Annotated in this window: 56 protein-coding genes and 2 tRNA genes (2 of these 58 cut by a window edge); 22 read left to right on the forward strand and 36 right to left on the reverse strand. The window is 39.5% G+C overall.

Annotated features, from left to right (window positions below):
- The 6 genes from VB715_RS09490 to VB715_RS09515 form a co-directional block, all read right to left on the reverse strand.
- On the reverse strand, positions 1-289 hold the 5' portion of the coding sequence (locus tag VB715_RS09490) for an isoprenylcysteine carboxyl methyltransferase family protein (RefSeq protein WP_323300961.1). The gene continues 230 nt to the left of window position 1, outside the view; 289 of the gene's 519 nt are visible here — the first part of the coding sequence; it begins with the start codon at positions 287-289; the stop codon falls past the left edge of the window.
- 56 nt (positions 290-345) lie between these two features.
- A complete protein-coding gene (locus VB715_RS09495; protein ID WP_323300962.1) occupies positions 346-1,467 on the reverse strand; it encodes a type III polyketide synthase in 1,122 nt (373 codons plus the stop codon).
- Positions 1,468-1,564: 97 nt separating this feature from the next.
- The gene (locus VB715_RS09500) at positions 1,565-5,536 is read right to left on the reverse strand and encodes a beta-ketoacyl synthase N-terminal-like domain-containing protein (RefSeq protein ID WP_323300963.1); all 3,972 of its coding nucleotides are present in this window, start codon (positions 5,534-5,536) and stop codon (positions 1,565-1,567) included.
- Between the two features lie 101 nt (positions 5,537-5,637).
- Positions 5,638-6,087 carry a DUF29 domain-containing protein gene (locus VB715_RS09505; protein WP_323300964.1) on the reverse strand — a complete coding sequence of 150 codons (450 nt, stop codon included), beginning with the start codon at positions 6,085-6,087 and terminating at the stop codon, positions 5,638-5,640.
- A 33-nt stretch (positions 6,088-6,120) separates the two neighbouring features.
- The gene (locus tag VB715_RS09510) at positions 6,121-6,387 is read right to left on the reverse strand and encodes an acyl carrier protein (RefSeq protein WP_323300965.1); all 267 of its coding nucleotides are present in this window, start codon (positions 6,385-6,387) and stop codon (positions 6,121-6,123) included.
- 144 nt (positions 6,388-6,531) lie between these two features.
- Positions 6,532-8,316 (reverse strand): fatty acyl-AMP ligase, encoded by a 1,785-nt coding sequence (locus tag VB715_RS09515; RefSeq protein WP_323300966.1) that lies wholly within the window; start codon positions 8,314-8,316, stop codon positions 6,532-6,534.
- A 262-nt stretch (positions 8,317-8,578) separates the two neighbouring features.
- Between VB715_RS09515 and VB715_RS09520 the strand changes: the two genes are divergently transcribed.
- On the forward strand, positions 8,579-10,468 hold the full coding sequence (locus VB715_RS09520) for a fatty acyl-AMP ligase (protein WP_416336925.1): 1,890 nt from the start codon (positions 8,579-8,581) through the stop codon (positions 10,466-10,468).
- A 257-nt stretch (positions 10,469-10,725) separates the two neighbouring features.
- On the opposite strand, the gene VB715_RS09525 is transcribed toward VB715_RS09520, so the two are convergent.
- The 9 genes from VB715_RS09525 to rpsO form a co-directional block, all read right to left on the reverse strand.
- Positions 10,726-11,940, reverse strand: a complete 1,215-nt coding sequence (locus VB715_RS09525; RefSeq protein ID WP_323300968.1) for a M20 family metallopeptidase — start codon at positions 11,938-11,940, stop codon at positions 10,726-10,728.
- 18 nt (positions 11,941-11,958) lie between these two features.
- On the reverse strand, positions 11,959-12,834 hold the full coding sequence (locus VB715_RS09530) for a transglutaminase family protein (RefSeq protein WP_323300969.1): 876 nt from the start codon (positions 12,832-12,834) through the stop codon (positions 11,959-11,961).
- A 12-nt stretch (positions 12,835-12,846) separates the two neighbouring features.
- The gene (locus VB715_RS09535; RefSeq protein ID WP_323300970.1) at positions 12,847-13,815 is read right to left on the reverse strand and encodes an alpha-E domain-containing protein; all 969 of its coding nucleotides are present in this window, start codon (positions 13,813-13,815) and stop codon (positions 12,847-12,849) included.
- 60 nt (positions 13,816-13,875) lie between these two features.
- Positions 13,876-15,318, reverse strand: coding sequence for a circularly permuted type 2 ATP-grasp protein (locus VB715_RS09540; protein ID WP_323300971.1), 1,443 nt, complete (start codon positions 15,316-15,318; stop codon positions 13,876-13,878).
- A gap of 101 nt (positions 15,319-15,419) precedes the next feature.
- The gene (aroH, locus tag VB715_RS09545; RefSeq protein ID WP_323301148.1) at positions 15,420-15,824 is read right to left on the reverse strand and encodes a chorismate mutase; all 405 of its coding nucleotides are present in this window, start codon (positions 15,822-15,824) and stop codon (positions 15,420-15,422) included.
- A 200-nt stretch (positions 15,825-16,024) separates the two neighbouring features.
- Entirely contained in the window at positions 16,025-16,843 is an 819-nt protein-coding gene (gene sppA / locus VB715_RS09550) for a signal peptide peptidase SppA (RefSeq protein WP_323300972.1), read from the reverse strand.
- Positions 16,844-17,032: 189 nt separating this feature from the next.
- Positions 17,033-18,091: a 3-deoxy-7-phosphoheptulonate synthase gene (gene aroF / locus VB715_RS09555; protein WP_323300973.1), complete on the reverse strand. Its 1,059-nt coding sequence runs from the start codon at positions 18,089-18,091 to the stop codon at positions 17,033-17,035.
- A 97-nt stretch (positions 18,092-18,188) separates the two neighbouring features.
- Positions 18,189-18,659, reverse strand: coding sequence for a PAM68 family protein (locus VB715_RS09560; protein ID WP_323300974.1), 471 nt, complete (start codon positions 18,657-18,659; stop codon positions 18,189-18,191).
- 95 nt (positions 18,660-18,754) lie between these two features.
- A complete protein-coding gene (gene rpsO / locus VB715_RS09565; RefSeq protein ID WP_323300975.1) occupies positions 18,755-19,024 on the reverse strand; it encodes a 30S ribosomal protein S15 in 270 nt (89 codons plus the stop codon).
- Positions 19,025-19,194: 170 nt separating this feature from the next.
- Here rpsO and glgB point away from each other — a divergent pair, with 170 nt between their 5' ends.
- Positions 19,195-21,495 carry a 1,4-alpha-glucan branching enzyme gene (gene glgB / locus VB715_RS09570; protein WP_323300976.1) on the forward strand — a complete coding sequence of 767 codons (2,301 nt, stop codon included), beginning with the start codon at positions 19,195-19,197 and terminating at the stop codon, positions 21,493-21,495.
- 148 nt (positions 21,496-21,643) lie between these two features.
- Here glgB and VB715_RS09575 read toward each other — a convergent pair whose 3' ends face one another.
- Together VB715_RS09575 and VB715_RS09580 are read right to left on the reverse strand one after the other, a co-directional pair.
- Complete coding sequence (locus VB715_RS09575; protein ID WP_323300977.1) at positions 21,644-22,618, reverse strand: Dam family site-specific DNA-(adenine-N6)-methyltransferase; 975 nt, start codon at positions 22,616-22,618, stop codon at positions 21,644-21,646.
- A 196-nt stretch (positions 22,619-22,814) separates the two neighbouring features.
- Positions 22,815-24,140: a hypothetical protein gene (locus VB715_RS09580; RefSeq protein ID WP_323300978.1), complete on the reverse strand. Its 1,326-nt coding sequence runs from the start codon at positions 24,138-24,140 to the stop codon at positions 22,815-22,817.
- A 164-nt stretch (positions 24,141-24,304) separates the two neighbouring features.
- Between VB715_RS09580 and VB715_RS09585 the strand changes: the two genes are divergently transcribed.
- Positions 24,305-24,850, forward strand: coding sequence for an alpha/beta hydrolase (locus VB715_RS09585; RefSeq protein ID WP_323300979.1), 546 nt, complete (start codon positions 24,305-24,307; stop codon positions 24,848-24,850).
- Here the strand turns inward: VB715_RS09585 and VB715_RS09590 are convergent.
- Complete coding sequence (locus VB715_RS09590; protein WP_323300980.1) at positions 24,847-25,350, reverse strand: MogA/MoaB family molybdenum cofactor biosynthesis protein; 504 nt, start codon at positions 25,348-25,350, stop codon at positions 24,847-24,849. The two genes, VB715_RS09585 and VB715_RS09590, sit on opposite strands and share 4 nt — an antisense overlap.
- 83 nt (positions 25,351-25,433) lie before the next feature.
- Positions 25,434-25,769: a photosystem II reaction center protein Psb28 gene (psb28, locus tag VB715_RS09595; protein ID WP_323300981.1), complete on the reverse strand. Its 336-nt coding sequence runs from the start codon at positions 25,767-25,769 to the stop codon at positions 25,434-25,436.
- Positions 25,770-25,905: 136 nt separating this feature from the next.
- Between psb28 and VB715_RS09600 the strand changes: the two genes are divergently transcribed.
- A complete protein-coding gene (locus VB715_RS09600) occupies positions 25,906-27,408 on the forward strand; it encodes an ATP-dependent DNA helicase (RefSeq protein ID WP_323300982.1) in 1,503 nt (500 codons plus the stop codon).
- Between the two features lie 112 nt (positions 27,409-27,520).
- Here VB715_RS09600 and VB715_RS09605 read toward each other — a convergent pair whose 3' ends face one another.
- On the reverse strand, positions 27,521-28,579 hold the full coding sequence (locus VB715_RS09605) for an alpha/beta hydrolase (RefSeq protein ID WP_323300983.1): 1,059 nt from the start codon (positions 28,577-28,579) through the stop codon (positions 27,521-27,523).
- Between the two features lie 264 nt (positions 28,580-28,843).
- Between VB715_RS09605 and VB715_RS09610 the strand changes: the two genes are divergently transcribed.
- A complete protein-coding gene (locus tag VB715_RS09610; protein WP_323300984.1) occupies positions 28,844-30,202 on the forward strand; it encodes a 2-succinylbenzoate--CoA ligase in 1,359 nt (452 codons plus the stop codon).
- Positions 30,203-30,284: 82 nt separating this feature from the next.
- Here VB715_RS09610 and VB715_RS09615 read toward each other — a convergent pair whose 3' ends face one another.
- The gene (locus VB715_RS09615) at positions 30,285-30,587 is read right to left on the reverse strand and encodes a ferredoxin (protein WP_323300985.1); all 303 of its coding nucleotides are present in this window, start codon (positions 30,585-30,587) and stop codon (positions 30,285-30,287) included.
- A gap of 385 nt (positions 30,588-30,972) precedes the next feature.
- Between VB715_RS09615 and VB715_RS09620 the strand changes: the two genes are divergently transcribed.
- The gene (locus VB715_RS09620; protein ID WP_323300986.1) at positions 30,973-31,974 is read left to right on the forward strand and encodes a Gfo/Idh/MocA family oxidoreductase; all 1,002 of its coding nucleotides are present in this window, start codon (positions 30,973-30,975) and stop codon (positions 31,972-31,974) included.
- Between the two features lie 19 nt (positions 31,975-31,993).
- On the opposite strand, the gene VB715_RS09625 is transcribed toward VB715_RS09620, so the two are convergent.
- Both VB715_RS09625 and VB715_RS09630 read right to left on the reverse strand, forming a co-directional pair.
- A tRNA-Pro gene (locus VB715_RS09625) sits at positions 31,994-32,067 on the reverse strand.
- Between the two features lie 50 nt (positions 32,068-32,117).
- Complete coding sequence (locus tag VB715_RS09630) at positions 32,118-32,642, reverse strand: GNAT family N-acetyltransferase (protein WP_323300987.1); 525 nt, start codon at positions 32,640-32,642, stop codon at positions 32,118-32,120.
- Between the two features lie 351 nt (positions 32,643-32,993).
- Between VB715_RS09630 and VB715_RS09635 the strand changes: the two genes are divergently transcribed.
- The 5 genes from VB715_RS09635 (at position 32,994) to VB715_RS09655 (ending at position 35,868) form a co-directional block, all read left to right on the forward strand.
- Positions 32,994-33,800: a TIR domain-containing protein gene (locus VB715_RS09635; RefSeq protein ID WP_323300988.1), complete on the forward strand. Its 807-nt coding sequence runs from the start codon at positions 32,994-32,996 to the stop codon at positions 33,798-33,800.
- A complete protein-coding gene (locus VB715_RS09640) occupies positions 33,781-34,245 on the forward strand; it encodes a DNA phosphorothioation-associated protein 4 (protein ID WP_323300989.1) in 465 nt (154 codons plus the stop codon). Before VB715_RS09635 ends, VB715_RS09640 begins: the two co-directional genes overlap by 20 nt.
- 11 nt (positions 34,246-34,256) lie before the next feature.
- Positions 34,257-34,823 (forward strand): 5-formyltetrahydrofolate cyclo-ligase, encoded by a 567-nt coding sequence (locus tag VB715_RS09645; protein ID WP_323300990.1) that lies wholly within the window; start codon positions 34,257-34,259, stop codon positions 34,821-34,823.
- A gap of 131 nt (positions 34,824-34,954) precedes the next feature.
- A complete protein-coding gene (locus VB715_RS09650; RefSeq protein WP_323300991.1) occupies positions 34,955-35,275 on the forward strand; it encodes a hypothetical protein in 321 nt (106 codons plus the stop codon).
- Between the two features lie 161 nt (positions 35,276-35,436).
- Positions 35,437-35,868, forward strand: coding sequence for a hypothetical protein (locus VB715_RS09655; RefSeq protein WP_323300992.1), 432 nt, complete (start codon positions 35,437-35,439; stop codon positions 35,866-35,868).
- Here the strand turns inward: VB715_RS09655 and holA are convergent.
- On the reverse strand, positions 35,865-36,845 hold the full coding sequence (gene holA, locus VB715_RS09660) for a DNA polymerase III subunit delta (protein ID WP_323300993.1): 981 nt from the start codon (positions 36,843-36,845) through the stop codon (positions 35,865-35,867). The two genes, VB715_RS09655 and holA, sit on opposite strands and share 4 nt — an antisense overlap.
- A gap of 100 nt (positions 36,846-36,945) precedes the next feature.
- Between holA and VB715_RS09665 the strand changes: the two genes are divergently transcribed.
- Positions 36,946-37,719 (forward strand): DUF1868 domain-containing protein, encoded by a 774-nt coding sequence (locus tag VB715_RS09665; protein ID WP_323300994.1) that lies wholly within the window; start codon positions 36,946-36,948, stop codon positions 37,717-37,719.
- A 6-nt stretch (positions 37,720-37,725) separates the two neighbouring features.
- Here the strand turns inward: VB715_RS09665 and VB715_RS09670 are convergent, their stop codons facing one another.
- Positions 37,726-38,742 carry a diguanylate cyclase domain-containing protein gene (locus VB715_RS09670; protein ID WP_323300995.1) on the reverse strand — a complete coding sequence of 339 codons (1,017 nt, stop codon included), beginning with the start codon at positions 38,740-38,742 and terminating at the stop codon, positions 37,726-37,728.
- A 245-nt stretch (positions 38,743-38,987) separates the two neighbouring features.
- Between VB715_RS09670 and VB715_RS09675 the strand changes: the two genes are divergently transcribed.
- A complete protein-coding gene (locus tag VB715_RS09675) occupies positions 38,988-40,811 on the forward strand; it encodes a serine/threonine-protein kinase (RefSeq protein ID WP_323300996.1) in 1,824 nt (607 codons plus the stop codon).
- A 31-nt stretch (positions 40,812-40,842) separates the two neighbouring features.
- Here the strand turns inward: VB715_RS09675 and VB715_RS09680 are convergent, their stop codons facing one another.
- Positions 40,843-41,883 (reverse strand): hypothetical protein, encoded by a 1,041-nt coding sequence (locus tag VB715_RS09680; protein WP_323300997.1) that lies wholly within the window; start codon positions 41,881-41,883, stop codon positions 40,843-40,845.
- Between the two features lie 143 nt (positions 41,884-42,026).
- Between VB715_RS09680 and VB715_RS09685 the strand changes: the two genes are divergently transcribed.
- Together VB715_RS09685 and miaA are read left to right on the forward strand one after the other, a co-directional pair.
- A complete protein-coding gene (locus VB715_RS09685; protein WP_323300998.1) occupies positions 42,027-42,968 on the forward strand; it encodes a serine hydrolase in 942 nt (313 codons plus the stop codon).
- Positions 42,965-43,864, forward strand: a complete 900-nt coding sequence (gene miaA / locus VB715_RS09690; RefSeq protein ID WP_323300999.1) for a tRNA (adenosine(37)-N6)-dimethylallyltransferase MiaA — start codon at positions 42,965-42,967, stop codon at positions 43,862-43,864. Before VB715_RS09685 ends, miaA begins: the two co-directional genes overlap by 4 nt.
- A gap of 103 nt (positions 43,865-43,967) precedes the next feature.
- On the opposite strand, the gene VB715_RS09695 is transcribed toward miaA, so the two are convergent.
- The 4 genes from VB715_RS09695 to VB715_RS09710 all read right to left on the reverse strand — a co-directional run bounded on the left by VB715_RS09695 (position 43,968) and on the right by VB715_RS09710 (position 47,230).
- Positions 43,968-44,735, reverse strand: coding sequence for a Uma2 family endonuclease (locus tag VB715_RS09695; RefSeq protein ID WP_323301000.1), 768 nt, complete (start codon positions 44,733-44,735; stop codon positions 43,968-43,970).
- Complete coding sequence (locus tag VB715_RS09700) at positions 44,732-45,931, reverse strand: glycosyltransferase (RefSeq protein WP_323301001.1); 1,200 nt, start codon at positions 45,929-45,931, stop codon at positions 44,732-44,734. The genes VB715_RS09695 and VB715_RS09700 overlap by 4 nt, the downstream gene beginning before the upstream one ends.
- 115 nt (positions 45,932-46,046) lie before the next feature.
- Positions 46,047-46,781 carry a hypothetical protein gene (locus VB715_RS09705; RefSeq protein ID WP_323301002.1) on the reverse strand — a complete coding sequence of 245 codons (735 nt, stop codon included), beginning with the start codon at positions 46,779-46,781 and terminating at the stop codon, positions 46,047-46,049.
- A 44-nt stretch (positions 46,782-46,825) separates the two neighbouring features.
- A complete protein-coding gene (locus tag VB715_RS09710; RefSeq protein ID WP_323301003.1) occupies positions 46,826-47,230 on the reverse strand; it encodes an NIL domain-containing protein in 405 nt (134 codons plus the stop codon).
- Positions 47,231-47,320: 90 nt separating this feature from the next.
- Between VB715_RS09710 and VB715_RS09715 the strand changes: the two genes are divergently transcribed.
- Together VB715_RS09715 and VB715_RS09720 are read left to right on the forward strand one after the other, a co-directional pair.
- Positions 47,321-47,872, forward strand: a complete 552-nt coding sequence (locus VB715_RS09715) for a thioredoxin family protein (protein ID WP_323301004.1) — start codon at positions 47,321-47,323, stop codon at positions 47,870-47,872.
- Positions 47,873-47,913: 41 nt separating this feature from the next.
- Positions 47,914-48,228, forward strand: coding sequence for a hypothetical protein (locus tag VB715_RS09720; protein ID WP_323301005.1), 315 nt, complete (start codon positions 47,914-47,916; stop codon positions 48,226-48,228).
- 19 nt (positions 48,229-48,247) lie between these two features.
- Here VB715_RS09720 and VB715_RS09725 read toward each other — a convergent pair whose 3' ends face one another.
- From VB715_RS09725 to VB715_RS09740, 4 genes are all read right to left on the reverse strand, one after another.
- On the reverse strand, positions 48,248-49,135 hold the full coding sequence (locus VB715_RS09725) for an alpha/beta fold hydrolase (RefSeq protein ID WP_323301006.1): 888 nt from the start codon (positions 49,133-49,135) through the stop codon (positions 48,248-48,250).
- Positions 49,136-49,311: 176 nt separating this feature from the next.
- Positions 49,312-49,548 carry a 50S ribosomal protein L28 gene (rpmB, locus tag VB715_RS09730; protein WP_323290153.1) on the reverse strand — a complete coding sequence of 79 codons (237 nt, stop codon included), beginning with the start codon at positions 49,546-49,548 and terminating at the stop codon, positions 49,312-49,314.
- Positions 49,549-49,685: 137 nt separating this feature from the next.
- Positions 49,686-50,321 (reverse strand): peroxiredoxin, encoded by a 636-nt coding sequence (locus VB715_RS09735; protein WP_323301007.1) that lies wholly within the window; start codon positions 50,319-50,321, stop codon positions 49,686-49,688.
- Positions 50,322-50,478: 157 nt separating this feature from the next.
- Positions 50,479-52,083: a DGQHR domain-containing protein gene (locus VB715_RS09740; RefSeq protein WP_323301008.1), complete on the reverse strand. Its 1,605-nt coding sequence runs from the start codon at positions 52,081-52,083 to the stop codon at positions 50,479-50,481.
- Between the two features lie 369 nt (positions 52,084-52,452).
- Between VB715_RS09740 and VB715_RS09745 the strand changes: the two genes are divergently transcribed.
- Positions 52,453-53,460, forward strand: a complete 1,008-nt coding sequence (locus VB715_RS09745) for a hypothetical protein (protein WP_323301009.1) — start codon at positions 52,453-52,455, stop codon at positions 53,458-53,460.
- Between the two features lie 8 nt (positions 53,461-53,468).
- Here the strand turns inward: VB715_RS09745 and VB715_RS09750 are convergent, their stop codons facing one another.
- The gene (locus tag VB715_RS09750) at positions 53,469-54,185 is read right to left on the reverse strand and encodes a pirin family protein (RefSeq protein ID WP_323301149.1); all 717 of its coding nucleotides are present in this window, start codon (positions 54,183-54,185) and stop codon (positions 53,469-53,471) included.
- Positions 54,186-54,292: 107 nt separating this feature from the next.
- On the opposite strand from VB715_RS09750, the gene VB715_RS09755 reads away from it, so the two are divergent.
- Complete coding sequence (locus VB715_RS09755; protein ID WP_323301010.1) at positions 54,293-55,210, forward strand: LysR family transcriptional regulator; 918 nt, start codon at positions 54,293-54,295, stop codon at positions 55,208-55,210.
- Here the strand turns inward: VB715_RS09755 and VB715_RS09760 are convergent.
- Positions 55,190-55,534 (reverse strand): hypothetical protein, encoded by a 345-nt coding sequence (locus tag VB715_RS09760; RefSeq protein ID WP_323301011.1) that lies wholly within the window; start codon positions 55,532-55,534, stop codon positions 55,190-55,192. The genes VB715_RS09755 and VB715_RS09760 overlap by 21 nt on opposite strands.
- 32 nt (positions 55,535-55,566) lie before the next feature.
- On the opposite strand from VB715_RS09760, the gene VB715_RS09765 reads away from it, so the two are divergent.
- The 3 genes from VB715_RS09765 to VB715_RS09775 form a co-directional block, all read left to right on the forward strand.
- Positions 55,567-55,639, forward strand: a tRNA-Ala gene (locus tag VB715_RS09765).
- 161 nt (positions 55,640-55,800) lie between these two features.
- Positions 55,801-57,102 (forward strand): glutamate-1-semialdehyde 2,1-aminomutase, encoded by a 1,302-nt coding sequence (hemL, locus tag VB715_RS09770; RefSeq protein WP_323301012.1) that lies wholly within the window; start codon positions 55,801-55,803, stop codon positions 57,100-57,102.
- 184 nt (positions 57,103-57,286) lie between these two features.
- Positions 57,287-57,671, forward strand: the 5' portion of a protein-coding gene (locus tag VB715_RS09775) for a DM13 domain-containing protein (RefSeq protein ID WP_323301013.1). 107 nt of this gene lie beyond the right edge of the window; only the first 385 of its 492 coding nucleotides appear in the window; its start codon is at positions 57,287-57,289; the stop codon falls past the right edge of the window.

A 57,671-nucleotide genomic window follows, 5' to 3' on the forward strand; every position in this document is an offset into this window, starting at 1 on the left:
CTAATGCTTGCATCGACAAATAACGCAAAACTTGTCCGGCAATGGTTGCTATTAACCCAATAACGGCCAGAGAGAGAATAAAAGCACGATCAAAGTACCATACCTCTGCAATCATGGCTACCCACCAACTTACCTGTAGAATTTTAACGACACCCAGTAAATTATCGCTATATTCTTGACCTCCTTGGGCTAAGATTTCAGTGGCATTACGTTGACTAATTCTGAGTTCAAACAGTCGTTGTAATATGACACAGATAATGATGCCGACAAAAATCCATCGAGTAACCATGATTGTTTTTCATCCGATTTCAAGAATTGAGAATGTCAAAACTTAAAGACAAAAGCTTACCATTGCAAGAGAATGACTTCTTGAGAGAAACCTGGCCCCATAGCGATCATCAAACCATAAGAACCTGATGGGGGTTGCTCTGCTGATAAAGTTTTATCTAAGATATAGAGAATAGTCGGAGATGAAAGGTTGCCCACTTCAGCTAATACCTCACGGCTCAGATTTAAAGCCTGTTCATCAAGACCATACTCATCTTCGATCGCATTAATAATTTTTGGTCCCCCTGGATGAACCAACCAACGGGATATATCATCAATGGAGAGATGATGAGCTTCTAAGAGAGGATCAATGGTTTGTCTGAGTCCCACCCTGACATAATCAGAAACTTCTGGCCGCAGGATATTACGAGTTCCGGTATCAACCACATCCATTCCCATTAAGTGAACCGTATCTGGTAACACCATTGAGCGACTATCAACGACTTTGGGACAACCAGCTTGTGCTAAAGGGTGATCATCACCAACCATTAAGACAGCAGCCGAACCATCACCAAACAAGGCCGCCGTCACAATGGTCATGATAATGTCACTATATTGGGAAGGATCATTAGGTAAACGGCGAACCATCGAACATAAATCCCGTTGTAGTGATCCTTGCCAGAGGGAAGAAGAAGGCTCTGAGGCAACCAGAATTGAAGATTCTGTGGGATAGGCCTTTAAATAATCAGCGACACGAGCAACCCCAAAAGCCCCCCCCATACAACCGACACTAGCGAGGGGCATTCTTTTAATGTTTCGAGAAAAAGGAATGTGGTTCATTAGTCGCACATCAATACCAGGAACTGCTGGAATGAGAGAAGTTGCGGTTAACTGAGAGATATCTGTGGGTTCGAGGGCGGTTTTTTTGAGCAATTTCCAGACCGTTTCTTCAACCAGGTCAACAGTTGCTTTAATTGTGGCGTTCATACTTTCCTCAATTCCAGGGGGTTCAAAAAAGGAATCCAGGGGCAACATAAAATAACGTCCTTTAATCAAGACGTTAGTGAAGAAACGATCAATCGTATCTAAATCAAAATCTAGCTCTTTTACCAGGAAGTATTTACGGAGTGCATTGGCTAACACTTCCTGGGGATAATAGTGAGCCGGAAAACCAACAGCAGTATTAACGATAAAAGTCATGATATTAGAAACTCTATACTAGGGTTAGTGGGTGCAGCAATGATAGGGGTAAATCGTAAAAAGACTCTACTTAATCTAAAGTATTCCCTAATTTGGTCTAAGAATCTATATACTCAGAAATTTTTTGCCAAACAATTTGTAACATTTCTGGTTGTTCTTTCTGAAAAAAGAAATGTTCACCGGAAAACATCTTTACCCTAAAATCTTGACTGGTTTGTTGACTCCAGCTTTCAAGATCTTTTTGACTAACTTTCCTATCATCTACCCCTCCAAAGGCATAAATGGGACAATTCAGAAGATCACCAGACCCATACAAATACGTCTCCATGAGGGCAAAATCTGCGCGTAAAATGGGGAGAAATTGTTGATCAAATTCAGCTTTTTTGAGGGTTTCTTCGGGAATTCCCTGGAATTTCTGGAGAGCTTCTTTAAATTTAGAATCTCCTAACTGATGCAACGGTACATCAAAATCGGGAATTTGGGGAGCGCGACTACTCGAAACAAATAGACAAACAGGACTTTGCTTGTTCTGTCGGCGAAGTTCACGGGTTAATTCAAAGCTTAATAAGGCCCCCATACTATGACCAAAAAAGGCAAAGGGACGATCAAGATAAGGACAAATTAAAGGAACTAAGGTTTGAATTAGAGGTTTTAGTCCCGTAAAAGGAGGTTCTTGATCTCGATTTTCTCGACCAGGTAACTGAACGGGACAAATTTCGATGTCAGACGGAAAGAATTTTGACCAAGATTGAAAAATTGAAGCCCCTGCACCTGCATAGGGAAAACAGAAGAGACGTAAACGAGGTTGAGAATTTTTATCCAAAAAAGGAAACCATAAATCTTGTTGGGTTTGCTTTTCTCTGTTTAATTCTGGTTCAGAGTCTCTATGAGTAGCTTGACTGGTAATCAGATGCAGCACCTGATCAAAAAACTGCTCAATGGTCAGTGCGGCGAAATATTCCACAGGAACGGCTATTTCTAGAGTCATTTCTAGCTCTTTTCTGATTTCGGTTGCCATCAAAGAGTCAATTCCTAAACTAGATAGAGGTTGTTGCCAGTCAATTTGATTGGCAGGAATTTTCGTAACTTTTCCTAACAGTTTACCAAGGTAAGATTGAAGCAATTCTTGACATTCTTGAGGATCAGCTTGCAGTAATTGAGTTTTGGTCAAGCTTTGACTTGGTTTTGTGTCAGTTTTAGATGTTTCTGGGAATGACTCAGTGGATGTAGATAAATTTTGGTTTTTCTCAATGACTGAAGATGACGGTGATGAAGGTTGCGCTTGGGTGAGTAAGACATCAACTAACCTGGGTAACAGTTTCACCTCTTTATCTGAAAAATTGCCGACAGTTTGTAACTGCTGTAATAATATTTGATGGACTAAGTTACTGGTTGAGACAGTTGGGGTTAACTTTTTAGAAGAATCAGTGTCTAACCAATATCGTTTTCGTTGGAAGGGATAGGTAGGCAAGGAGATGGGACGACGTACATAATCTTGATCAAATTTAGACCAATTAATATTAATTCCCCTAACATAAAGCATGGCCAAACTGTTCAATATGTGTAGCCAATTTTCTTGTTCTGGACGCAAACTCGGAAGCCATAATTGTGCTTGTTCTGGTAAACAGTGACGACCCATTCCTAACAGAATCGGTTTGGGTCCAATTTCTAGAAACACTTCATAGCCCTGTTGCGCCAGGGTTTCCATGCTCTCAGCAAATCTTACAGGTTGGAGGATATGAAGACACCAATATTCAGGCGTTCCTATGTCTTGGCTGGCCAGTTGTCCTGTCACATTAGAAATAATGTTAATTTGGGGTTGATGATAGGTAATTTCTTGGGCAATTTGGCGAAATTCCTCTAACATCGGTTCCATCGCGGGTGAGTGAAAGGCATGAGAAACTTGTAAGGGTTTTGTTTTAATGCCTTCAGATTCAAAGATTGCTTGTACTTCCGTAACGACTTCAGATAAACCAGAAATCACGATGCTTTGTGGCCCATTGTAAGCAGCAATGACTACTTCTTGACCGTAGGGTTGCAAGACAGCTTTAACCTTGGTTTCATCAGCGAGAACAGCCATCATAGACCCATCTTGAGGTAATGCTTGCATTAAGCGTCCCCTCTGGGCAATCAGTTTCAGTCCATCTTCCAGACTAAACAAACCAGCAACACAAGCGGCGACGTATTCTCCCACACTATGACCCATAACCACATCAGGTTTAATGCCCCAAGATTGCCATAATTGAGCTAAAGCATATTCGAGGGCAAAGAGGGCGGGTTGTGTGTAGGCCGTTTCATGAATGGGAGATGATTGCCCCTCCCTAGGGTAAAGAATCTCTAGTAGGGGTTTATCTAAGTAGGGACGCAAAATTTGGTCACAGCGATCTAAAATTTCTCGAAACCTGGGCTGAGTTTCATACAACTGTCGCCCCATATCCTCATATTGTGATCCTTGGCCAGTAAACAAAAAGGCAATTTTCTGAGCTTTCCGAGACGTTACTATCCCTGAGATTCCATTGCTTTCTTCTTGATGTGCAAAGGCGGCTAATTCTCGCTGTAAGTCTTCTGAAGTGTCGGTGACAATGGCTAATCGATGTTCAAACTGCGATCGCCCTGTATTCGCACTAAAATAAATATCGGCCACAGAAATATCAGGATGGGATGCCAAAAATGTTTGATAACGATTCGCCATCTCTAATAAAGCTGGTTCAGTTTTGGCTGAGAGGGTTAACAGATGGTAAGGACGTTCTTGGGATGATGATTGAGCGTCAAGGGTTTCTGATGTCTGAGGGGCTTCTTCAACAATCAGATGACAATTGGTTCCCCCAAACCCAAAAGCACTAATTCCCGCGAGGCGTTTTTCTGAGGGTGTTTCCCAAGGTTCACACTGGAGAGGAATTCTTAGAGGCGTTCCTTCGACTGAAATATAGGGATTAAGTTGTTGAAGATTGAGATGCTGGGGAATTTCTTGGTGTTGCAGGGACAAAACGACTTTGATTAAACCTGCAATACCGGCCGCTGATTCTAAATGGCCAATATTGGTTTTAACAGATCCAATCCAACAGGGTTGATCCGGTTGACGATTTTCCATCAAAACCTTTTTCAAGGAGTTAAATTCTTGGGGATCACCCAGAGGGGTTCCTGTCCCATGAGCTTCAATATAGCTGATTTGATTCGCCTTAACCCCCGCATTTTTCAAAGCTTGACGAATGACTGCCTGTTGAGATGGGCCATTAGGTGCTGTTAAACCATTCGTTAAGCCATCTTGATTAACTGCCGAGCCTTTAATCACAGCATAAATCTTATTTTCACCCCGTAGCGCGTCTGAAAGCCTTTTTAGAACAACGATGCCACATCCTTCGCCGCGAACATAGCCATCTGCTCTGGCATCAAAGGTTTTACAATGGCCATCGGATGCCATCATGCGAGCTTGAGAAAAGATAATTGTGCCTTCTGGGGACAAAATTAGGTTAACGCCCCCCGCTAAACATAAATCTGATTCCTGAAGCCGTAGACTTTGACAAGCATAGTGAACTGCTACGAGGGATGAGGAACAAGCAGTATCTATGGCTAAACTAGGCCCCTTTAAATTTAACAGGTAGGATAAACGATTGGCTGTAATGCACAATGCGTTTCCGGTTCCACTATAAGCACTTATTTTAGAGATATCTTGTAGGGATGCTCTACCATAATCATTATTACTAATACCGACAAAAACCCCTGTTTGACTTTCAGCAAGCTCCTTTGGGATTAAACCCCCGTTTTCTAGAGCTTCCCAAGCCACTTCTAACAATAGTCTTTGTTGAGGATCAATATATTCAGCTTCACGAGGAGAAATCCGAAAGAATTCTGCATCAAAAGCATCTATTTCCTTTAAAAAACCACCCCACTTTGTATTCATCTTGCCTGGGGTCGCAGGAGTTTCCTCATACAATGATTCTATATCCCAACGATCTGGAGGTACTTCCGTAATTGCATCAATGCCATTACGCAATAGTTGCCAATAATGTTGGGGATCATTGGCAGAGGGAAAACGACAACTTAGACCGATGATGGCGATAGGTTCCAAAATTACCTTGTTCTCCAAACGCTATATTTTGAGTATTCCCCAGATTTACTGATCAATAACACTTGTCACTTTACTTAATCTTTACAATTAGTTGGGGTAGTTTACTCAGGCAAATAATCGGGATTTAGGGTTTCTTCTGGAGTAAAGGGACAGCTTTCAGGAAAACTTGTTAGGGATAATCCGGTTTCTTCGGCAGCCCACTCCTTCGCGGGAAAGTAACAATCTAAAAAGATTTCTCTAAAATAAGGCTTGAGTCCTGGATGCTTCCCTAATGCTTTATTGATACGTCGGCGATGCTCCTTGATGCTCCCTCTCCAACTTCCACAACGATAATCGGGTTGGTATTTCCATTTAATCAGGTGGGCTAGGACAACAATCAAATTGTTTTCCAATGCGTCTTTGCGGGACCCACCCATTTCTTCTAATTCCTCAATCAAGTGTTTTATATCTAGGGCTGAAAAATTCCCAGAACGGAGCGATTCCGAAGTTTTCGACAACCAGAGAGGATAATTTTGAACGTAAAGTTCTTTAGGGATTACTTCAGTAGTCATCAAGACTCTCCTAATTGATAAGATGATAATTAGTCATTCTATCATTGTAACAATATGGTTTGCCAAAGCCTCAATCGTTGGATAATCAAATAAGAGAGTGGGATCGAGATTTTGTCCTAACCATTCTTGAAGATCTCCTGTTAACACAATGGCCGCTGAAGAATCTAGCCCATATTCATTAAATGATGCCTGAGTATCGATCTTGTTTGGCTCAATTTCTAGGAGTTGAGATAAATAAGAAACTAGCCAATTTTCAATGTCAGTGTAGCCAGGGTGTTTTTCTGAGGTATTTTGGCTCATAAATTCTAACTTTCTAAAGTATTTAGCTAGAAAAAACCCAACTTTTGAAAAAAGTAACTTTTTGAGGTTTCATCATAGCTCTATTAGAAATCCTAACATTTTTGGATCTTCTTATGAGTCAATACTTTTAATGAGATAAGAATTTTAGGCAATTTTGTCCAGATTCATGCTTGCTAAATTAACAGATTGTACACATTCAACCATATTGTTTAAAAATTGCTCTTTACAGCGATAACGTTGAATTTTGCCGCTAGAAGTCTTGGGAATGGTTGCTGTTCTCAATAACACAATTTCATGAACCTGTAACCCATGATGTTTGGCAACTGCTTGGCGAATACATCTCTCGACTTCATCAATATCTATCTTGCGTAAATAGGTTCGCTCGACTTCTTGGGCAATGACGAGTCGTTCGTTTCCAACCGTTCCCACAACAAAAGCAGCACCGCAACTCGCTCTTAATGCTGGATGACTTTGTTCAACTGTTAATTCAATATCTTGAGGATAATGATTACGGCCCCTAATAATGAGGACATCTTTGAGTCTTCCTGTGACAAATAACTCCCCATTTTCTGCCAGAAACCCTAAATCTCCTGTGCGTAAAAACGGCCCTGCTTGAGTATCTGCTAAATAAGCATCAAATGTTTCTTGAGTCTTTTGGGGTTGTTGCCAATAACCTTGGGCTACACTCTTCCCTGATACCCAAATCTCTCCTACCTGATTCTTGTCACATTCAATTAAAGTATTAGGGTCAACAATTTTCACTTTTTGTCCTAACCATTCTCGCCCACAACTAACCAATTTTCGACTATTTGGTTGTTGTGCAGAAACTTCAATCACCTGATTTTCTTCTAGGGCTTTCTCGTCTACAGTTTTGAGTCTGGGGGCTTGAGATTTCTTGCCACCTGTAATCAATAAAGTCGCCTCAGCCATTCCATAGCAGGGATAAAAAGCCTCTTTACGGAAACCACAGGGTCCAAACTTATCAGCAAAGGCTTCCAAGGTTTCAGCCCGAATGGGTTCAGCCCCCGTAAAAGCCACTTCCCAACTACTTAAATCTAAGGTTTCCATTTGTTCGCGGGTCACTTTCTGAACACACAAATCATAAGCAAAGTTAGGGCCACCGCTAGTGGTAGCACGATAATCAGAAATCGCTTTTAACCAACGATAGGGCTTTTGTAGGAAGTCTACGGGGGACATTAACACACAAGGAAAACCCACATATAAAGGCTGTAAGATGTTGCCGATGAGTCCCATGTCATGAAAGAGAGGTAGCCACCCGACACCGCAACTAGAGGAAGTATGGCCAAATCCTTGTTCAATAATTTGTAGATTATGAAGAAGATTTCCATGACTGACCATCACGCCTTTAGGGTTTCCGGTTGAACCCGATGTATATTGTAGGAAAGCAAGATCTTTTTGACGAATTTCAGGTAATTTCCAATCCTGATTAAAGGGTTTGGGAAGATTATCTGTCGTTAACCACTTTAAATCCGATAATTCTGGATATTGTTCTAAGCTTTCTTCTAAGTTACTCTTGATCACACTGGTAGTTAATACTTCTTTGGCTTGACAATCAGCAATAATGGCTTGTAATCTGTCAAGGGATTGATTGCGTCTAGGTGGATAAACGGGAACCGCAACCACCCCGGCATATAAACAGGCAAAAAATGCCACAATAAAATCTAATCCAGGAGAATACATCAGTAAAGCTCGTTCTCCTTGCAGTCCAAGCTCGTAGAGAATAGCTCCAAGCTCTCTAGATTTTCTATCTAATTCTTCATAAGTTAAGGAAAATTCTTCTGCTTCACCCCGCTCTAAAAAGGTGTAAGCAGTTTGCAATGGTTGATATCTGGCTCTTTTTTTAAGAAGACTGACTAAACTTTCTCTAGGGGTTAATGTTAATAAGGGGGGTTGTTGCAGTTGATACATGATTTTTCACGTCTCACATCAGAATTAGGGTTCAACAGGGTTGAGTCTGATGATGGATGGAAAAAGTAAAAAACTCGTGAGGGTAAAAATGACTAAATATTGCGAAAATCACAGAGAACATCTATATTTACTAATATGTATCTCATGATCTTTACCTGATAATACCTATTATCATTTTTTATAGTTACGCAATATTTCGGATCTAAAAAAGTCTGTAAAGAGGTTAAATTTGGATAAAGAAGAAATTGATTATTCTACGATTATGGTTTCTACATTTAAGAGAGTTAATTACCTTACTAATCTTTTTTCTCCACACAATAATATTGAGTCTCCATCAAATCTGTTAGACCTTCTGAGATGGAGAGCAATCAATCAATCGACACAAAAAGCTTATACATTTTTACAAAATGGAGAAACAGAATTAGTCAACTTAACTTATCAAGACTTAGATTTACAAGCTAGAAATATTGCTGCAAAAATGCAATCTTTAGGAGTTGCCGGAGAAAGGGCTTTACTGTTATATTCACCAGGAATTGAGTTTATTTCCGCATTTTTTGGCTGTTTGTATGCTGGTGTTATTCCGGTTCCGCTTTATCCTCCCAAACGTAACCAAAACTTATCACGACTCCAATCAATTGTGGCAAATGCTGAGGCAACACTCGCATTAACAACCCACGATATCTTAGAAAACGTCGAAAAACATTTTGTTAACACACCAGACTTAGCCGCACTAACCTGGTTTACTACGGATAATTACGAAGAAAAACTGGCAGAAGCCTGGTATCCTCCCGAAATAACCCGTAATTCCCTAGCTTTCTTGCAATATACATCCGGTTCAACCGGAAGTCCCAAAGGGGTAATGGTCAGTCATGGAAATCTTCTTCATAATCTACAAATTATTGAACAAGGATTTGGCCATACTTCCTCTAGTTGCGGTGTCGGGTGGCTACCTCTCTTTCATGACATGGGACTCATCGGCAACATCTTACAGCCTTTATATGTCGGTTTTCCTTGTGTGTTAATGTCTCCTGTGGACTTTCTCCAAAAGCCTTATCGTTGGTTACAAGCGATTTCCCAATATGGTGCTACCACTAGCGGTGGCCCCAACTTTGCCTATGATTTATGTGTTCAGAAAGTCACTCCTGAACAACTGGCAACCCTAGATTTAAGCAGTTGGGAAGTGGCGTTTACGGGGGCTGAACCCATTCGGGCTGAAACCTTAGAAGCCTTTGCCCAGAAGTTTGCCGCCTCTGGTTTCCGTAAAGAGGCTTTCTATCCCTGCTATGGTATGGCTGAGTCTACTTTATTTGTTACTGGTGGCATCAAATCTCAACTCCCTGTCTTCAAAACCGTTGATGAAAAAGCTTTAGAAGAAAATCGGGTGATTGATGCTCCTGCTGAACAAGGCAAAACAAGAACCCTAGTGGGTTGTGGTCGAGAATGCTTAGGACAAATCGTGAAAATTGTTGACCCTAATACTTTAACTGAATGTGACAAGAATCAGGTAGGAGAAATTTGGGTATCAGGAGAGAGTGTGGCTCAAGGTTATTGGCAACAACCCCAAAAGACTCAAGAAACGTTTAACACTTATCTCTCAGATACTCAGGCCAGTCCCTTTTTGAGAACAGGAGATTTAGGCTTTATCTCAGATGACGGCGAGTTATTTGTCACGGGAAGACTCAAAGATGTCCTCATTATTCGGGGACGTAACCACTATCCCCAAGATCTTGAATTAACAGCCGAAGAAAGTCATCTGGGAATAATCAGTCATCGCAGCGCAGCCTTTACCACTGAAGTCAATGGTAAAGAACAGTTAATCATTGTGGCTGAGGTTGAACGCCGCTATCATAATCGTCGTCAACAATCTTCTGCTGTTTCCCCTGAACAAGAAAAACGGATGTCAAGCGATCGCTGCGCTCAAGAGTCAGTTGATCCAGGGTTTGAGGCTGAACTCTCAGAACCTCCCGTTTTCGAGACAATTGTCAGGAGTATTAAACAAGCAATTGCTAAACATCATGGGTTACAAGTTAATCGTGTTCTTTTATTAAGGGTTGGCACAATTCCCAAAACCTCCAGTGGAAAAATTCAAAGGTATGCCTGTCGTCAAGGTTTTCTAGAAGAAACTTTAAATATTATTTACGATAGCCATTAACCCAGGGCGATTTCATGCTCTAAAACGCCTTAACCCGCTTTGGGTTGGGCTATGCCCGCCTGCGCGGGCCATCCAAGGAATTATTAATATTTGAGCCTGCCTACGCAGGCTTCGTTCCTATAATACCAAATCCGCTTTAGAAAGTAGAGTTATTAAAACCAACAAAACCCAGTAGAAACGTTGCAGGCAACGTCTCTACGTTAATCTATTTTGATAACGGGATTTGGTATAACTCCAGGCTTCAGCCTGCGAGCATTTTAACCACAGCAAAATCTTTCCACACAACGCACAAACATTTCAACCCCCAAAGATAACACTGTCTCATCAAAATCAAAACGGGGATGATGATGGGGATAAGCTAACCCTTTCTCATGATTAGCTGACCCTAAAAAGAAGTAACATCCTGGGACTTCTTGTAAAAAGAAGGACATATCTTCCCCTCCCATTGTCTGACAAGTCGGGGCAATTCCTGCGGGGGTTTCTACCACTTCTAAGGCCACGGAACGCACCAACTCTGCCATTTTTTCATCATTGATCACTGGGGGATATAAACACCAATAATCGAGTTCATAATTAGCTCCATAACCTTGACAAATTCCGGCAACAATTTCCTTAATTCTCTGGCCAAAATACCCCTCAAATTCAGGATTAAAATAACGCACCGTTCCACTCATTCTGGCTGTATCAGCAATCACATTTAAGGCCGTTCCCGCATGAAGTTCCCCCACTGTTACCACCGCAGAATCAATCGGGTTCACATTACGAGAAACAATAGACTGCAAAGCATTAACAATTTGTGCGCTAACCACTACAGAATCAACTGTTTGGTGAGGCATTGCCCCATGGCCGCCTTTTCCAAAGAGATTGAGGCGAAAACATTCAACGGCCGCCATTAAAGGGCCACTGCGGACTCCAATGGTTCCTAAAGGCAAATTATTCCATAAATGTAGTCCAATAATTCCATCAACATCAGGATTTTTTAACGCCCCTTCTTCGATCATGGGTTTAGCACCCCCTGGACTTTCTTCAGCCGGTTGAAAAATGATTTTTACTGTGCCTTGAAAATCTTGACGATGTTGCCATAAATAATAGGCAGTTCCTAGGGCAATAGTAATATGTCCATCATGACCACAAGCGTGCATCATTCCTTGATGTTGGGAACGATAAGACACTTCATTTTCTTCATGGATTGGTAAGGCATCCATATCAGCACGAAGGGCTAAAACTGGGCCAGGATGAGGGCTTTTAATAATGGCAATAATTCCCGTTTTGGCAATGCCTGTTTGATGGGGAATGCCCATTGCTTCTAATTTTTGAGCAATAAAAGCGGCTGTGATTTCTTCTTGAAAACCCAATTCTGGCCGTTGATGTAAGTGCCGTCGCCATTGCACGAATTGCCCCTGAAGATTGCAAATTTCTAGGCGAATTTGGGATAAATTAAGAGAAGATAATTGAGGAAAATTAGAAATCATGGGAGACTAGGGTTAGGATTAATTATGATGTTCGATACAAAGATGAACGGCGATCGCTGATTCTGGGGGCTGATTTGTCTCTACAATGGGTCTAACGGGGGTAATTTCTCCGGTTACGGGGGCGGCCCCTTGGGGGACGGGACTAGCGGCTAAGGCAATATATCCATTGGCTACAGCTAAGCCATGAGTGGGGTCATAACCGCGCCAACCCCCTCCTGGCAAATAGACTTCTACCCAAGCGTGTAAATCTCTTTGTTCTTGATGGCGATCGCCTTCTTGATAGCCACTGACAAATCTTGCTCCTAACCCTACCACGCGACAGGCTTCCATAAATAATAAGGCAGTATCTCGACAAGATCCTTGTTGGTTTTTCCAAGTAATTCCAGGTTGCCAAGGTTCCCCAGTTTCTCTAATTACATAGTGACAGTTTTCATGAATTTTTTGATTTAAAGTTGACAAAAAATTTAAGGTATTGCCTTGGACTTTATGTAGAATTTCTTGGGCTAATTGAACAATGACAGGATCAGGAATTTTATTGTAAAAATCAAGATAAGGTTGCAATTGATTAAATAAAGAAATTGGATAATCAATCGGTAAATTTACAGCCCAAGATTCTAATAAATAACTAAAGGGATTATTAGTATAAGTTTCTACCTCAGATCTGATATTAATAGTTAATATTTCTGTAGGATAAGTAAACCATAATTGAATCAAATTATTGCCGTTTAAATCAACAATTTCAGCAGTTTCTTTGGGAATTGGAGTAATTGATAATGAAAAGTTTAATAGATTTTGCCAACCATCAGAACGAGGCCGCATTCTCAGACTATGGGGGTTAAGAAATACCGGCTGATTATAGGTATAAATAGTTTGATGATGAATAGAATAACGCACCTAAATTAATACTCACTTTTGAATAGATACTTGTTGAGGAAGATCAGTCACAAAGAAGGTTTCCCCCATTTTTTCACCGATAGTATTAACACGGTTTTGAATCCGATCTAAAAATTCATGTAATCCAATTTCTATGATATCATCAATCACAGTATAAGCTAATTCAGAACACAAACGGCCTAAGGAGCGTTCGGCAGAATTACTCCAAATTCCTAATGGCGTTCCTGTGATTTGATGAAGAGACTGCTGTACTTGACGCAAACAAAAATAGATAGATCGGGGAAACTCTCGGTTTAAAATCAAAAATTCTGCCACATTATTTGGCAAAATACGTCTTTGACGTTTTCGATACATTTCATAAGCACTAGCAGACTTTAAAAGAGCGATCCATTGAATTTGATCTAAGGGAGTTCCTACCCATTCCGCAGAAGGCAATAAATAGAAGTATTTTACATCAAGAATTCGAGCCGTTTTATCAGCCCTTTCTTGAAGTCTTCCCATGTGTCCAAAGTGCCATGCCTCATTATGGGTCATGGTAGCATCCATTACCCCTGCAAAACGATGGCTAGAAAGTTTTACTTGGGTGAAGAAATTGGGGAGAGCAGATTGAGGATGATGTTTTGTTGCCTCGATAATCAGACGATAAAAACGATTCACTTCTTCCCACATTTCTGAGGAAATAATTTCCCGTACAGAACGGGCATTTTCTCGCGCCATTTGTAAACAAGATAGGATAGAATTAGAATAGTCTTGATCAAAAGTAAGGAAATGAATAACATTTTCTGCGGTGGCTTTACCGTACTTTTCAGAAAATAGTTTTAGATCTCCTGTTGTGAATACTAATGGTTGCCATTGTTGGGTTACACCTGGGGGCAAATCTAGCATCAAATTGAGGTTAACATCTACAAAACGAGCCACATTATCTGCTCGTTCAATGTAGCGATTTAGCCAATAAATTGAATCTGCAACACGACTTAACATGGGAATTCTGAATAATAAATTGATAATTGATCTCAGGGCGAACGGCCATTCGCCCCTACTTTAACTGTTTAAAACCCAAGTATCTTTACTTCCTCCTCCTTGAGAAGAATTAACCACTAAAGATCCTTTCGTTAAAGCTACTCTCGTTAGTCCCCCTGGATGAACATAAACTTCATCCCCGCGATGTAAAATATAGGGACGTAAATCAACGTGTCGTCCTTCAATTTGTCCCTCAATAAAAGTTGGGACACGGGATAAACTTAAGGTGGGTTGAGCGATATAATTACGAGGATTAGCTATGATTTTTTGAGCAAATTCTTCCCGTTGTTCTTGGGTAGAATTGACCCCTACCAACATTCCATAACCACCCGCTTCATTGGCCGCTTTGACCACTAATTTATCTAAGTTTTCTAAGACATAATTGCGATCGCTTTCTTGCCAACATAAATGGGTAGGAACATTTGATAAAATCGGCTCTTCTCCTAAATAGTAGCGAATCATTTCTGGTACATAGGCATAAACCACCTTATCATCAGCAACCCCTGTACCTGGTGCATTCGCTAAAGCAACCCTACCCTGACGATAAACCTCCATTAACCCCCGAACCCCTAAAAAAGAGTCAGCGCGAAACTCTAAAGGATCAATAAATTCATCATCCACACGACGATAAACCACATCAACCCGTTGTAGTCCTTTTGTGGTCTTCATTTGCAAATAACCATCAACCACAACTAAGTCTCGTCCTTCTACTAATTCTACCCCCATTTGTTGGGCTAAAAATGAGTGTTCAAAATAGGCAGAATTATAAATTCCCGGTGTTAATACGACAACCGTAGGATCAGGAATTTGAGGACTGGCTAAATTCAGTAAAGTTTCTAATAGATGACTTGCATAGTCATCCACAGGTTTAACGGCCATGGTTTGGAAAATTTGGGGAAAAGTGCTTTTCATGACCCGACGGTTTTCTAATACATAGGAAACCCCAGAAGGAACTCGCAAATTATCTTCTAAAACATACCATTGACCATCATTATGACGGACTAAATCTGTGCCTGTAATATGACACCAAATGCCCGATGGTGGGGTTAAGTTAACACAAGGACGGAGAAATCCTTGGGCTGATTCTATAATTTCGCGGGGAATTTTGCCATCTTTAATGATTTTTTGTTGATCATAAATATCCCCTAAGAATAGGTTTAAAGCGTAAATTCTTTGCTTAAGACCTTTTTCTAATTTTTGCCATTCATTGCCATCAATAATACGGGGAATAATATCAAAAGGAAAGATTCTTTCCACCCCTTGATCATCATTGTAAACGCGAAATGTAACCCCTAAATTAAACAATGCGAGTTGTGCTGTATCTAGATGTTGTTGCAGTTGTTCTAAGGATAATTGCTGCATCCATTGAATTAACGAGGCAGCATGGGATCTCGGTCGTCCTGGTGCTTCGTACAATTCATCATAAAATGTTTCGGGGTCATAGGTGTCAAGATGAACAGCCACCGCAAATTCTCCACTAGCCTTGCTTCTGACAGGATCTGCCTGAAGGTATTTTATTATTATAAATGAATCTTCATTTTCACTAAAGTAGTTTATTTAACTAATTATCGATGTGATGACCGAGATGAACTGGTATGAGTTAAACTCCAATCCGGGCGAAGATTACAAGCATCGCGCAAATAAGGATGATAGATCTCTTTTTGAGGTTTTGGGGTGTTAACATGAATCAGTACCCTTATACAGCGTTTTAAGCTGCCCTCAACCTGCATTTGTTGCACATCCAAAAGGGGGACATCTTCCCATTGAGGACGTTGACGAGCGATCGCTGCTGGAAAAATGGCATTAAGATCCGGTGTTGCGGTAAAGGTGACACTAACAATATCTTCAAGGTTCAGTTGGTTGCGGGTTTCGATCGCATTTAGCAATTCAGTGACAGATTCTGTGATCGCCTCTTTGGTATTTTCTGATACTGTGGTTGCCCCTCGAATACCTCGCACTTTCCACTCCACAGTCATAATCCTCCGACAATTAAGGTGTTGATTTTATAGCAGTCGCCGTCTAGGTGTTTGACAGACGTTTTGTTTCAAACCTCAGTAAACAAAGGGTTTTACTTCTAACTTCTGACTTATGACTTCTAACTTCTGCTATATCACTCCCATTCTCTCATCCTCAGACCCCTTTTTTGGTGTGTTTCCACCTCACACAAAAATCATGGACGATATAACCATAAAGGTTGTCCATTGGTGGTTAATTCAAATTCTAGCCAATTGATCGCCGTCCCAATCTTTGATTGACTTTGATTACGAGATAAAACCCGATTTAATAAAGATTTCGGTTCTTCAATGGTGTAACATAGGGCTTTGTCGGGATTAAGTCCTGCTAACTCAGCGGCCCAACGACGGGCATCTTCTTCCGTTCCTAGACGATCAACTACCCCTAATTCTAAAGCTTGTTGTCCGGTAAAAATGCGTCCATCGGCAAAACTTTTCACCTTTTCAACAGCTAAATTACGGCCTTGGGCCACCGTCGTCACAAATTGATCATAACTGGTATCAATCATTTCTTGAAGAATCTGATGTTCTTCGGGGGTTAATTCTCGATCAAAGGAGAGAATATCTTTATAGGGGCCTGACTTAACCACTTGAAACGATACCCCAATTTTATCTAAAAGCCGTTCTAAATTATTCCCCCGTAAAATAACCCCAATACTGCCAGTAATCGTGCCAGGGTTGGCCATAATATATTGGGCCCCCATGCCAATATAAACCCCACCAGAAGCGGAAATATTGCCAAAACTAGCGACAATTTTTACCTTATCTCCCAGTCTTTTCAGGGCTTCATAAATTTCTTGAGAGTCCCCTACTGTTCCTCCAGGAGAGTCAATGCGTAATAACAGGGCGGGAAATTTCTTCTCTTTCACCGTTTCTAGGGCTTTCAGCACACTTTTGCGAGTTTCTGAAGCGATCGCACCAGTAATTTCAATCCGCGCGATCTGTTTGCTGGTTCTGGGTTTAAAGGGCCAAATCATAGATAATTTTCAAATTATAGGGAAAATGGGAAGGAGAGGGTCAATACTGCTCGGTTAAGTCCAAAAACTCTATGAGATGCGGAGTGTGGGGTGTGTGGGGTGTGTGGGGTGTGTAGGGGGTATGGGGGGAAGGAAGTTTATGGTTTTCCCTCTCTTCCCACCCGAACCTATCCCTGTCAACAGTTACCTTTAAGCTAAGGCTACGGCTGATTGAGGCCAACGGTTGACGGTTTTCCCCATGATAGATAATTCTTGCATCAGACGATCAAATTTATCGGGGGTTAAGGACTGAGGGCCATCGGATAAAGCTTTAGCCGGGTTGGGATGAACTTCAATCATTAAAGAATCGGTTCCTGCGGCGATCGCTGCGGTGGCCATGGAAGGCACATAATCAGATTTTCCGGTGCCATGACTGGGATCAATCATGATCGGTAAATGAGTTAAGAGCCGTAGAACGGGCAAAACAGATAAATCTAAGGTATTACGGGTATATTTACCATCAAAAGTCCGAATTCCCCGTTCACAAAGAATTATATTAGGATTCCCTGCCGCCAAAACATATTCGGCGGCCATTAACCATTCATCGATGGTGGCGGACATTCCCCGTTTCAGCAAGACAGGTTTATCTTGGGCCCCGACTTTTTTGAGGAGAGCGAAATTTTGCATATTTCTAGCCCCTACTTGGATCACATCGGCCACTTCTCCAATTTTATCTAAATCGGCGGTATCCATGACTTCAGTAATAATGCCCAGGCCACTCGCTTCTCTCGCTGCTGCCAATAATTCTAAGGCACTTTCTCCATGGCCCTGAAAAGCGTAAGGAGAAGTCCGGGGTTTATAGGCTCCACCCCGTAAAAAATGCGCCCCGGCTGCTTTAACCCGTTTTGCGGTTTCAACGATCATCGCTTCATTTTCCACGGAACAGGGGCCAGCGACCACTGCAATAGGATGATTTTTACCAATGGGGACGGGGCCATTGGGGGTACTGACCATGACTTCGCTATATTCCCCATGACGGAACTCTAAACTTGCCCGTTTAAAGGGTTTTTCTACCCGTAAAACATTTTCTATCCAAGGACTAATTTCTTGAATTTGTAGGGGATCTAGAGAAGCAGTTTCTCCCACTAACCCGATGACCACTTTATGTTTCCCGACAATTTTTTCGGGAGTTAAGCCCCAATTTTCAAATTCTTGATTAATGCGCTCAATTTCATCCGTGGGTGAACCAACTTTCATTACAACGATCATGAGTTTGCTTCCTCTGCTGTCAGTGATTGGGTGATGGTCTTGTTATGTCCTCATAAGTTTTTTTACCCTACTCTCAGGACACAACCGCGAAAACAGGCTAATTTTTTTTGGTTTCTTGTCTGGCATTGCGCCAAGCTTCAAGGGTTCGTCCTAAGTTGGCGGTAAATTCTTGCCATCCCCACCAACCGCCGACATGATTTTCATCCCATGAAGCGGAGAAGATACCATAACTTAAGCCTAACACTCCTAGGCCAAACAGTCCTAAACTGACAGCACCGACGGCCACAGTGGGAATTTCTAGCAATTTATGGCTAACAATCCAATAAAAAATGAAAAACGAGGACATTCCTAACCCAGTGGGAATTCCTGAAAAGATAGCCATGCGTCTGATCATGCGCTGACTAACATTATCGGGAATAGCACGGAGACTGGCATTTTTGGAGGGATCATTGGCTTTTTTTGGGGTGGAAAAGGTTTGAGTTGGTGTTACTTTCGGAGTCTTAGGCTTTTTTTTATTTTTTTGACGGCGTTCAAAGGGTAAGGAGTCGGGTGAGGAGTTAGAAGGCATAAGTTTTCAATAGGGTCAGAAATCATAGGGGGCGCAGGTTTTGCGCCCATCGGCAGTAATTCTGGGGCCGAATACTTGCCCCTGGTGGTTTTGAACTAACGACGGATACCCAGACGTTTAATTAAGTTCTGATAACGCTCTACATCTTTGCTACTAATGTAAGCCAACAACCGTCTCCGACGGCCAATCATTTTCAAAAGTCCACGACGGGAGGCATGATCTTTGGGATTTTGTTTCAAATGACCGGTCAATTGTGTAATCCGTTCTGTTAATAGGGCCACCTGCAAGTCAGGAGATCCAGTATCTGTCTCATGAACTTGATATTCACTCATGAGGGTTTGTTTTTGGGTAGCTGTCAAACTCATAGAAGTTATTGAATAAATGCTGCAATCTCCCATATTATCATTTATTTTTTGATCTAACTACCTTGAGTCGCCGACCCAATAGCGAGGCTTTAAATTCATTTCTTTGGTAAGATGCACTAGGGCAGATACAAGCCTTCCTCCTTCTTCAGTTTGTTGAGATTGCTAGCCGAATGACCACCACTATATCCCCCGATCAAGTTAATCAGATTGTTTACAACCTACATCATGACCCCTTTGAAATTTTAGGTTGTCATCCCTTGGAAGAAAATGGCAAACCCACCCAATGGGTTGTCCGTGCCTATTTACCCAAAGCACAAGCGGCCTGGGTATTATGTCCCACGGAACGCCAAGAATATTCTATGGAGTCGGTTCATCATCCCAACTTTTTTGAATGTATTATTGAAACCCCAGAACTTAATAATTATCAGTTACGGGTTAAAGAAGGGGAACAAGAAAAAGTTATTTATGATCCCTACGCTTTTCGCTCTCCCTATGTTACTGACTTTGACGTACACTTATTTTCTGAAGGCAACCACCACCGCATTTATGAAAAATTAGGGGCCCATCTGGCAGAAGTAGAAGGGGTAAAAGGGGTTTATTTTGCGCTGTGGGCCCCCAATGCGCGGAATGTCTCCATTATTGGAGATTTTAATCAATGGGATGGCCGAGAACACCAAATGCGGAAGCTTAGTAATATCCTTTGGGAACTGTTTATTCCTGAACTCGGCCCAGGAACTGCCTATAAATATGAAGTGAAAAACTGGGAAGGTCATATTTACGAAAAATCTGACCCCTATGGATTTTATCAAGAAGTTCGCCCCAAAACGGCCTCCATCGTGGCTGATCTAGACAGTTATCAATGGAATGATGGGGAATGGATGGAAAAGCGACGGAATGCTGATCCCCTCGCTCAACCGATTTCTGTTTATGAAGTTCATATCGGATCATGGTTACACGCTTCCTCATCGGAAAAAACCCCCTTACTTAATGGGGAATGTGACCCCGTTCAAGTGTCGGAATGGAATACGGGGGCCCGTTTCCTTAGTTACTATGAATTAGCGGATAAGTTAATTGCCTACGTCAAAGAATTGGGGTACACCCATATTGAATTATTACCCATCGCTGAACATCCTTTTGATGGGTCTTGGGGATATCAAGTCACGGGATATTATGCCCCTACATCCCGTTATGGCCGTCCTGAAGATTTTATGTATTTTGTGGATAAATGCCATGAAAACGGTATCGGGGTGATTGTGGACTGGGTTCCTGGTCACTTCCCTAAAGATGGTCATGGGTTGGCCTTTTTTGATGGCACTCACCTCTACGAACACGCTGACCCCCGTCAGGGAGAACATAAGGAATGGGGAACACTTGTATTTAATTATGGTCGCAATGAAGTCCGTAATTTCTTAGTGGCGAATGTGTTGTTTTGGTTTGATAAATATCACATTGATGGAATTCGGGTTGATGCTGTCGCGTCAATGATCTACTTAGATTATTGCCGTAAAGAGGGGGAATGGGTCGCTAACCAATACGGGGGACGGGAAAACCTCGAAGCTGCTGATTTCTTGCGTCAGGTTAATAGTGTCCTCTTTAGCTATTTTCCAGGGGTTCTATCTATCGCTGAAGAGTCCACAGACTGGCCGATGGTTTCTTGGCCTACCTATACAGGAGGGTTAGGCTTTAATCTGAAATGGAATATGGGATGGATGCACGATATCCTCGATTATTTCAGTATGGACCCTTGGTTCCGTCAATACCATCAAAATAACGTAACTTTCAGTATGTGGTATAACTACAACGAGAATTTTATGTTAGCTCTATCCCATGATGAGGTGGTTCATGGAAAGAGTAATATTATTGGCAAAATGCCAGGGGATGAATGGCAAAAGTACGCCAATGTCCGCAGTTTATTCACCTATATGTTTACTCATCCTGGCAAAAAAACCATGTTTATGAGTATGGAGTTTGGCCAGTGGAGTGAATGGAATGTTTGGGGTGATTTAGAATGGCATTTATTACAGTATGAACCCCATCAGCAATTAAAACAGTTTTTTGTTGATGTTAATGCTCTTTATAAACAGGAAGCTGCTTTATATAACCGCGATTTTGAACAGGAAGGGTTTAGCTGGATCGATTGTAATGATAATCGTCATAGTGTGGTATCTTTTATCCGTCGGAGTAAAGATCCTGAAGACTTTTTGATTGTGGTCTGTAATTTTACCCCTCAACCCCATAGTCATTACCGTATTGGGGTTCCTGAAGCGGGATATTACACCGAATTGTTTAATAGTGATGCTAAACAATATGGCGGTAGTAATATGGGTAATTTAGGGGGTAAATGGACGGATGAATGGTCATTCCATAATCTACCTTATTCCTTGGATTTATGTTTGCCACCGTTAGCGGTTTTGGTCTTCAAATTAGATCGGAAAAAACTCGCAGAAGTAACAAAAACTTCGGAAGTGTAAGATAGTTCCCTGTGGGGGCAATTCATGAATTGCCTCTACACAAGTCTATTGTATTAATCTATGATTAATGCTTCTTGCCATTGTATAATGATATCACTATATTCTTCTGCTTAAGTTTAGAGAAAATAGCACTATATTTCATTATTTTTTAGTAATTTATAATCAGAATTTCTCTAATTTTACCCCGACTATTCCCTTTAGAATTAATCATTCTTGTCGCATCAATACGAGTAATATTAAACCCTTTATATAATTCATCAAAAAACGGATCATCAACATAATTTGTTGGATCAGAATTACTCAGCATTTGTAAGGCCCCTTGCTTTGAAGCGATTATAAATATATCCTTTAAGCGTCGTTGTTCATCATCATTAAAATCTAAAGAACTATAAGCATTAAAACTCGCCGTTTGACTAATAGGACGATAGGGAGGATCATAATAAATAAAGGTAGATTCATCAACATAGTTCAGAACTTCAGCAAAGTTTTTGTGTTGAATTTCAGCAATTTTAAAAGCTTTATTAACAGCTTTTAAGTTAGTTTCATGGAGTATTCTAGGATTTTTATGACGACCAATTGGAACATTAAAATTACCCTTGCTATTGACGCGATATAATCCATTAAAACAGGTTTTATTAAGAAAAATGGTATAAGCTGCCCTTTCTACCCAATCTTTTGTATAATTATTCCCATCAATATTTTTATCAAATGTATTGTAAATCTTTCTTGTTTGATAATAAAAATCGCTTCTTTTTTCAGGGGTTAAACTAAGATAAGCTTTTTCTAAAATTGATAATTGATTAATTAAATCATCAACATGATTTTGAATCACTTTATAAAGAATAATTAATTCTGGATTTTTATCAAATAAATAAGCTTTTTTGAGGTGAAACTGAGAATAAACATCAAAAAATACTGCCCCACCCCCGAAAAATGGTTCTAAATAAGTCGTGATTTTTCCCTGTCTAAGTTGTGTTGGATATCTCTGTTGAATTTCTGACAATAATTGCGTCTTGCCTCCTGCCCATTTTAGCACAGGAGACGGTTTAATTAGTTGTTTTTGAGGGTAATTAGGAAAAAGTGATAATTGCTTAGTAATCTGAGAATTTATGTCATTGATCATTGAAAAAATTGTGTTTAAGGAGAAATGAGAGATTAAAACCCTTAAGGGTTTAGCTAGATAAACAAAACCCGTCTACACGGGTTAAATTTAGCATCCGAAGGGAGACTTTAATTTACATAGTATCAGAAAATGTTTATTAAGAAAATACAATCCCTCCCTTAAAAAAGGGGGGTTAGGGGGGATCAAAGACTTAATATTAATTTAACTCATCAGACTCTAACCGTCTTTGCCATTCTTGATCAATTCTATCAGATTGTTCTATTTCTTGTTCGATGATATCTTTTTCTGTGGTGTAAGTAATGTCAGATTTTGTAATCAGTTTTTGAGTGGCAAATTGACGCGCATAAGCTAATTTTTGTTTTAGGTTTTTGTCCTTTTCTTCTAATATTTTATTTCTGGCTTGTCGTTGACTATTTCGTTCTTCTATTTTACTATTTTTTTGTTGTACCCAAAAATAACGAATTAACGGCACTCCTAAAAAGGCGATCGCATAACCCAATAGTAGCCAATAAATAGAATTAATAAATAGAATAAAACCACCAAATTGAGCCACTAAATCAGGAGTTTTGAGAAATGATCCTAACACTAAAGCTAAAATAAAATTCAGTGCGCCTAAGCCAATACCAAGCATGATTTGACCACTGCTTGCTTCACTAAATCGATATAATCTCTCCCGTAAATAACTCGCTAAAGATTTTTGAGTTTGTTCTTGAACTGTGACTTGTAATTCAGGAAAATAGTAAATAATTTCTCCTTCTGGTGAGACTTCTGGTGTGCCATTAAAACGGGTTAAAACAGGTAAGATATAATCTTCTGTTTCTTGATTAGATTGATTAATATTATCGAGATAGGGGGCAACTTGTTCAGCAACTATCGAACCCTTATTATTACGAATAACTGTGCCAATAGCTTGCCAGCGACGCTCTTCTAAATTATAATTAGGATCGCCATCTCCAAATAAAAAGGAAAAAATAGCTTCTAAAAAGTTGAGATCACTTGAAGGCTTAGAAGTTTGAGAGCTTGAATTTGATGAATAACCGTAACGTTGGTAACGATAATCAGGATAAAAAATTAAAAATAAATTTGAGAAATTAGGAAAGAAAAATAACCCTCCACCGCCACGACTACTGCTAGAATCTCGATCATTTCCTTCTTTGCTGGAACTAATACCAATAATAATAACAGCAATAGCAATCATCATTAAAATAATCGAAGCAATTAAAATAACACCAAAAGAAATCCGAATTAAATAAAATAAAACTTTCCAAATTTTGTCCCAAGTTTCTTTAAGACGTAGTTTCCAGTATTTATTACGAAGAATTGTCCGAAAATCTTGAGGGAAAAGATAAACTATTTCTCCCGACTCTGCGACTTGTAAATGGCCAGCAGCATCAGAAGCTAAAGCTAATAATCCCTGTTGTGCTAAATTAACATTAAGCCCCGCTTGTGCTGCCACATCTCCAACGGTGACACGGTAGCCCAAGGTTTCAACGGATTTCATAATTTCAGGCTGAAGAGTCATAGGATGCCGTCCTCATTATGGGTCTTACTTTCATTATAAAAGAAATTAATTCTTTGACCCCTAGATTAAATCTATGACAACTATTATTAGTGTCCCTAAACTCAGGTGCATTAATTTTCGTTAACCTAGAATAGAAAGAAAGCCTAGAGGTATAGTTAATTACGATGAGACACAATCAAACCCTTTTTAAGTCTGCTCAAATTGGGTTAAGCTTAGTTGCTACCATGTTAGGGGTATTGTCTGCCATAATTCCGGCCCAAGCTGCGGAAAAAGTGGTCTTAAAATATAGTATCCTCCGAGAGTCTGTATCAGTTTCTGAATTAAGCACCTTAGCGAATAAAGGAGAAACCTCAAGTTCTCTAAAATCCTATCTAAAATTAGCTAATAAACAACCAGAAGACTTACGTCGTTTGTTAAATAATAATGTAGATGTTGATCCGGTTTTTTTATCAAAATTTTTAAATAGTTTTGCTGGAAATTTAATGCTAGATCCTGTGGGAGAAGTGATTCAAACCCCCTCAAAACGCGCCAGTAGGGAATCATTAAGAGGTGCATTAGTCACCTCTGCTTTATCAGATAAAAATATTCGCGTCATTGAAATTTTTGAGAATTATCCTACCTCAGAAATTCATGTCGATGGCGATCGCTTGGCCGAAATATATCAAGATATTCGAGGGTTTATGGATAAAGTCCCTCGTCTCCCTTTCTAACTCCCTTGTAACTGTTGGGTAAGATGAATTAATTCTGGTAAAATTAGCTGATCTAAAGCCAATTTTACGGCATTAGAAGACCCAGGCAGAGAAAAAATCATGGTCTGTTGATAAACACCTGCGATCGCCCGTGAGGCCATGGCCCGTGATCCAATTTCTTGATAACTTAAATAACGAAATAATTCCCCAAACCCTGGCAAAGTCTTCTCTAATAACCCGGCTAAAGCATCATAAGTTGTGTCTCTAGGGGCAATTCCCGTCCCCCCATTGATAATTATGACATCTACCTTAGAGGTTTCGGTTAATTGCTTAATTTGGGCTTTAATGACTTCAGGTTCATCTTTAAGAAGACAATAGTGAGTAATTTGATGGCCAGCAGAAGTTAGACGTTGTTGAATTAGTTGGCCACTGCGATCGCTTTCAGGGGTACGAGTATCACTAACGGTAATGATGCCACAACGGATGATAATCGTTTCTTGATCAGGATGGGGGGTTGACATAATTTTGGGGGTTAAAGGGGTGGTTTTCGGGGCGAACGGCTGTTCGCCCCTAGGGAACACTTTCCCCAATATCCCATGAGAGATTAAGCTTGAGAAAATCCGAGGTCATTTTCTTTTGCATAACGTTCCATAAACCGCATAAAACGTTCCCATTCCTCTGAAGAGTTCATAATTAAAATAGCTTCTACAGAAGTGGGTTTTCCATTAATGAATTTTCCCTTAACTTCGCGGGTGACAATTTCCCCTTCTTCGTCTACTAAATACATTCCGGTAATTTCATCGGTACTTTCTGAATTGAGAATATTGGGGGACTCAAAGCGAAAGGTTGCGGTTCCACTATTACCACTTTTGGCGCGAGTTAAACGGACTTCAGGAACGATAGGTTCTGACACACCACGAGAAAATTGAATTTCAGCCATGCTTGTTTGTTATCCTTAAATTAAATTTACATGATCCTCAATTTATCATTTTCTGGTTTGAGGGAACAGGAAATCAACGGAAAGGAGACTTTTCTCTGCGGGGGCCATCACTTTTCTAGGTTAGAGATCATCCTTTATGACAATACTTGAAGCGGAAGTTCATAGTTCACTGCGAGACTTTTTACGACAACAGGGACAACCTTTGTGGGATCATCATTTAACGATGGCCCGTTTGGTGTCTCGCGCGTTACGTCTTGATCGTTCTGCTATCATTCAAACGGGAAGCACTTTTGATCGTTATGGATTAAGTTATTTAATGCCTTGTTTACTCAGCGATCGCCCGATTTTATTGGTGGCTCCCTTAACGCTTCAACACCGTTTAAAACAACAAGAAATTCCCCATCTTCAGCAATGGTTAAACACCCATAAAGTTATTTTGACAGAGACAGATATCAATGAGGTCTGTTTTGATAATTTTACGGGATTATTAATGGTGTCGCCTCAAGTTTGGTTACGCGATCGCCTGGAGAATAAAGGGCTTTTTCCTCTGAATATTCCCACTTTAATTGATCAAGCTGACTATTTAGAGGAATGGACAAGAGACGTTTTAACTTTAACCATTTTTCCTGATGATTGGCAACAATTACAAATCAATTATCCGGCTTATGGTAATCTCATTCAAGAGGTTCGTCTCTATCTGCAAAGGTCAATTTTAAGTCATCCTCTTAGTCCCTATGAATATTGTTTACTTGAAGTTGAAGAAAAGGTTAGTTTAAACCATCTTTGTGAAGTAATACCTGAAGATTGGTTGCGTAAGTTTGGAGAGCAAATTACTGGAGAAAATCAACTTTTATGGGCTTCTATTGATCGTAAAAATCAAACTTTTTCCCTTCATGTCAGTCCCTTGGAAGTGGCTTCTATTTTAGGGCCTATTTGGCAAAGTTCTCCTGTGGTTTTGATGGGGGGATTTTTGGATAGTGATAAAGCGGCTCCGATTTATCGTGATACCATTGGCTTAACGGATGATATTCTTTGTTTAAAGTTTGCCCTTCACCGACAAAATGAACTGATTAAGTTATATATTCGTGACCGCTTACCGATGCCAAATACCCCAGAATTTCAAGGGGTTTTAATTGAGGAAGTAAACCATCTTGTTATGCTCTGTCATCAACGTTCAAAGTCAATTATTATTATTGTGGATGATGTACCATCAAAAGCACAAGTTGCTACAAAATTAGCGGCTGAATTTGGCTCACGAGTACAGGTGGAAAACACTGGACTTGATGCTAATGGTATTTTGGTAACTGGTTGGAAATTTTGGCATGAGAATCAGGCAATATTGCCAGTGCCTCAATTATTAATTATTGCGACTTTACCGATTCCATCTTTAGAAAATCCTTTAGTCTCTGCTCTGGTTTCTAATTATAAAAAACGTCATAAAGATTGGTTTCGTCTCTATCTTTTACCCACAGCTTTACAGGAACTACAACGAGCCGTAATGCCTCTCAGAGAGTCTCAAGGAATTGTCGCTTTATTAGATAATCGGGTTAATTATCGTAGTTATGGTAATCGAATTTTAACGGCTCTTGAACCCTATGCTAAAATTAATTACCTTGATATTAGTTGGTTTGACTCTTAAATTAGTTATCAGTTTTTTCAGTTATCAGTTATCAGTCATTAGTTAAAAATTATAGATTCAATTAATTATCAATTGATAAACTTGGGGTTAGGGAATTAACATCAATTATGAATTAAAAATTCACCTCTTCTAGCAGTCGGTAACGGTTAGTTGCAGAGATATAGGTTCGTCCTGGAATTTCATCAGGACTCAGATTTCGTAACACGAAGCGCATATCTGTCACGACACGGGGTACATTCAAATAATAGCCATGTTCTGACGCATCAGCAAAACGTGAGATAACGCTAGTACAATCGACGGGATAGACATTACGAGGAAGGTTATGGGGCTGAAGTGGGCCATCTGTTCCAAGACGGGTAGGATTACCTTTTAGATTGTCGCTTGCCCACAACGCTAAATCTCCTCGGTTAAAATAAACACTGGTACGGCTAGTAATCTTTGGTAAAGACAACAACTTGTAGTCAAAATCAAAGGCATCATCGTCCTCATCAGCAGCCATCATGAGAATTTGCTCAAATAGTCTCAGGAGTCGATTGTTAAGTTGTGTTTTCAATTCTTGTAAAGCGTGGCGCAACACATAATTGCCCATGCTATGAGCAATGAGATGGAGTTTTTGTTGACACCGTACCTCACGATGGTTGATGAAGTTAGCAACTTTCAGAAAACCACGAGCAAAAGCGGCACCAGATGCCTTGGCATCGAGACGATCATTTTGATAGGCTATAACGTTAGGTGATCTCGGATCAGTGAAAATTAAGTTACCGTCTGACGGCCAAGAAAATAAACAAACATTCAGTTTGAGGGGAGGGTTGGGATCTCCTGGATCATTAGTGGTCAAGATTTGATGAAGTTGAGCCGCAGAGGTTAAGGCTTGCCGAAAGCTGACATTAAAGCCATGAATAAAGATAATCGTATCTTCTGCATTCTCTCTCATCTCTTGGCTAACTTGCCGAAAAATAGCCTGACTACCCAACGCAGGGGGGTCAGCAAACAAATCTTCTGGCGCAACTTGAATTTGATATTCAGAAAAATTCTCACCTGTAACCTCCGCTTGTCCAAAGCGCAAGTTATTGAGTCCATTACTACTAAAGTTACTCCCAAAGTCAAAACCACCTGATAGGTCTTCTGAGGCTATTAAGTTACGATTGGTAGCAAAGTAAATCTTAGTCATTAGACATTGCAGCAGAAGCTTATTTCCTGAGATTCAAGAAAGATGGCCACCGCTACACCTCCATAGTTATTTTCTATCGCAATTGTATAACTAAACACAGACAAGAATTAATTGAGTTTAATCCTAAGCTTGAAATAAATGAAAAACCATTAAACTTTAGTTATTTACTATCAACAGGTCAAGAAGCCTTATCTAGCCTAAAAATTGGTTATCAACAAGGATATAAAACCTTTAAATGCAAAATTGGGGAAGGATTAAAAACTTGTGTCAGAAATCTTAAAACGTCTAGAAACTCGTTTAAATGAATCATGGATGCTCGGATATAATAGCCATTATTTTTATCAATTAACTCAATTTTACATCAATAATTTTATCGAGATAAAATCTAGTATTCTGTACCCTAAAATTATCTTGGCTCATCCCAAACCTGACCATTTTTTATCAGCTTTTTTAGCTGCTATGATTACTCAATGTCATCTATTTTTAGGTAATTATCAGTGGACAGAAAAAGAATGGAAACGAGTTTTAAATTTAACTCAACCAAACTTAATCTTAGGTCTTGATAATCCTCCCCAATTTAATCTTGATAATAATCAACAAAATTGTTTATTACCTGAGACAGCTTTAATTATGATTCCCACCGGAGGAAGCTCAGGAAATATTAAGTTTGCGATTCATACTTGGGAAACTTTATCAGCTTCAGTTCAAGGATTTACTCAATTTTTTAAAGTTAATCAAATCAACTCTTTTTGTGTACTTCCCTTATATCATGTTAGTGGTTTAATGCAGTTTATGCGCTCTTTTTTAACCCAAGGTAAGATCATTATTTATGCTTACTCAGACCTAAAGAAAGGACTTAAACCATCAAGAGATGTCCGGGATTATTTTATTTCTTTAGTCCCCACACAATTACAAAGATTACTAGAAATTGATTCCCATTGGTTAACAAACTTTAAAACTATTTTACTGGGAGGCGCACCCCCTTGGAATTCCTTATTAGAAACAGCTAGAAACTATCAACTTAACTTGTCTCCTACCTATGGAATGACAGAAACAGCATCACAAATTGTCACCCTAAAACCCCAGGATTTTTTACAAGGAAATCAAAGCACTGGACAAATATTACCCCATGCAAAAATTTATATAAATGAACCAACAAAAGTTATTAATGTTCAAGCAAAATCTTTGTTTTTAGGTTATTATCCTAACTTAAAAAAATCATCAATATTCGTGACAGATGATTTAGGTTATTATGATCACGAGCATTATTTATATATTATGGGAAGAAACAGTCAAAAAATTATTACAGGGGGAGAAAATGTCTTTCCAAAAGAAGTTGAAAATGCTATCCTAGAGACAGGATTAGTTAAAGATGTCAGTGTGATTGGAATTCCTCATCCTCAATGGGGAGAAGCTGTTACTGCTGTTTATGTTGCTCACACCAATTCTCTCAATGTACAAGATATTCAAACAGCTATCCGTAACCAATTAAGTTACTTTAAACAACCTAAATATTGGATTAAACTAGAAAAATTACCGAGAAACCAACAAGGTAAGTTAAACTATCAAATATTACAAAATATTGCCCTGACTCACATCAAACCTGGAGATAAATTACAATAAAAATAGTAAAGCAGGGACTCCTAAACAACGCCCCTGCATTAATTCCCTGAAAATTTCAGCCGTTTAATTAGGATGGCTGAAATTAGTAAAGCTCTTCTTCTTGGTGAGTCATAATGGTGCAGTCTCCAGCAGGACGAGCAACACAAGTTAAAATAAATCCAGCTTCCATTTGATCGTCATCTAAGAAAGATTGATCAGATTGATCGGGTGCTGTACCGGAAACCAGTTTACCAGCACAAGTAGAACAAGCACCAGCGCGACAAGAGTAGGGTAAATCTAAACCTTGCTCCTCAGCTACATCTAGAATGTACTCGTCATCGGGTACTTCAATGGTGCTGTTGATTCCTTCTGTCTCGTTGATTAAAGTAACTTTATAGGTTGCCATGAATTTGTGTCCTCTTCTTAGATGAAACAGTCATTTCCTCTTACGCTGAAGCTAAATAAGCAAATTAACTTCATCGGTAAGTCTCATCTCTGATACTACGAGAAAAAGAGCCTATGTAAAGAAGGGATTAGTAATGAGATTCTTAAATAAACTTAAAATAAGTTTTTCTTATGTTTGATGAACAATTAAGGATTCTCTAATTTTGTGAGGGTTTATTGAGTCTAACCTATGATAGATAGTCTTTTAAGCAACTTCAAGATTTAATGATTTTGCCCCTGATGGCTTCATCTATCAGTATTAGTTATCTTTATACCTATGATTGATGATTTGTACTTAGAGAGGGATAGGATAAGATGCTCAATAGTCCCTGCATTCATGACGTAAGATGTCTCTAACTCCTCAAATTTCTCAGTCATCTCCCCTTAAAGTTGGTATCGTCGGAACCGGATATGCTGCTCAAAGACGGGCAGAAACCTTTTTACAAGATGAGCGATCGCAATTATGTTTAGTGACAGGTCATACCCCTGAAAAATTAAGCAATTTTTGTCAATTATATAGTGTTTCTGCTTGTGAGACTTGGGAAGAATTAGTCACGGATAAAAATATCGATTTAGTGGTTATTTGTACCATTAATCGAGATCATGGAAAAATCGCTAAAGCTGCTTTAAAAGCTGGCAAACATATCATTATTGAATATCCTTTGTCATTAGATTTTACTGAAGCGTCGGAATTATTAACTTTAGCCCAAGAAAATGGGAATTTATTACATATTGAGCATATCGAAATTTTAGGGGGAATGCACCAAGCCATTCGTCAACATTTACCCGAATTAGGAACAGTATTTTTGGGTCGTTATACCACGATTGATTCCAAACATCCCGCTCCCCATTATTGGACTTATCATCATCAAATGTTTGGTTTTCCCTTCAAAGCTGCCCTGCCGAGAATTCATCGCTTTACCGATTTATTTGGAAAAGTTAACACAATTAATTGTCATGATCGCTATTGGGAAGCCGAAAAATCAGAGTATTATAAAGCCTTTTTATGTAAGGCTCAATTGCAGTTTAAAAATGGGTTAATTGCTGATATTATTTATGGCAAAGGAGAAACTTTTGTTGAAAGCGATCGTAGCTGGGAATTATACGGAGATCAAGGTAAAATAATCTTCAGTGGAATGGAAGGCAAATTAATTACAAAATCTGGCACAAAACCCATTGAATTAGAGAGTCGTCGGGGATTATTTGCTAAAGATACAACCCTAGTTTTAGACCATTTATTTGAGGGTAAACCCCTTTATCTTCAACCAGAATCAAGTCTTTATGCCTTAAAAGTTGCTGAGGCAGCGTTACAGTCTGCTCGATTAGGAGAAACTGTAAAAATCAGCTAATAATTCCACTATCAGTTGATCGGGATGACAGGATTTGAACCTGCGACATCCTGCTCCCAAAGCAGGCGCGCTACCAAGCTGCGCTACATCCCGTAACGTGCCAATCCATTATAACCCAAATTTTCAATATTCACAGAGGGTCATTAATCAGGATACCAAAACATTCCCTTAATGCCTTCAGGATCAAGCACAAACCCTAAACGACGATAAAAGTCAATTACATGGGGATCAGCAAATAGGGTGATATTGCTAATATCTTCCCCTCTGAGTTGATGAATCATATACTTCATCATCGCCTTTCCCAGTCCTTTACTCTGAAACTTGGGATGAATGACAACATCCCAGATTGTCGCATTAAACGCATGATCTGAGGTAGCACGGGCAAACCCAATCAAGCGTCGTTGTTTTCCCTTGACTTCCCAGGCGGAAACCACCATAAAACTGTAGGTGAGCGCACGTTTAACTTTGCGTAGGGGGCGACGGGCCCAGCCAACTGCATCACAAAGTTCTTCTAACTCATAGAGATCAATTTCTCGTTCTCTACTAAAAAAAATGCGAGATTGGCCCGCACTTTGGCCTTTAACTTCTACCAGTTCATGATCGAACTCGGAAGTTTGGTCAGTCGTCGATAGGTCAGGATTATTAAACAATCGTTTCCAAAAAACCATCAGAGTGAAAGATACAACCCCTGTCTGATAAGCATCCCCCCAGAATAAGCCTCTAGGCAATCTAAGATTGACTTGGGGATTACTGGGTTCGGCTTGCCTTATAATTATAGTCAGTACACCAGAATTAAGTCGGTTAATCAGTACCGATTGATCAAAGTGACTGATTCCTAATTAGCATACAAGCTTAATATATTATTGGGCCTCTTGCTCTATTTAGCCACCAAATGGGTCATAAGTCGAGGCCAATAGACCAGAGAAAAGTTAACAGAGCCGAAAATGATCGGAGGATTTATTCTTTGTTTGAGCCATTGTATCCCGTTAGTTTTCATTAAGTTGAAGTGCAGTTGAGTTATGAAACCGAGGGTTTTTATTAGTTCATCGATTGAAAGTTTGGCAGTGGCCGAAGCCGTTCAAAAGAATTTAGAACATCGGGTAAAGTCAACGATTTGGACTCAAGGACTTTTTGAGTTATCAAGTCATACCTTAGAGGATTTAATGGTGACATTAGAGCAGTTTGACTTTGCTATCTTTATTTTTTCATTCCATGATATTGCTCTTCTTGAGGAGAAAGACTATCAATTGGTTCGGGATCAGGTGATGTTTAAATTAGGCTTATTTCTCGGAAGGTTGGGCAATCAACGCTGTTTTATCATCTTGCCTAAAAAAGTAAAAAAGTTTAGTTTACCGACGGATTTTTTAGATGTAAGATCGATTACCTATGAGCCTAACAGTCAAGAGGATAATTTATTAAGGGTGCTTGATTATGCTTGTTATAATATACAACAGATTATCAGTCAGTTAGGGTTTCTTCCCAGCACGCTAAACAATCAAAATTCCCAAGCAGATAGTTTCAATTCTTTTAAGTTAAATCGAAAAGAAATTCAGATTTTATTAACCATAGTTTCTCAATTCCAGGGTCGCTTATATGACGAGCGAAAATCCGCTTTTATTCAAGTTAAACCCCCCCTAATTCCTGAAAAGATTTATGCCAATCTACAATCAGAAATTGAGTTAGATTATTATTTAGATAGTCTTCAAGATAAAGGATTATTAGATATCATTAACTGTCTGACGAAAGAAGGTCGTAAATATCTGGTCGAAAATAACTTAATTCAATTTATTCTGAGCAAGAAAACACATGGCAGTCAATCGGGTTAGAATTGGTAAAGATAAAGCAGACTTAGTGCAATCTTTAGTGGATTTTAATGGCGGGGGTGGCCCTTTCCAAACTTACGCTGATGTGATAGTTTTTGCCGCTACTCTAGGGGCAAAATCTCAGGGACGGGTTCCCCTTCATGTTATTTCAAAAGAACCGGCCCCCATTAGTTTAGAAATCTTTGTTTCTAGAGGCTATGATGCGGTGATAAAACTGTTAGCGATCGCCGAAACCAATGATCCAAAAATTCTCTCAGTTTACGAGACAGACGCGGAAAATGAAAGGGTACAAATTTTTGAAGAATATGCTAATGGTGGCTTGGAACTGTTACAACAAGAATTAAAGGGAGTTGTTGACTATTCAGACCATATTTTATTGCTTTTAAATCTAGAAAGATTTCCTCAAAATTCCTCAGATCAAGAGTTTGATTTAAGTCGATTTTTATAATGGTTATACTAATGAACTCAAAGACTAGCAAAAAACGACTAAGAAAAAAGATCATCGAACAGCGCAAAAATTTATCAGAATCTGTCTGGAAAGAAACTAGTGATCGCCTCTGTCAAACCCTGCAATCATCCCTCTTATTTCAACAAGGAAAAACCATTCTGGCTTACTTTCCTATTCACCGTGAACCCGACATAACCCCCCTATTTAATTCTAATCATCATTGGGGCTTTTCTCGTTGTCTTGATAATCATTTGGTTTGGCATTCTTGGACTCCTCAAGACCCTCTAATTACTGGAAAATATGGCATCTTAGAACCTGCTCCCACTGCGCCAATTTTAACGGCTGCTGAGGTTGATTTAATCCTGATTCCAGCAGTTGCCTGTGATTATCAAGGTTATAGATTAGGCTATGGTGGGGGTTTCTATGATCGTCTCTTAAGTTCCCCCCAATGGCACAGTATTCCGACGATGGGAATTATCTTTGAATTTGCTTTACTTTCTCAACTTCCTGTTGACTCTTGGGATCAAAAATTAACCGCAATTTGTACCGAAACCAAACTGTTAAGTATATATGCCTAAGATTTCATTAATTAAGATTCATTAACTTACTGCATAAACACAAAGTAATTTTGCTAACATGGGGTTCAGGATGATGGAATTTAGACTTACTTTTTACGAAAACTAACAACGATTAGATTATCGAACCGACTATGAAACATTTCTGCGATGACTGGATTCAAGAATGGTGTGAAGACAATGGATGGACAGATTTAGTCAGAGAACCCTATAACAATTATTGGGCTTTTCCCCCTGGTGCTGTAATGCCTGAACCCATTCCCGCAGAGGTGTTGCGCCTAATTAAAGCCACAAAAGGGTTTTGTGAAGAAGAGAGAGCCTGGTTGTTGTGGGCTGTTGCCCTCTCAGTGGTATCAGTTGGGTTTACTTATTTTTTCAAGAGTCCAATGCCGATTGTTTTCGCCTTCGCCTTTGATGCCATCGCCGCAGCTAAATTAGAAGTTGAAGAAATCTAACTTATTGTCTGAAGAATCAAATAGGCTAAAATAGCATTATGTTGATTCGAGCAGATTAGAATTTACCCATGATTTAACCCTCTGCCACCTCTTAAACGGGATGTGGCAGGTTTTGGTTGTTTATACTTTTAAAGGCAAATCGATTTAGTTTGAGGCAAACAATGATTCAATTTGGCGATTCTCCACCGGATGATTTAACAAATCAATGGCGATATCAATTAGATCGCTTTGTTCAAGAAAATTCAGGCAGCTTAGCGGCCTTGTCCTGGGGACTTTTAGCAGAATGGGGAGACAGTCGAGATGCCCTAGGTATTGATTTACAACCCCAACCTCATTTTGTTCGTTGTTCACGACCAGCGATTGAAGAATTGAACCGAAAAGTTGATCGAAAAATTCAAGAAATATTAGGAATTTTAGATGGCTATAATCCTCAAGAAGAAGTCGCAATTCTTGCCATGAGTCAAGGACAAATTAAGTTAATTCATTATAGATCTGAACCGACACCTCCCCAATGTTTTGATGAAAAAAAGCAGGATTTAGATAGTTTAATTCAAGAATTAGAAACCATCATGAGTCAGCAGATAAAATCTTAACGAAACAGTTGACAAAGTTCAATGGCTTTGGTTTGTAAAGTAGCCACCGCTTCACCTCCCCGTTTTAAACTACTTTCTAATTCTAGTAGAATTGGCAGGGTTGCTAATAGTTGTTTCCCGGATAAATTCTGTAATTCTTGACGTAAAAAATAGAGGCGATTAGGATTAGAAATATCTGCCGCACTAGCAATCACTTTATTATCCTTTTCTCCGGCTTCAATTTGTAATTTAATAATCGCCCAAGCCCGAAATTGTCCCACCAAAGTGGCTACAATTCTTAAGGCTGGTTCATTGCGAGAAATTAACTCAGCAATAAGTTGTAATGCTAAGGCTTGATTCCCATTACGAATTGATTGGGCCAACTGTAAACTATTCTGAGTATTGCTATTAACTAAAAGTCCAATAATATCAAGATCTAATGGATTCTTTTGCTGCTCTGCATAAAGGCGTAATTTTTCTAAGTCATTCCATAATTGTCGGCTATTATTGCCCACTGACTCAGCGACTAATTCTATGGCCCTTGGAGTTAACTTGACCCCAATTTCTTGGGCCACTTGTTTGACTTGATTCACTAATTCTTCAGTTTTCCAAGGAGAAATCGGCGAATATTCTTTAATTTCAGCATATTTTTCCAATAATTTGCTTGATTTAAGCCGTCGATCCGGTTTTTTGCTGGAAGTAAATAACAAATGAGCAGTTTCAGGAAGGGCTGGTAAAATTCGCTGTAGTTGCGCTAGGATATCTTCAGGACACTGTTGACAGAGGGTAGATTCTACCACCCAAACCAGTCGCCCTCCCAGACCAAAGACAGGGGTCATGGCTTGATTTAATGCGTCAACGGTTGCTTGGGGTTGATCTCCAGGAATTGTATGATAATTAAATTGAATCCAACTGGGATCGAGAACCCGATCTTGTAGTTTTTTGACGGCTTGGGCGATCGCAAAATCATCTTCACCCCAAAATAAATAAATCCCCATCTTTCCTTTTTTGTATTATCAATAAATCTTTATAAAAAAGTGCGACAAAATCAGAGAAAATAAGAAGATGAGAGTCGTTACATGATTAGAGGAAATTAGCTTGGACGAAACCTATCAAATTTATGTAAATCGGGTAGCCTCCCTCACTTTACCCGCGACCTACCAAACCCAACTAAAGAATATCCAAAAATCCCCAAAATTTCAAGAGGGACAACCCATTGCTTTCCCTGGCTATACTATCTTAACTCCTCCCTATCAAGATGATTCCATCAACGAAGAATTTTATCACCAATTAACCTTGGTACAACAGCAATTATTAGCTAGAATTGAGCCAAAAATTCTGATTCCTGTTCCCCCAGAAAGTTTTCATCTCACTGTCGCTGATTTAATCTGGGATGATAGTTATCGATTAGCCGTTCAAACAGATGGGGAATTTGATGATAAAATTCAACAAAGAATTACTGAAAGCTTTAATAATTATCAAAAGTTTAGTCAAGATACTAGAAAAAGTCAATGGCAAATTTTAGGATTATTAGTATTTCCTAGGGCATTAGTTATCGGGCTAGTACCTTGCGATGAATTATCCTACAGCAAGGTTTTTGAACTAAGACGGGCCATTTATCAAAATGAAGATTTAATCGCCTTGGGAATTGAACAGCAATATCATTTTACCGCTCATATTACATTAGGTTATTTTGATGAAATTCCTACAGAATTAGAGCGAGATTCTTTAGAGTCAATTCTTTTATCATTTAATGATCAATGGATGGAAAAAGAACCCCAAATTTTAACCATTGAACAAGTAGAGTTAAGAAAATTTGAAGATATGAATAATTATTTACCGAGTCCGAGTAATCCCTCCGTTAAAGTTTAATATGACTTAAATTATCTCCTCTGAGGGTTCTGTGACTAAGCGATCGCCGCCCTTTTCTACGGCACGCTGTAAGGCTTGAAAAGCCCGTTTGAGTAAAATATCTGGGGAGATAGTTTGAGAAGGAATTTCAGTGGCAACTCCTAAACTAATGGTTCTTTTGTATGTCAAATTTTCATTGAATTTTTTGATTCCTTTGTAAATTTCTTTAGCCACTTGTAATACTCCATATTCATCGGTTTGTGGCAATAAAACAGCTAACTGTATTTTACTGTAACGACAAACTAAATCTGCCGGACGTTTAGTAACACTTGCAATAATTCGAGCAACTTTTTGTAAATCAGCTTCTTCTTGAAGATTCAGTTTATTGGGAGAAAAGCGATCAATTCTAATCACAATTAACGATAAACTGGTTTGGGAACTATCGCCCCAAAGAATGCGTTCACGGGTGCAACGTCGCCATTCTTGGAGAAAATAAGTTTTAAAATAACGACGGTTAGCTAATTGGGTTAAACGATCAACAATGGAAACCTCTTCTAACTGATGATTGGCTTGTTTTAAGGCATCATTTAAACGATAACAAGTTTGAATCGCTTGCTGCAATTGATGGTTTTTTTCATTAAGTTGTTTGCGGAGACGAACTATCGTTAATTGATGCTCAATGCGAGTCATAATTTCTTCCCGTCGGAAAGGATAACTCAAATAATCTGAAGCACCAACATGAAACCCTTGAATGGGATCAAAAGAACTATCTTGTGAATCAGTCACAAAGAGAATGGGAATTTCTTTAATTAATGCTTGCGCCTTGAGATCACTACAGAGGGAATAACTATGAGGATTTTGCGTGTAATGAAGTAAAATTAAATCAGGATTAATCGATTCTAGTAAATTAATTGTTTGTTGCTCATAATTTCCGCTACGGACTTGATAACCATACTCCGTTAACAGCGCAGACAAAATATTAAGCTGATCGCAGGGATTGCCTATCAGAAAAATAATTTCTGATAGCATTGGTTGATTGTACATAATGTTATCAAGATTCTCTATCACTTTAGGGTTCCCTATCTTAAGGGAAAATCTGTCATTAGAGAAAGGTTTTCAGAATTAGGGTAAAAATAACTTAACATTAAATTCTAGGGTTTAACTAACAGACTGACTTCGATCAATGCCTATTTCCGCTCTTTGCCTATTTTACGTCTTTTCTGTTGGCTTAGCCCATTTTTTATACAATCTGTAACACCCTAGAATTTTAACTTATTTCTAACCTGAATATGAACCCTACTTTTCCTTATCGCTCAAATTATCGTATTTTAGGAAAAATTGGCCAAGGGCAATTTGGTCAGGTTTATTTTGCCTTGCGTCGTCATCGGGGAGACTTTGTTGCCTTGAAAAATCTGGGGCCAGGGTTTCCGACTAACCGATTTTTGCGAGAATTTGCCTATTTAGTCAGTTTACGTCATCCCAATATTGTTGCTTGCCAGGCCATAGAATATCATGCAAAGGGACGATATTTAGTAATGGATTATTGTGAAGGAGGAACCTTACGAAATCTAATGGAATCCTCTGATCAATTAAGTTTAGAAACCTCTCTTAAATTAGTCACTGATATCTTAGCAGGATTAGAACAGGCTCATCAACACAAAATTATTCATTGTGATATTAAACCTGAAAATATTTTACTGAGTTTAACGCCCCAAGGATGGACAGCAAAAATAACTGATTTTGGGATTTCCCGATTAAGTCAAGAAAGCCTTAATCTTCCCCCAGGAAGTGGTTATACTGGTTCGCCAGCTTATATGGCTCCTGAGCGTTTTTATGGTAAATATTCCTATGGATGTGATTTGTATTCTGTTGGCATTATTTTGTATGAATTAATTTTAGGAGAAAGACCATTTTCGGGGCTGCCAAGTGATTTAATGTTAGCTCATCTTAATCAAAGAATTTTTGTGCCAGATCGGGTGGCTGAACCCTTGAAAGCAATTTTACTCAAAGCCTTAGAAAAGTTACCACAAAGACGGTTTTCTTCCGCTAAAGAAATGTTAGATAAGGTGGCTTTAGCAAAAACTGAAGTATGTCCTTCTCCTGTCTATTGCTTGATAGCTTTACCCCTTGACTCTCCTTTGATTACCCCTGAAATTAAATTACTCAATCAAGTCTCTTTTTCTCAGAAAATCTCTCACTTAGAGGTAAATAATAACAATATTTATGTCGGAATAGATAAGCAGTTAACTTGCTTAAATTATGATGATTCAAGTTTAACAGGACTTCCCAATCATCAACAAGAAATATCTTTTAATGAACCGATTAAAACTTTTGAAATTAGACCTCAAGGTTGTTTTATTTTAACCAAGAGAAAAACGACAGGAACGGCTCAGTATTCTCTATATTGTTATCCTAATCAGGCTGTTCTAAATTCTAGTTTAGTTGCTCAAATTTTGCCCCCATTTGAATCTCCTCAATTTTTGAGTTCTTTGGATATACAAGGAAAATGGTTAGCAGTTATTTCGACAAAAAATAATCACAAAATGACTGGGCAATTTCAAGTTTTTAATCTTCCCCATTTATCGATTGTTCATGCTCCAAATATTTGCCCAATTCCTTCCCAATTAATTGCTTTAGATCATCGTTATGGTTTGGCTCTATTTCCTCGTAATTCTCAAGGAAATAAGCGGACTTTTTTGTATTTATTTAATCGTAGAGGTCGTTTTCTTAAAGGGTTTTCCCTTCCTTTGTTATTATCTTCTCTAACCCCTAATCCTAGCAATCATTATGAATTGTTTGGTATGGAAGACATAGAGCCTCATTATGGAATTTTAATCAAATTAAAACCTTTAAAGGTGACACGAATTGCTTTAGACTTTATGCCAAAATTTATTATTGCTCAAGATTGGGGTTATGGTTTAGCCAATGACAAAGGAACCTTACTATTATTAGATAGAGATGGACAAAAACTCAGTCAAATTGAACTCTCTTTAAGCATTACAGCAATGACAGGTTTCGGGGAATTTAACTTATTAATTGCCAGTTGGTCGAGGAAAACAGCCCAACTTTTTACCTTAGATTTAAGGTCTTATCTTGTCCTAAATGATGATTAAGAAAACTTCTGACTTCTGACTTCTGACTTCATTATTCATCCCCTTCTGTCATCACTCGTAAACGGACGACTTTTTCCCCTGCTTCGTCAAGTTGAACTTCAATCACTTCACTACTTAAGGATTCCAAAGAGGTTAACATCATTCGTAAATGAGGATTACTTGCCCCTGTATCCACATATAAGCGATCAGAAAGACTGCCTAATCGTTTCCAAGTCGTATATAGTTTCCCGACCATTTGTTCTAATTGAGTTGCTTGTTTAACTAAGTCAGCAGCAGTATTTAAACAATCTAATCTTAAGGCCTCTTCTAAAGCCATTTCCAAATCTAAGGGCGTTTTTCTCAAGGTTTGAACTTGGGCCGCTGCATCGAGGTATTTAGACAAATTTCTCGCCTCAGTGGTTAACATTTTTACTGTATCCACATCAGGATTTTCCGTCATTTCTTTTTGGATCGCTTCGAGATGACTATCGGGTAATTTTTCCATCTCCTTAACCAAAGGGGCAAGATGACGGGGGGGTAACGTCCCTTCAGATGCCTTTTCCTTGACTTCTGGGGGCAATAAATCCGAACTCATAGCCGTCCATTCATCCGATAGCTGTTTAACTTCTCTACGGGTAATGCGATCGCCTTTTTGGGCCGCTTCACTGACTAATCTTTGCACCTCTGGGGCAGATTTAGCCGTTTCGACAAAGGCCCGTTTACTAAAATTGTTGATAGAATCGGGATCTAACTGTCCTTCTGCTAATAAAGTATCGGCACTATTAGCCAGTTGAATCAAAGCATAAGCCTGACTTTTGGTAATTTCTCTCTGTTTTAACCAATTGAGAAAACCTGTCCCTCTCCCGTCTCCCCCTTGTTTTTCCCGATCGCGGATCGCCCGTAAAATTCTACCGCGCCAGATATCCGTTTGTAGATCAAAGCGATCGCAAACTTTCCACACTGCATCTAACTGTTGCTGAAAGTCTATCTCTTGAATCTCTTCATCTTCAGGATCGGGTAACTGAAAATTAAAGTCTACAGGGCTTTCTAGGGCATTGCGAATGTCATCAGGAGAAGGGGGGACAGCAACCATATTCATTCTTCGTGAGTCAGCTTAATCTATCTGAGTGTCGGACTATTCATCATATCACTTACCTGAGTTCGGCGTTAGGAGTTCGCAGGATGTCAAAGCTGAGTAAATGATATATTAACAATAATGCTCAATCAGCGATCACTATGACCTTTTTCCATCAAGATGACACCTTACAACACCTTGGCACTCAAATTCTTGAGACGACTTGGGCAGAATTTCCCGAATTAGCCAGAGATCAATTAGCCTTAACTTGGATTGTCTACGATCCTCCGGTAATGGTCAATACGGGAGGAGCAATTTCAGCAGAAGAATTTTGGAAATATCCGGTTAGAGGGTTTAGTTATCGGGGAATTGAACGCATTTATCCCGCAAGTATTGTTAAACTCTTTTATTTAGTAGCCATTCATGAATGGTTAGAACGAGAAATGATTCCTGAGTCGGCAGAATTAAGCCGTGGAATTCGGGATATGATTATAGATTCTAGTAATGATGCCACAAGTTTAGTTGTTGATGTTTTAACGGGAACAACTAGCGGGCCAGAATTACCTCAAGGGCCTTTTGAAACCTGGCAAAATCAACGTAATATTGTGAATCGTTATTTTAGTGGTTTAGGTTGGGAAGAATTAAACAATATTAATGTGAATCAAAAGACTTGGTGTGATGGCCCCTATGGGAGAGAACGAATATTTTTGGGAGAAATGATGGAAAATCGTAATATGTTGACTACTAATTCAGTAGGGAGATTATTACATAGTATTATTGGGGGAATTGCTGTTTCTTCCCAGCGATCACAAGAGATGATGGCTTTATTAAAACGTAGTCTTACCCCAATGGATATTAGTCCAGAAGAAGAAGATCAAGTCACAGGTTTTATCGGTGAAAGTTTACCCTCTGATGCTGAATTTTGGTCAAAAGCAGGATGGACAACTCAAGTCCGTCATGATGCTGCTTATATCGAAATACCTGAGCAAAAACCCTATCTTTTAGTTGTGTTTACAGAAGGAAAACATAATAGTAATAATCAGGCCATAATTCCCTTTATTTCTCAAACTGTTGTTAAGTCCATACAACAACTAGAAAAGTGAAGACATCTTTAATTGTTATTTGTGGGGCGACAGCAACAGGTAAATCTGGATTAGCCGTAGAATTAGCACAGGGTTTACAAACGATAATTATTAGTGCAGATTCTCGTCAAGTTTATCGAGAATTTGACATTGGAACGGCAAAACCTAGCTTAAGTGAACAAAGATTAGTCTCCCATTATTTAATTGATATTTGTGACCCAATTGAGACATTAACCTTGGCAGAATATCAAGAAAAAGCTCAATTGTTAATCAATAATTCAATCTCAACTCCCCTATTAGTTGGTGGTACAGGATTATATATTAAGTCTATTGTTAAGGGATTAAAAATACCAAGAGTGTCACCTCATCCTGAATTAAGATTACAATTACAAGGGTTAGGACAATCACAATGCTATGAAATTTTAAGAAAAATTGATCCAATTTCTACCCAGAAAATTCATCCTAATGATGAAGTTAGAACCCTGCGTGCTTTAGAAGTTTTTTATGTTACAGGAATGCCCATTTCTCAACAACAAGGAGAAACCCCTCCGAGTTATCCTATTCTGCAAATAGGGTTAGATTGTTCCCCTGAAAATTTACAAACAAGAATTGAAAAAAGAACTGAAAAAATGATAGAAATAGGATTAGTTAAAGAAGTTGAAAATCTCATCAAAAAATACGGATGGGAGTTACCCTTATTAAATACCTTGGGTTATCGTGAAATTAGAGATTACTTAAATAATAAGATATCTTTAGAAGAAGCAAAAGACGAGATTATTTTACATACCCGTCAATTTGCAAAACGTCAACGAACTTGGTTTCGTGCTGATCCAAATATTGAATGGTTTGATGTTATGTCTCCCGATCTTTTAGACAAAGTTTGGCAGAGAATTAAACAGTTTTCTACGGAGCTTTAAACTGTTATCTAAAATCATACAATTAAGCAATTACGATTAACCTGGTAGGGTGGGCAATGCCGACCTTCTTTAGTACAAATGACCTGTGCTATTCCTCAAAACATTATAGAGTCTCAGGATCAATTCCCAATTCCCTCAATTTTTGTGCTAATTGTTGACGTAAAACTTGTTCCTGTTCAAGTTTTAATTCAGCTTGTTCGGCCCTATATCTTTCTCTTGCTAATAATTCACTTCCCCATAATAATAAATTACCGGATTGATCCCACCACCGTAACCAAGAAACAGTCATTTCTGCTTTTTTCCCCGGCCATATTCCCAAAAATAAGTTAATTTCCTCGATCCAATAGCGATTATTTTCATCAGCTAACTGTTGTTCATATTTACCTGAAACTAAACGATAAACATCTAATTCTGCTGTTTTGGGATGAAAAATTACATAAACAGGCACTTGTAAAATTTTCTCGTAGAAATACCATTTACCATAGGGATAATGAGGATTAATCGAGTATTCACCCCCTTCTGTTTCTGAAACAAATTCGATGACAATGGCAGGAATATCACCTTCTAAATGGGGAGTATAACTACGTCGAATCTCGCCAACAGGTAAAGACTGTACCGATGGCACATAAACCCAATCAGGGGCTTTAACGATAGTTTTATCCCCTACCGTAGCACATAAGCCAAAATTAGAGGCAATTAACATCGATTCGACGATTAAACCGGCTAATTCTAGGGATTCTCGTAAAGCAGATGCTAAAAGGGGTTGTAGATTACTTTCCACAGGTTCATCAGGTAACTGAAAATCATCGGGTAATTTTTCCCAAGTGATCGGAGGTAAGGGGTTTATTTGAGGGCGTTGTAAGGTTGTCATTTATCTACTTCAGTGACTCGCCAACTTAACTTTAAATTAAACCAGAAATTCCAGAGAGTGACACAAGCGATCGCTAAGAAATTAGCTAAATATTTATTTAACTGAAAAACATTAAAAAAGATATTCAACAGTAAAACATTCAGAACCAATCCCGCTAAACAAACAATATTAAACTTAATTAACCGTTTCACTCGCTGACGCTTTCCAGGTTGAAGACGAGAAATATCTCTAAATGTCCAAAAATCATTCCAAATAAAATTATTAATAATCGCCAATTCTCCAGCAATGATTTTACTGCGAGTTAGGGGTAATCCTAGGGTACTGGCATCACTTAATAGAAAAAGAAACCCCATGTCAACCACGACACCACTTAATCCCACCAAACAAAACTGAATAAAACGGGCGGATAAAGATAAACGTAACCTGACAAGATGTTGCAGATATTCGATATATTGTTTCCAGGTGACTTTACTTTCCCCTGCCTGACGTTCTCGAAACACATAACCTGCTTCAGCTAACCAACGAATTTTACCCCTTGCTGTCACTTCAATCAGAATTTTATAGCCAACCGGACTTAAAGTTTTGCCCGCGATCGCGCTACGACGTACCATAAAATAACCACTCATGGGGTCAGACAAACGGCCAATGACTTCAGGAAGAATCATTAACCCTAACATTTGCGCCCCACGGGAGAGGAAACGGCGGATAACACTCCATTCACTGACTCCACCCCCTTCAACGTGACGACTTGCTACGGCTAAATCAGCCCCTTTTCCCATTTCTTGTAACAGTTGTTCTAAGACTTCGGGGGGATGTTGTAAATCTGCATCAATTACTCCTAAAACTTCCCCTCTGGCCCCTTGCCAACCGCGAATTACCGCAGTGGAGAGTCCTTTTTCTTCTACCCGACGCATGACTCGTAATTGAGGATAATCAGGGATTAATTCTAGGGCTAATTTCCAAGTTTGATCGGGGCTATTATCATCCACAACGATCAATTCATACTCCCCTGGAATGGAGCGATCAAGTAATTCACTTAAAATTTTGACAATATCAGCAATATTACCCGCCTCATTATAAGTCGGAAGCACTAAAGAAAATTTGAGGACATTATTATCAAAACCTTCTAGGGTTTTTGGGATTTCCGCAATTTGTAATGGGCCAGTAGGAACAGGCAATAAAGATTCATTGAGCATTAGTAATTGAGAGTAGCTATTTTTAGGGCAAATACTATTCAGTTAAGCTTACCGTAATCTGTCCCTTTTTTGGCTGACTTTTTATCGAATTAAATGCCTTCTGCCTCCGTCGATATCATAACCCTTGTCCGACTTCGAGATATCGTGTTTTGCCGTTGAAATAAATCACCGCTTTTTGGTTTTGTATCCCCATCAAAACCCCGCCACTATTGCCTACCGCTTCTCCGATCTCAAAGCGTCGGGTGATTCCATTAAAGGTAAATAAGGCGGAAGAGCGTTCCCCAGCCTCTAAAACACCGACTAAGGTATGATTCCCATTCGTTACGGGTTGGGAGTTTGAAGCAATTTCTGGGGGAACAGATAAGGAAGTTTGGCCAGGTACTAATACCGGAACCGTTGTCGGGGGCGCAGCAGCAGAGGGAAGAGGAAGGGGCGGGGGGGCTGGTATATTGTTGATCTTAATGGGAGTTTGGGGAGACGGAGGTGTCACTGTTCCAGGGTTTCCAGGGGTGGAGTTTGGGGGATACATTGGCACGTAAATTCGTTCAATGATCTTCTCAGGGGTTGTTCCAGGGGGGGTCACGGCCACCGTCGAAAGATTGCTCTCTGTGGGCTTGACTAAGGTTTTTGGGGTTGATGTTTGGTCAAGCATTTTTAAGGACTGTTGTAAATAGGCGATAAATCCGGCATCTTCGGCGGATAGAGGCGGCTTTGTGAGGGGTTGCTCTTTGGGTTTAGAGACTTGGCTGACTAACCACACCAGCACTAAGATTAAGTAAGCACTGGCAACCCCAAAGAGAATTTTATCGAGATGTTTGATGATAAGGCGATCGCTTTGACTAGGGTTCACGTCCTTTCCTCACTGTAAATTAGTTATTATTGTGGCATCAAATCTCAAAAATTCGTAGAAATGGCCTGAACGGGACAGGCGGGAATACATTGTTCGCAAACCACACAACGCGATCGCTTAAAGACTAACTTGAATGTCTCTGGATCAAGCACTAGGGCTTCTGTCGGACATAATCCTGTACATAAGCCACAGTCTACACATTTATCTTCATCAATGACAATTTCTCGACTGGCTAAGGATACCCCGATTTCTTGCGATCGCATCCATTCTAGGGCGGCCTCAATCGCATCAATATCCCCTAATAATTCTAAGACTAATTTTCCCACTTGATTGGGGGCAACTTGGGCCCGAATAATATTGGCTGCAATGTTAAACTCTTTGGCTAAACGATAGGTTAAGGGCATATGAACCGTTCGTTTGGGAAAGGTTAGGGTTACTCGTTTTTTCATGATTTTAAGTTGGGGAAATTAACCAAAGTTGGCACAAGCACAAACAATTATATTAAATTAGTAAAAGCTCTCATCTTTTTAATATTTTTTATGTCTGAACTTGTTAGTGCTAACCGCGTTAGAAATATCTTAATTGCTTTTGCTGCTATTACCCTTAGTATAGCGATCTTTTTTGGCTTTCAAACCCAAACAGGTTCCGTTTCTTTAGAGGCACAAGCACAAGCAGCAACCCCGATAGAAGTCGCTTTAAACAACGGCAAACCCACCTTAACGGAATTTTATGCCAATTGGTGTACCAGTTGCCAAGCTATGGCCCCAGAATTAGCCCAACTAAAACAAAAATATGAGAAATCAGTTAATTTTGTGATGTTAAATGTAGATAATAGTAAATGGTTGCCGGAAATTCTCCGTTATCGGGTTGATGGTATTCCCCACTTTGTTTTTATTGATGATACTGGAGAGGCGATCGCTCAAACCCTTGGGGAACAACCTCCCTCGGTGATGGAAGCAAATTTAGATGCCTTAATTGCTCATCAAATCTTGCCCTACGCCTATTCTACGGGCCAAACCTCGGACTTTAATACCCCTGTTAATACTCCTTCTGGTGATCCTCGTAGTCATGGGGCCCAAGTTCAATCTTAGTGTAAGGGGGTGAGGAGAATAGACATATATTCAAGACAAAAATGGCAATTATTGTTAAACATCAAACAACGGGCCACCATTATCTCTTGGTGGGGACAGGGTTAGGAACTGATCAAGCTTTACCGTCATCTCGTTTACTAAAAAATTGGCTTCCTGCAACCGTAGCGGTATGCGATCGCCAAGGAGAAATTTTTTGGCTACCTGCTGCGGAAGTTGTGGTAATCGAAGTAGACGGGAGTTCTCCTGCTGACTTATTACCAGAACCGGAAATTCCACCCCCACCCCCTGAACCGGAAATAAGGGTCAATTCTGATGTTGAAGTATTTGGGGATGATGAGGATGAAGACTGGATCTAAGAAATCTTAACTATTAGTCTTACAGGCGATTTAACCAATTTAACATCAATTCGTTGACTTGATGGGGGTTTTCATCATGAGGGCAATGGCCCGCCTTTGGAATAGGATAAAACTCGGTATGATGAACGTTTTCTGCTCGTTCCTGATACATTTTTGACCCGGTAATGGGTGTCCAAGGATCATCAGTTCCCCATAACACTAATAAAGGTTGTTCTATTTGGGGTAATAATTCCCTAGGATGAGGGCCGGGAGGGGCAGTTAATACGGAAGCAAAGACTTTTTGGGCCCCAGGATCACAAGAAGGTTGATAGAGAATATCGACTAACTCATCGGTGACAGCATTGCGATCGCAGTAAACTTGATATAAAGTGCGACGAATGCGTTGTTTTTGACGAATGGTATTAAAAATAAACTTTCCGGTTACAGGAGAACTCACTAATTTGGCAAAGGTTCCCATAATGAAACGGAGAGGAAAATTTAACTCATCAGGACGGTGATTTAACCCACCTGCACAATTAATTAATACCCCGCCTTTGCTAATTTCAGGATAGTTTGCCAAGATCATTAAGGTTAATAGTCCGCCAATGGAATTACCCACAAATACCGTCGGTTTATTAATATGTGCTTGCCAAAAGTCTCTAATTAAATCTCGCCACAATTCTACGGTATAATCCAATTGAGGCTTGTCCGATCCCCCAAATCCTAACAAATCTAACCCATAGACTTGATAGTTTTCTTGGGAAAGGGAGGGAATATTTTTGCGCCAATGACCGATAGATGCGCCAAATCCGTGAATTAAAAGAATGGGTTCACCTTGCCCCTTAACTGTGTATTTAATACGGTGTCCCTGCCAATGCCAATAGTAGCTTTCCAAGGCGTTAGGGTTGATCAGTTCTGATGTCGTCATGAGAATTTGTTAAAGGGTTATTCAATTAAGTTTTGTTAATAATATAACCCATTTACCGATAGAAATTGAACGGGGAGATTATTATTTTATTGTTTCCCCTACTCTCACTGACAGAGATTAAGGTGAGAGAAACTTTCATCCCCTGTTCAACCCCTATTGTTTGACATTTTCGGGGATTACATTTTATTTAAGTTAATTCCAGCTTCTTTGGCCATAGCGTTTAACCCTTTCCTTTGTAGGGTTTTAATGGCTTTGGTAGAAATGTGTAATCTAACCCAACGGTTGCCTTCTGGCCACCAAACTCGTTTCCATTGTAGGTTAGCTTCTTGTAGTTTTTTGGTGCGACGGTGAGAGTGGGAGACAGCAAAAGCGTTATTCGCCTTTTTTCCGGTTAGCTGGCATTTACGGGACATGGGAAACCTCCTTTTTGATGCAATGAAGTCCGATCTCTAATCCTAGCAAACTCTGGCAAGGTTTTCAGCCATGTCATTGTGGAAAGTAGGGGTCAACAACCGTTGACCCCTAGTAGATCTTAATGATAAAAGTATTCCTATTTGTTGGGTTGGGGGGTCATGCGTAAATAGGGTTTAACTTCGGTAACACCTTTGGGAAACTTCTGTTTTGCTTCTTCTGTGGGAATGGAGGGAACAACCACACAATCATCTCCATCTTTCCAGTTGGCAGGGGTGGCAACTTGATGATAATCGGTTAATTGCAGAGAATCAATTACCCGCAAAATTTCATCAAAATTCCGTCCTGTACTAGCAGGATAGGTCAAGGTTAGCCGTAATTTCTTGTTAGGATCAATAATAAACACGGAACGCACGGTTAGGTTATTGAGAGAGTTGGGGTGAATCATCCCATATAAGTCTGCCACCTTGCGATCGGGATCGGCAATAATGGGATAGTTGACCGTGGTGTTTTGGGTTTCGTTGATGTCGTTAATCCAACCTTGATGGGAGTCTACACTATCCACACTCAAAGCGATCACTTTAACGTTACGTTTGTCAAATTCGGGTTTGAGACTAGCTACTGTCCCTAATTCAGTGGTGCAAACGGGGGTATAATCGGCGGGATGGGAAAACAGCACAACCCAGCTATCTCCGGCCCATTCATGGAAAGAAACGTTGCCTTGGCTAGTTTCTTGGGTAAAATCAGGTACAATATCTCCGAGTTGAAGAGCCATATTTGGTAACTTCCTATACATTTTAAAAGGAGCATTTTTATTATTACCATAAATGTTCAATGATTTCTCAAAATTTTAGGTATTTATAATAATTCTTGATAAAGATTAGGAAATGTTGTTTCGTATTTTTCATTATTGTCACTTTCCATAAACTTAATCATAAAATATTAGGTAATCCGACACTTCTCGGTTTAACAAACTTTCCTTGAAAATCAATCGTTTTTTCTTGATTCGTTGCGGCATCTTTAATCGTTCTTGCTTCCGCTAATGCCTGGCGAATTTCTGCCTTTTCAAATTCATCATTCACTCCTCCTAATAAATAAATAAACAGGCGACTGGCCAATTTTTTACCCGCTACTTGAATCCGTTTTTTCATCGGATCGTAAAGTACACCATACCATAAAGATTGGGATTTTTCCATATTACTAAATCCCCCAATTTCATCGAAATATATTAACTTTTCAAAGATACTTTTTAGATCAAATTCTTTCCGAAATACCAAAAATCCCAAGGCTTGCATTAAAGCAATTTGTCCCACAGGACGAAACAGCATATTTCCTTCACCTCCCCCTTTTTCATGACTAAAACGTCTCAATTCAAAGCTTTTTACCCCTTGTTCTAATTGACGATAACTGGGTAAAGAAGCTAAATAATCAAATAATTCCTGTAAATCTTCTAACCCTTCTTCTATTTCTTGATCATCAGGACGTAAAGCAATTAAATTCTTTTTATCTTTATTTTTCCAATGAGAAAATTTATCACCTAAATACCCTTCTGCCATATCTTGTAAAGCTTGCAAAGTTGTCAAAACTGTTGACTTATTAGAAATGGTTGCACTATCCCAATTTACGCGGGGGTTCCAGTCATGTTCATCTCGATCTTTTAACAGAAAATGAGTAATCGCAAGTCGGCGAGAAATAATTGCAAAACCATCATCTTCATTCAATAAAACTAACTGTCCTTTACTTAAAGCAATGGCCATGCGGTTAACATGAACAAAAATTGTTCTTACCCGTCTTCTCGCTTCTTCATAGGTTTCTCCTTGCATAACAGCAGGAATAAATTCAATGCCAATCTTTTCTTGAGATAAACTTTGTAAAGATGCTACATCTAGATGATATTCTTCAATTAAATCATCAATAGTAATAACGGAACCCGTGGCTTTTTTATACTTATTATAAACCTCTAATCTTCCAGTTTTCAACAATTCCATTAACCCTTGTATTCCCATCAATCGATGCTGTCCATCTAGGGCAAAAATAGAATAATCTTCTCCAATATTGATCAATCCCATTCTATCTTGTTTATCTAAGGAGGTAAAGTCATCCACACTCACTAAAGCGCGGCGTTCGCTGCCCCATTCTACTGCATGAGGATCATTCACCCATTCACTACTAATAACCACTAAAACAGGAGGAAATTTATGGTTTCTAACAACGGCTAAATATTGCGCCAAATGTGATTGCCGTGACCAATCTAAGGGACGTTGTTGTAATTCTTCAACGGTTTCTGCATCTCTAATAATATTATCAGTAATCGGATCATATTTGCGCCGAAACAAAGGCAGTTGAGAAGCAAAACGAACGCGACTAGCTAACCATTCTAAAGAAACAGAACCCAGATAACCTTGAGTGTTGCCCATCTGGGTTTTCTGGACAAAAATTTGCTCTTGACGGGATAAATGACGTTCTAAAAGTAAGGCGAGAGCTTCTTTTTCTTCCGTATCTTGGTGCAAAAGTTGGCGCGTAAGATTTTGATCCATATTAATTGTTATCTTAAAATTGACTGAATAACATAGTCTTCTCATAATAAACTAGAGAGTAAGCTGTCGGGAAAAGTCCGCAAATCTTTACAGAGACAGTAGCACAAGGGTCTTAATATTCGTCAAACTAAAAAGAGAGTTGTTTTCTGTAATACCAAAATGCCCAGTAAGAAAGTTCACGTTAACGAATACACCGTCAGAGCGCATAATCGCGTCATCCATACCCGTATTTTTAAGTTCCTATGTTCTTATTGTCATGACAGTTGTGAGAGAGAAACCTACGCGACTGCTTGTCCCAAGTACGGCAACCAATGCGAAGGCATCACCAAAAAATGTAAGCGCTTTGTCAAAGAACAGCAAAAGTAAGCCATGATGAAACCACCATCACCCCCCGCAGGAGTGAACGAATATTTAGCTCAATTAGCTGATTATTATCGTCAACTGATTGAATATCATCAACAGGCGGCAATCAGCGCGGCTCAGCAGTTGGGAAACGTCCAAGCTCTATTATCCGCTCAATCATCCCTCCCTGAATCGGTGGAAGCTCAATCTTGGCTGCTCAATGATACTAACCCTGTCCCTGATGAAACTATCGCCGACAACAGGGAAGATGAAGAGACGGAAAATGAGGATGAATTTTTCGTAATACCGTCGCCAAAAATTCGAGAGTTATTGGAGACGGAACGCGGAAAAATGCTACAAATTGACTATATCTTACGGCATTTTTATGGTCTGATTTCTGAGGAGCAGCAGCAACAGGTGAAGCCGTTAATGGAACAACAGTTAATAAAAGGAGCTAAGCAAGGACAATGGGTAAAAGTCCCTGATGCTCCTGATTGTTGGACATTAACCTTGGCAGATTTTCCTGATTTGGTCGAAAAGAAACTGAAAAAAGGAGAGGTTCCAGACGATGCTTTACCCACCGCTAAGGTAGCCAAGTTGTTGTCAGTTACCATAAATTTTGTCTTAAATTTACGGATAAGATATCTGGAACAATTTATAGAGGGTGTTGATTATTTTAAGAATCATCAAAAGCATTATTTCTGGTCAGAAACAGGGATAGAAAAATTGCAGAAATTAAAGCAAGTTTCTTCACCAATAGCCAAGGGTAATCGTTCTAGCCAAAAGTCTTCTGCTATTGCTATGTTGCCGGAATATCGAGGGTTATCCAAGCAACAAGCGATTCAAAAGTTGCTCCAATCAAATCAAGGAAAAGAGTTTACGATTACTGAAGTTACCCAGGGAATTTATGGGCAATTAAACCAGACACAACTTCGTATTCTTCGAGAGGATATTCTCAAACATTTATCCTCTGGAAAATTGCAAGGATTATGGAAAAAAGTACCGAATAAAATCGGAGTTTATATGGCTAACTAAAACCCATTTCAGACGCTGATGGGTTCAGGAAGCTCAAATAATAATACTTCAGCTAATTCAGATAATCCTGTCAGGGTGATTTCATCTATGTGCATAATGGCGGCCCCATCTCCTGCATAGAGTTGAAAATCGCCTAATTGTACTGATCCTTTAATCACTTGAACCCAAGCACCCCGCCCCTTTTTTAACGAAGATTGAACGGTTTGGCCTTCCTTTAACTGAGTTGTATATAAGTCTACAGCTTGATGAATGGTGACAGAGCCTTCTCTTCCATCTTGGGAAGCAATAAGAGAGAGTTTTCCTTCTTTTTCGGTGGGGAAGAAGTGTTTTTGTTCATAACTAGGGGTTAAACCTTCTGTATCTGGAATAATCCAAATTTGCAGTAAATGAACGGGATCTGTCTGAGAAGGATTAAATTCACTATGTTTAATTCCCGTCCCTGCGCTCATTCGCTGTACATCCCCAGGACGAATAATTGAGCCATTGCCCATGCTGTCTTTATGTTCTAAGGCCCCATCAATAATATAGGTGATAATTTCCATATTGCGATGGGGATGGGTGGCAAATCCGGCCCCTGGTGTCACTTTGTCTTCATTGATCACCCGTAGCGTCCCAAACCCTACATAATTGGGATCGTAATATTGACCAAAGGAAAAGCTATGACGACTATCTAGCCAGCCAAAGTTAGCCATTCCTCGCTCTTGTGACGGACGCACTGTAATCATAACCCTTTCCTCTCGTTGATGATTAACTTTAATTTCATCATAATTCCCCATCATTAAAAAGACAATATAATATTTTTTAGACAAATTGTTTCTTAATTAGCGACAGTATGGATAAGTTTGCAAGTCTTCGCGCCTTCACCCAAGTGGTTGAATTTGGGGGGTTTGCGGCAGCGGCCCGAGCAATGGGGTTATCTCGTTCTGCGGTCAATAAATTGGTGATTAACCTAGAAAATGACCTGGGGGTACAGTTACTTCATCGTAGTACAAGACGAGTTAATCCGACTGCAACAGGAATGGCTTTTTATGAGCGATGTCTGAACATTTTAGCGGATTTAGAAGAAGCAGAAATTGCAGTTTCTCAGCTACAAGTTGAACCAAAAGGAATATTTAGAGTCAATGCGCCGATGTCTTTTGGGACTATGTATTTAACCCCTATTTTATCACAATTTATGTTAAATTATCCTGCTTTAAGAGTCCAGTTAACCTTAGAAGATCGTTTAATTGATCCTATTGCTGAAGGCTATGATCTGGTAATTCGGATTGCTCATCCCCCGAAATCTGAAAGTTTAATTGTTCAAAATATCGCCCCAATTAGACGTATCTTATGCGCTTCTCCTGCTTATTTAGATACTCATTCTATCCCATCTCATCCTTCAGAATTACGGGAGCATTCTTGTTTACATTATGGTTATTTAGCTAGTGGTAATCAATGGCAATTAATGGGGCCAGATGGAGAACATACCATTTTAATTAAAAGTCTTTTATGTTCTAATAATGGGGAAGTTTTAAGGGAAGCTGCTATACAAGGATTAGGTATTACTTTGTTACCTATTTTCATGATTGATTTTGCTCTTCAAAAACAGCAATTGGTGATAATATTACCTGATTATTATCCACCAGACATTGATATTTGTGTCATCTATCCTGCCCAGCGTCATTTATCAATTAAAGTCAGATTATTTAGTGAAATCTTACAAAATCATTTGGGACAATTATTTACAAAATTAACCCCGCAATCTTGTTAAGTTGACTTTTGATGATTTTTGCTTTAAAGAAAATCTTTTTTGTGGCAAAATTCTCAATAAAAAATTAAGTACACTCAGAGCTTGTTGTAACCTGAGCAGTTTAATTTTCAAGGATTGATAACGTTTTTTCAGATAAATAGTACCTTCCTGTCCCTTTAAAATAATCTCTGGTGCAGGATGAAAAATGACATGAATTCGCTGCTCTAGTCGGGTTAATTGATAGGTAAATTTTTGCAAAAAATGAGACAATTTTCGCAGTTGCCAAACTAGATAAAAATTGATCAGGGTAAGAACTAAGTTAAAAAGAATTACAAACAGCAACATTCAATGTTAGAATAGGGGGTCGGAAGAGTAATGGGGAATTAGCTCAGCTGGTAGAGTGCTGCGATCGCACCGCAGAGGTCAGGGGTTCGAATCCCCTATTCTCCATCTTATCGGAGTCTCTGACAAAACCTTCAAGATAAGAGTCTGTAATGGTTCGTTGCTCAGGGATGGATTCATAGGATAATAAAATCAGACAATGTTTAGCAGAAGACAAATATCCTATTGTCACAAAACAGAATTCTACTTAGGATGTAAAGGAGATTAGATTGGTTAGCACAACATCATTGAAAACCACCAAATCGGAAGAAATCTTTGCCGCTGCTCAAAAATTAATGCCAGGGGGGGTTAGTTCTCCGGTAAGAGCATTTAAGTCTGTCGGTGGACAACCCATCGTCTTTGATCGAGTCAAAGGGGCTTATATTTGGGATGTAGACGGCAATCAGTACATTGATTATGTAGGAACCTGGGGCCCCGCCATTTGTGGCCACGCTCATCCTGACGTCATTACGGCACTTCATGAGGCACTAGAAAAGGGAACCAGTTTCGGGGCCCCTTCTGTGTTAGAAAATGTCCTAGCAGAAATGGTCATTGATGCGGTTCCGAGCATTGAAATGGTGCGTTTTGTCAATTCAGGTACGGAAGCTTGTATGTCCGTTCTGCGCTTGATTAGAGCTTTTACAGGACGGGATAAAATCATCAAGTTTGAAGGCTGTTATCACGGCCACGCTGATATGTTTTTGGTTAAGGCCGGTTCCGGGGTTGCAACCCTTGGTTTACCGGACTCTCCTGGGGTTCCTAAAAGCACGACCAGCAACACCCTGAACGCTCCCTATAATGATTTAGAAGCGGTTAAAACCCTCTTTGCTGAAAATCCCGATCAGATTGCAGGGGTTATTTTAGAACCCGTTGTCGGTAATTCTGGTTTTATTGTCCCTGATGCGGGCTTTTTAGAGGGATTACGGGAATTAACCAAAGAATATGGGGCTTTACTGGTATTTGATGAAGTGATGACGGGTTTTCGTCTTGCTTATGGTGGGGCCCAACAAAAATTTGGTGTCACCCCTGATTTAACTACCCTCGGCAAAGTGATCGGCGGTGGTTTGCCTGTGGGAGCCTATGGGGGACGTAAAGATATTATGTCTATGGTGGCCCCGGCTGGTCCCATGTATCAAGCGGGAACCTTATCAGGAAACCCTTTGGCCATGACAGCAGGGATTAAAACTCTGGAATTGCTGCAAAAACCAGGAACTTATGACTATTTAGACCGCATTACCCAGAAATTAAGTGAAGGGTTGTTAAAGGTTGCCAAAGAGACTGGTCATAATGTTTGTGGGGGCTATGTTGGGGCAATGTTTGGCTTATTCTTTACGGAAGGGCCAGTTCGTAACTATGAGGATGCGAAAAAATCAGATCTCGCTAAATTCGGGCGTTTCCATCGGGGAATGTTAGAACGGGGTGTTTATCTTGCTCCGTCTCAATTTGAGGCTGGATTTACTTCCCTAGCTCATACAGAAGACGATATCGAACGCACCTTAACGGCAGCAAAAGAAGTTCTAGCAACACTGTAAACATTAACAGGGAAAGGGGAAAGGGTTAGTCTTTTTCCTTTTCCTTCTGTACAAGTTCACAAATTCTCAGTTTTATTAGGGAAAGCTTAGGGTTTTTTCAGAATCTTCCCTTTCAATTCTCAGGATAAGGAAAGATACTCAGAATTGAAAACCAACTCAAAGCCCAAAAGCAGGATTTCAAGTCATGATCTTCTCACAAAAAACTCAACTTCTTCTCGCCACTGGCTTAGTTTCTGCCTTGATTCTTGGTAGTAGCTTCTCTACAACCACAACCTCTGTTAATGCGGCTGAAGAATTTCAAGTTAATCTTCCTATCCTCATGGCCCAAAACACTCCTGTCGTTAAGATGGGAACCTTCGTTAAAGCTGAAGCTCCCACAACGGGAGTAGCCAGAATTGTCAGGGAAAACGGACAAACCTATTTGGAGCTAGACTCAGCCTTCAGTACCACCGATCAAGCCCCTGATCTGCACGTACTACTTGATCCCGATGCAACCCCTCCCAAATCTTACTCTAACTCTAATATGAATCGTTTTGTCAATTTAGGGAAGTTACACAACGCAAAAGGGG

It is taken from the genome of Crocosphaera sp. UHCC 0190 (assembly GCF_034932065.1).
Classification (GTDB): domain Bacteria; phylum Cyanobacteriota; class Cyanobacteriia; order Cyanobacteriales; family Microcystaceae; genus UHCC-0190.

Bases quoted from the DNA above. Each gene is read 5' to 3' on its own strand.
- VB715_RS09495 (WP_323300962.1), bottom strand. From the start codon at position 1,467: ATGACTTTTATCGTTAATACTGCTGTTGGTTTTCCGGCTCACTATTAT.
- VB715_RS09505 (WP_323300964.1), bottom strand. From the start codon at position 6,087: ATGACTACTGAAGTAATCCCTAAAGAACTTTACGTTCAAAATTATCCT.
- VB715_RS09510 (WP_323300965.1), bottom strand. From the start codon at position 6,387: ATGAGCCAAAATACCTCAGAAAAACACCCTGGCTACACTGACATTGAA.
- VB715_RS09515 (WP_323300966.1), bottom strand. From the start codon at position 8,316: ATGTATCAACTGCAACAACCCCCCTTATTAACATTAACCCCTAGAGAA.
- VB715_RS09520 (WP_416336925.1), top strand. From the start codon at position 8,579: ATGGTTTCTACATTTAAGAGAGTTAATTACCTTACTAATCTTTTTTCT.
- VB715_RS09525 (WP_323300968.1), bottom strand. From the start codon at position 11,940: ATGATTTCTAATTTTCCTCAATTATCTTCTCTTAATTTATCCCAAATT.
- VB715_RS09535 (WP_323300970.1), bottom strand. From the start codon at position 13,815: ATGTTAAGTCGTGTTGCAGATTCAATTTATTGGCTAAATCGCTACATT.
- sppA (WP_323300972.1), bottom strand. From the start codon at position 16,843: ATGATTTGGCCCTTTAAACCCAGAACCAGCAAACAGATCGCGCGGATT.
- aroF (WP_323300973.1), bottom strand. From the start codon at position 18,091: ATGATCGTTGTAATGAAAGTTGGTTCACCCACGGATGAAATTGAGCGC.
- VB715_RS09560 (WP_323300974.1), bottom strand. From the start codon at position 18,659: ATGCCTTCTAACTCCTCACCCGACTCCTTACCCTTTGAACGCCGTCAA.
- rpsO (WP_323300975.1), bottom strand. From the start codon at position 19,024: ATGAGTTTGACAGCTACCCAAAAACAAACCCTCATGAGTGAATATCAA.
- glgB (WP_323300976.1), top strand. From the start codon at position 19,195: ATGACCACCACTATATCCCCCGATCAAGTTAATCAGATTGTTTACAAC.
- VB715_RS09575 (WP_323300977.1), bottom strand. From the start codon at position 22,618: ATGATCAATGACATAAATTCTCAGATTACTAAGCAATTATCACTTTTT.
- VB715_RS09580 (WP_323300978.1), bottom strand. From the start codon at position 24,140: ATGACTCTTCAGCCTGAAATTATGAAATCCGTTGAAACCTTGGGCTAC.
- VB715_RS09585 (WP_323300979.1), top strand. From the start codon at position 24,305: ATGAGACACAATCAAACCCTTTTTAAGTCTGCTCAAATTGGGTTAAGC.
- VB715_RS09590 (WP_323300980.1), bottom strand. From the start codon at position 25,350: ATGTCAACCCCCCATCCTGATCAAGAAACGATTATCATCCGTTGTGGC.
- psb28 (WP_323300981.1), bottom strand. From the start codon at position 25,769: ATGGCTGAAATTCAATTTTCTCGTGGTGTGTCAGAACCTATCGTTCCT.
- VB715_RS09600 (WP_323300982.1), top strand. From the start codon at position 25,906: ATGACAATACTTGAAGCGGAAGTTCATAGTTCACTGCGAGACTTTTTA.
- VB715_RS09605 (WP_323300983.1), bottom strand. From the start codon at position 28,579: ATGACTAAGATTTACTTTGCTACCAATCGTAACTTAATAGCCTCAGAA.
- VB715_RS09615 (WP_323300985.1), bottom strand. From the start codon at position 30,587: ATGGCAACCTATAAAGTTACTTTAATCAACGAGACAGAAGGAATCAAC.
- VB715_RS09620 (WP_323300986.1), top strand. From the start codon at position 30,973: ATGTCTCTAACTCCTCAAATTTCTCAGTCATCTCCCCTTAAAGTTGGT.
- VB715_RS09630 (WP_323300987.1), bottom strand. From the start codon at position 32,642: ATGGTTTTTTGGAAACGATTGTTTAATAATCCTGACCTATCGACGACT.
- VB715_RS09635 (WP_323300988.1), top strand. From the start codon at position 32,994: ATGAAACCGAGGGTTTTTATTAGTTCATCGATTGAAAGTTTGGCAGTG.
- VB715_RS09640 (WP_323300989.1), top strand. From the start codon at position 33,781: ATGGCAGTCAATCGGGTTAGAATTGGTAAAGATAAAGCAGACTTAGTG.
- VB715_RS09645 (WP_323300990.1), top strand. From the start codon at position 34,257: ATGAACTCAAAGACTAGCAAAAAACGACTAAGAAAAAAGATCATCGAA.
- VB715_RS09650 (WP_323300991.1), top strand. From the start codon at position 34,955: ATGAAACATTTCTGCGATGACTGGATTCAAGAATGGTGTGAAGACAAT.
- VB715_RS09655 (WP_323300992.1), top strand. From the start codon at position 35,437: ATGATTCAATTTGGCGATTCTCCACCGGATGATTTAACAAATCAATGG.
- holA (WP_323300993.1), bottom strand. From the start codon at position 36,845: ATGGGGATTTATTTATTTTGGGGTGAAGATGATTTTGCGATCGCCCAA.
- VB715_RS09670 (WP_323300995.1), bottom strand. From the start codon at position 38,742: ATGTACAATCAACCAATGCTATCAGAAATTATTTTTCTGATAGGCAAT.
- VB715_RS09675 (WP_323300996.1), top strand. From the start codon at position 38,988: ATGAACCCTACTTTTCCTTATCGCTCAAATTATCGTATTTTAGGAAAA.
- VB715_RS09680 (WP_323300997.1), bottom strand. From the start codon at position 41,883: ATGGTTGCTGTCCCCCCTTCTCCTGATGACATTCGCAATGCCCTAGAA.
- VB715_RS09685 (WP_323300998.1), top strand. From the start codon at position 42,027: ATGACCTTTTTCCATCAAGATGACACCTTACAACACCTTGGCACTCAA.
- VB715_RS09695 (WP_323301000.1), bottom strand. From the start codon at position 44,735: ATGACAACCTTACAACGCCCTCAAATAAACCCCTTACCTCCGATCACT.
- VB715_RS09700 (WP_323301001.1), bottom strand. From the start codon at position 45,931: ATGCTCAATGAATCTTTATTGCCTGTTCCTACTGGCCCATTACAAATT.
- VB715_RS09710 (WP_323301003.1), bottom strand. From the start codon at position 47,230: ATGAAAAAACGAGTAACCCTAACCTTTCCCAAACGAACGGTTCATATG.
- VB715_RS09715 (WP_323301004.1), top strand. From the start codon at position 47,321: ATGTCTGAACTTGTTAGTGCTAACCGCGTTAGAAATATCTTAATTGCT.
- VB715_RS09720 (WP_323301005.1), top strand. From the start codon at position 47,914: ATGGCAATTATTGTTAAACATCAAACAACGGGCCACCATTATCTCTTG.
- VB715_RS09725 (WP_323301006.1), bottom strand. From the start codon at position 49,135: ATGACGACATCAGAACTGATCAACCCTAACGCCTTGGAAAGCTACTAT.
- rpmB (WP_323290153.1), bottom strand. From the start codon at position 49,548: ATGTCCCGTAAATGCCAGCTAACCGGAAAAAAGGCGAATAACGCTTTT.
- VB715_RS09735 (WP_323301007.1), bottom strand. From the start codon at position 50,321: ATGGCTCTTCAACTCGGAGATATTGTACCTGATTTTACCCAAGAAACT.
- VB715_RS09740 (WP_323301008.1), bottom strand. From the start codon at position 52,083: ATGGATCAAAATCTTACGCGCCAACTTTTGCACCAAGATACGGAAGAA.
- VB715_RS09745 (WP_323301009.1), top strand. From the start codon at position 52,453: ATGATGAAACCACCATCACCCCCCGCAGGAGTGAACGAATATTTAGCT.
- VB715_RS09750 (WP_323301149.1), bottom strand. From the start codon at position 54,185: ATGATTACAGTGCGTCCGTCACAAGAGCGAGGAATGGCTAACTTTGGC.
- VB715_RS09755 (WP_323301010.1), top strand. From the start codon at position 54,293: ATGGATAAGTTTGCAAGTCTTCGCGCCTTCACCCAAGTGGTTGAATTT.
- VB715_RS09760 (WP_323301011.1), bottom strand. From the start codon at position 55,534: ATGTTGCTGTTTGTAATTCTTTTTAACTTAGTTCTTACCCTGATCAAT.